57 protein-coding genes and 1 riboswitch (2 of these 58 only partly in view) are annotated in these 57,671 nt (G+C 36.8%); of the genes, 40 read left to right on the top strand and 17 right to left on the bottom strand.

Annotated features, from left to right (window positions below):
- The 3 genes from qoxB to HMPREF2846_RS11805 form a co-directional block, all read right to left on the bottom strand.
- Positions 1 to 652, bottom strand: the 5' end (the start) of a protein-coding gene (qoxB, locus tag HMPREF2846_RS11815; RefSeq protein ID WP_002480488.1) for a cytochrome aa3 quinol oxidase subunit I. 1,331 nt of this gene lie to the left of the window's left edge; the window shows 652 of its 1,983 coding nt (coding positions 1-652); it begins with the start codon at positions 650 to 652; its stop codon lies off the left edge, out of view.
- Positions 652 to 1,764, bottom strand: coding sequence for a cytochrome aa3 quinol oxidase subunit II (qoxA, locus tag HMPREF2846_RS11810; RefSeq protein WP_002480489.1), 1,113 nt, complete (start codon positions 1,762 to 1,764; stop codon positions 652 to 654). The genes qoxB and qoxA overlap by 1 nt, the downstream gene beginning before the upstream one ends.
- 300 nt (positions 1,765 to 2,064) lie before the next feature.
- Positions 2,065 to 2,382 (bottom strand): DUF5011 domain-containing protein, encoded by a 318-nt coding sequence (locus HMPREF2846_RS11805; protein ID WP_002480490.1) that lies wholly within the window; start codon positions 2,380 to 2,382, stop codon positions 2,065 to 2,067.
- 541 nt (positions 2,383 to 2,923) lie between these two features.
- Between HMPREF2846_RS11805 and HMPREF2846_RS11800 the strand changes: the two genes are divergently transcribed.
- Together HMPREF2846_RS11800 and HMPREF2846_RS11795 are read left to right on the top strand one after the other, a co-directional pair.
- Positions 2,924 to 4,072, top strand: a complete 1,149-nt coding sequence (locus HMPREF2846_RS11800; RefSeq protein ID WP_070626696.1) for a globin domain-containing protein — start codon at positions 2,924 to 2,926, stop codon at positions 4,070 to 4,072.
- A gap of 160 nt (positions 4,073 to 4,232) precedes the next feature.
- The gene (locus tag HMPREF2846_RS11795) at positions 4,233 to 5,309 is read left to right on the top strand and encodes a M42 family metallopeptidase (RefSeq protein WP_070626695.1); all 1,077 of its coding nucleotides are present in this window, start codon (positions 4,233 to 4,235) and stop codon (positions 5,307 to 5,309) included.
- A gap of 138 nt (positions 5,310 to 5,447) precedes the next feature.
- Here the strand turns inward: HMPREF2846_RS11795 and folD are convergent, their stop codons facing one another.
- Positions 5,448 to 6,308 carry a bifunctional methylenetetrahydrofolate dehydrogenase/methenyltetrahydrofolate cyclohydrolase FolD gene (folD, locus tag HMPREF2846_RS11790; RefSeq protein ID WP_070626694.1) on the bottom strand — a complete coding sequence of 287 codons (861 nt, stop codon included), beginning with the start codon at positions 6,306 to 6,308 and terminating at the stop codon, positions 5,448 to 5,450.
- A 208-nt stretch (positions 6,309 to 6,516) separates the two neighbouring features.
- Between folD and purE the strand changes: the two genes are divergently transcribed.
- From purE to purD, 11 genes are read left to right on the top strand one after another with little or no spacing between them, the layout of a single operon-like run.
- Positions 6,517 to 6,999, top strand: a complete 483-nt coding sequence (purE, locus tag HMPREF2846_RS11785; RefSeq protein ID WP_002480494.1) for a 5-(carboxyamino)imidazole ribonucleotide mutase — start codon at positions 6,517 to 6,519, stop codon at positions 6,997 to 6,999.
- Complete coding sequence (gene purK / locus HMPREF2846_RS11780; protein WP_002480495.1) at positions 6,986 to 8,113, top strand: 5-(carboxyamino)imidazole ribonucleotide synthase; 1,128 nt, start codon at positions 6,986 to 6,988, stop codon at positions 8,111 to 8,113. Before purE ends, purK begins: the two co-directional genes overlap by 14 nt.
- On the top strand, positions 8,113 to 8,817 hold the full coding sequence (gene purC / locus HMPREF2846_RS11775; RefSeq protein WP_002480496.1) for a phosphoribosylaminoimidazolesuccinocarboxamide synthase: 705 nt from the start codon (positions 8,113 to 8,115) through the stop codon (positions 8,815 to 8,817). The genes purK and purC overlap by 1 nt, the downstream gene beginning before the upstream one ends.
- A complete protein-coding gene (gene purS, locus HMPREF2846_RS11770; protein WP_002480497.1) occupies positions 8,817 to 9,077 on the top strand; it encodes a phosphoribosylformylglycinamidine synthase subunit PurS in 261 nt (86 codons plus the stop codon). Before purC ends, purS begins: the two co-directional genes overlap by 1 nt.
- The gene (gene purQ / locus HMPREF2846_RS11765; protein WP_070626693.1) at positions 9,077 to 9,748 is read left to right on the top strand and encodes a phosphoribosylformylglycinamidine synthase subunit PurQ; all 672 of its coding nucleotides are present in this window, start codon (positions 9,077 to 9,079) and stop codon (positions 9,746 to 9,748) included. Before purS ends, purQ begins: the two co-directional genes overlap by 1 nt.
- Complete coding sequence (gene purL / locus HMPREF2846_RS11760; protein WP_070626692.1) at positions 9,741 to 11,930, top strand: phosphoribosylformylglycinamidine synthase subunit PurL; 2,190 nt, start codon at positions 9,741 to 9,743, stop codon at positions 11,928 to 11,930. Before purQ ends, purL begins: the two co-directional genes overlap by 8 nt.
- Entirely contained in the window at positions 11,909 to 13,330 is a 1,422-nt protein-coding gene (gene purF / locus HMPREF2846_RS11755; protein ID WP_002480500.1) for an amidophosphoribosyltransferase, read from the top strand. The genes purL and purF overlap by 22 nt, the downstream gene beginning before the upstream one ends.
- A 4-nt stretch (positions 13,331 to 13,334) precedes the next feature.
- On the top strand, positions 13,335 to 14,375 hold the full coding sequence (gene purM, locus HMPREF2846_RS11750; RefSeq protein ID WP_060803898.1) for a phosphoribosylformylglycinamidine cyclo-ligase: 1,041 nt from the start codon (positions 13,335 to 13,337) through the stop codon (positions 14,373 to 14,375).
- On the top strand, positions 14,372 to 14,938 hold the full coding sequence (purN, locus tag HMPREF2846_RS11745; RefSeq protein WP_023015953.1) for a phosphoribosylglycinamide formyltransferase: 567 nt from the start codon (positions 14,372 to 14,374) through the stop codon (positions 14,936 to 14,938). The genes purM and purN overlap by 4 nt, the downstream gene beginning before the upstream one ends.
- Positions 14,939 to 14,955: 17 nt before the next feature.
- On the top strand, positions 14,956 to 16,434 hold the full coding sequence (gene purH, locus HMPREF2846_RS11740; RefSeq protein ID WP_060803899.1) for a bifunctional phosphoribosylaminoimidazolecarboxamide formyltransferase/IMP cyclohydrolase: 1,479 nt from the start codon (positions 14,956 to 14,958) through the stop codon (positions 16,432 to 16,434).
- A gap of 24 nt (positions 16,435 to 16,458) precedes the next feature.
- Positions 16,459 to 17,706, top strand: a complete 1,248-nt coding sequence (gene purD, locus HMPREF2846_RS11735) for a phosphoribosylamine--glycine ligase (protein WP_070626691.1) — start codon at positions 16,459 to 16,461, stop codon at positions 17,704 to 17,706.
- A gap of 144 nt (positions 17,707 to 17,850) precedes the next feature.
- Here purD and HMPREF2846_RS11730 read toward each other — a convergent pair whose 3' ends face one another.
- The 4 genes from HMPREF2846_RS11730 to HMPREF2846_RS11715 form a co-directional block, all read right to left on the bottom strand.
- Positions 17,851 to 18,075, bottom strand: a complete 225-nt coding sequence (locus HMPREF2846_RS11730; RefSeq protein ID WP_002480505.1) for a hypothetical protein — start codon at positions 18,073 to 18,075, stop codon at positions 17,851 to 17,853.
- Positions 18,076 to 18,311: 236 nt separating this feature from the next.
- Positions 18,312 to 19,106, bottom strand: a complete 795-nt coding sequence (locus tag HMPREF2846_RS11725; protein WP_002480506.1) for an energy-coupling factor transporter transmembrane component T family protein — start codon at positions 19,104 to 19,106, stop codon at positions 18,312 to 18,314.
- Complete coding sequence (locus HMPREF2846_RS11720; protein ID WP_070626690.1) at positions 19,099 to 20,508, bottom strand: ABC transporter ATP-binding protein; 1,410 nt, start codon at positions 20,506 to 20,508, stop codon at positions 19,099 to 19,101. Before HMPREF2846_RS11720 ends, HMPREF2846_RS11725 begins: the two co-directional genes overlap by 8 nt.
- 12 nt (positions 20,509 to 20,520) lie before the next feature.
- A complete protein-coding gene (locus tag HMPREF2846_RS11715; protein ID WP_070626689.1) occupies positions 20,521 to 21,096 on the bottom strand; it encodes an ECF transporter S component in 576 nt (191 codons plus the stop codon).
- 105 nt (positions 21,097 to 21,201) lie between these two features.
- Positions 21,202 to 21,304, bottom strand: a riboswitch (TPP riboswitch).
- A gap of 234 nt (positions 21,305 to 21,538) precedes the next feature.
- Between HMPREF2846_RS11715 and auxA the strand changes: the two genes are divergently transcribed.
- From auxA to ptsP, 5 genes are all read left to right on the top strand, one after another.
- Complete coding sequence (gene auxA / locus HMPREF2846_RS11710) at positions 21,539 to 22,852, top strand: lipoteichoic acid stability factor AuxA (protein ID WP_057510558.1); 1,314 nt, start codon at positions 21,539 to 21,541, stop codon at positions 22,850 to 22,852.
- A 111-nt stretch (positions 22,853 to 22,963) separates the two neighbouring features.
- The gene (locus tag HMPREF2846_RS11705; RefSeq protein ID WP_070626688.1) at positions 22,964 to 24,178 is read left to right on the top strand and encodes a class I SAM-dependent rRNA methyltransferase; all 1,215 of its coding nucleotides are present in this window, start codon (positions 22,964 to 22,966) and stop codon (positions 24,176 to 24,178) included.
- The gene (locus tag HMPREF2846_RS11700; protein WP_002480511.1) at positions 24,168 to 24,710 is read left to right on the top strand and encodes a hypothetical protein; all 543 of its coding nucleotides are present in this window, start codon (positions 24,168 to 24,170) and stop codon (positions 24,708 to 24,710) included. Before HMPREF2846_RS11705 ends, HMPREF2846_RS11700 begins: the two co-directional genes overlap by 11 nt.
- 167 nt (positions 24,711 to 24,877) lie before the next feature.
- Positions 24,878 to 25,144, top strand: coding sequence for a phosphocarrier protein HPr (locus tag HMPREF2846_RS11695; protein ID WP_002480512.1), 267 nt, complete (start codon positions 24,878 to 24,880; stop codon positions 25,142 to 25,144).
- Between the two features lies 1 nt (position 25,145).
- Positions 25,146 to 26,867, top strand: coding sequence for a phosphoenolpyruvate--protein phosphotransferase (gene ptsP / locus HMPREF2846_RS11690; protein WP_070626687.1), 1,722 nt, complete (start codon positions 25,146 to 25,148; stop codon positions 26,865 to 26,867).
- 335 nt (positions 26,868 to 27,202) lie between these two features.
- Here the strand turns inward: ptsP and HMPREF2846_RS11685 are convergent, their stop codons facing one another.
- Positions 27,203 to 27,439 carry a glutaredoxin family protein gene (locus HMPREF2846_RS11685; protein ID WP_002480514.1) on the bottom strand — a complete coding sequence of 79 codons (237 nt, stop codon included), beginning with the start codon at positions 27,437 to 27,439 and terminating at the stop codon, positions 27,203 to 27,205.
- A 191-nt stretch (positions 27,440 to 27,630) separates the two neighbouring features.
- Between HMPREF2846_RS11685 and HMPREF2846_RS11680 the strand changes: the two genes are divergently transcribed.
- The 3 genes from HMPREF2846_RS11680 (at position 27,631) to HMPREF2846_RS11670 (ending at position 30,775) form a co-directional block, all read left to right on the top strand.
- Positions 27,631 to 28,986 (top strand): cytochrome ubiquinol oxidase subunit I, encoded by a 1,356-nt coding sequence (locus tag HMPREF2846_RS11680; protein ID WP_002480515.1) that lies wholly within the window; start codon positions 27,631 to 27,633, stop codon positions 28,984 to 28,986.
- Entirely contained in the window at positions 28,983 to 30,020 is a 1,038-nt protein-coding gene (locus tag HMPREF2846_RS11675; RefSeq protein ID WP_002480516.1) for a cytochrome d ubiquinol oxidase subunit II, read from the top strand. The genes HMPREF2846_RS11680 and HMPREF2846_RS11675 overlap by 4 nt, the downstream gene beginning before the upstream one ends.
- Before the next feature lie 95 nt (positions 30,021 to 30,115).
- Complete coding sequence (locus tag HMPREF2846_RS11670) at positions 30,116 to 30,775, top strand: potassium channel family protein (protein ID WP_002480517.1); 660 nt, start codon at positions 30,116 to 30,118, stop codon at positions 30,773 to 30,775.
- Between the two features lie 76 nt (positions 30,776 to 30,851).
- Here HMPREF2846_RS11670 and rnjA read toward each other — a convergent pair whose 3' ends face one another.
- Together rnjA and HMPREF2846_RS11660 are read right to left on the bottom strand one after the other, a co-directional pair.
- Entirely contained in the window at positions 30,852 to 32,777 is a 1,926-nt protein-coding gene (gene rnjA / locus HMPREF2846_RS11665; RefSeq protein ID WP_070626686.1) for a ribonuclease J1, read from the bottom strand.
- Positions 32,777 to 32,992, bottom strand: coding sequence for a DNA-dependent RNA polymerase subunit epsilon (locus tag HMPREF2846_RS11660; protein WP_002480519.1), 216 nt, complete (start codon positions 32,990 to 32,992; stop codon positions 32,777 to 32,779). Before HMPREF2846_RS11660 ends, rnjA begins: the two co-directional genes overlap by 1 nt.
- A 381-nt stretch (positions 32,993 to 33,373) precedes the next feature.
- On the opposite strand from HMPREF2846_RS11660, the gene HMPREF2846_RS11655 reads away from it, so the two are divergent.
- A complete protein-coding gene (locus tag HMPREF2846_RS11655; RefSeq protein ID WP_002480520.1) occupies positions 33,374 to 33,646 on the top strand; it encodes a hypothetical protein in 273 nt (90 codons plus the stop codon).
- Between the two features lie 60 nt (positions 33,647 to 33,706).
- On the opposite strand, the gene def is transcribed toward HMPREF2846_RS11655, so the two are convergent.
- Positions 33,707 to 34,267 (bottom strand): peptide deformylase, encoded by a 561-nt coding sequence (gene def / locus HMPREF2846_RS11650; protein ID WP_002480521.1) that lies wholly within the window; start codon positions 34,265 to 34,267, stop codon positions 33,707 to 33,709.
- Positions 34,268 to 34,391: 124 nt separating this feature from the next.
- Here def and HMPREF2846_RS11645 point away from each other — a divergent pair, with 124 nt between their 5' ends.
- From HMPREF2846_RS11645 to HMPREF2846_RS11585, 13 genes are all read left to right on the top strand, one after another.
- Positions 34,392 to 35,024, top strand: a complete 633-nt coding sequence (locus tag HMPREF2846_RS11645) for a YkyA family protein (RefSeq protein ID WP_002480522.1) — start codon at positions 34,392 to 34,394, stop codon at positions 35,022 to 35,024.
- A 169-nt stretch (positions 35,025 to 35,193) separates the two neighbouring features.
- Positions 35,194 to 36,306 carry a pyruvate dehydrogenase (acetyl-transferring) E1 component subunit alpha gene (gene pdhA, locus HMPREF2846_RS11640; RefSeq protein ID WP_002480523.1) on the top strand — a complete coding sequence of 371 codons (1,113 nt, stop codon included), beginning with the start codon at positions 35,194 to 35,196 and terminating at the stop codon, positions 36,304 to 36,306.
- Positions 36,307 to 36,309: 3 nt separating this feature from the next.
- Positions 36,310 to 37,287 (top strand): alpha-ketoacid dehydrogenase subunit beta, encoded by a 978-nt coding sequence (locus tag HMPREF2846_RS11635; protein WP_070626685.1) that lies wholly within the window; start codon positions 36,310 to 36,312, stop codon positions 37,285 to 37,287.
- Between the two features lie 340 nt (positions 37,288 to 37,627).
- Complete coding sequence (locus HMPREF2846_RS11630) at positions 37,628 to 38,944, top strand: dihydrolipoamide acetyltransferase family protein (protein WP_002480525.1); 1,317 nt, start codon at positions 37,628 to 37,630, stop codon at positions 38,942 to 38,944.
- A 3-nt stretch (positions 38,945 to 38,947) separates the two neighbouring features.
- Positions 38,948 to 40,354 carry a dihydrolipoyl dehydrogenase gene (lpdA, locus tag HMPREF2846_RS11625; RefSeq protein WP_002480526.1) on the top strand — a complete coding sequence of 469 codons (1,407 nt, stop codon included), beginning with the start codon at positions 38,948 to 38,950 and terminating at the stop codon, positions 40,352 to 40,354.
- 119 nt (positions 40,355 to 40,473) lie between these two features.
- Positions 40,474 to 40,749, top strand: a complete 276-nt coding sequence (locus tag HMPREF2846_RS11620; protein WP_002480527.1) for a UPF0223 family protein — start codon at positions 40,474 to 40,476, stop codon at positions 40,747 to 40,749.
- Between the two features lie 124 nt (positions 40,750 to 40,873).
- Complete coding sequence (locus HMPREF2846_RS11615; protein ID WP_023015942.1) at positions 40,874 to 41,413, top strand: helix-turn-helix domain-containing protein; 540 nt, start codon at positions 40,874 to 40,876, stop codon at positions 41,411 to 41,413.
- Between the two features lie 13 nt (positions 41,414 to 41,426).
- On the top strand, positions 41,427 to 42,506 hold the full coding sequence (locus tag HMPREF2846_RS11610; RefSeq protein WP_070626684.1) for an ABC transporter ATP-binding protein: 1,080 nt from the start codon (positions 41,427 to 41,429) through the stop codon (positions 42,504 to 42,506).
- Between the two features lie 3 nt (positions 42,507 to 42,509).
- A complete protein-coding gene (locus HMPREF2846_RS11605; protein ID WP_070626683.1) occupies positions 42,510 to 43,316 on the top strand; it encodes an ABC transporter permease in 807 nt (268 codons plus the stop codon).
- On the top strand, positions 43,313 to 44,125 hold the full coding sequence (locus tag HMPREF2846_RS11600) for an ABC transporter permease (protein WP_002480531.1): 813 nt from the start codon (positions 43,313 to 43,315) through the stop codon (positions 44,123 to 44,125). The genes HMPREF2846_RS11605 and HMPREF2846_RS11600 overlap by 4 nt, the downstream gene beginning before the upstream one ends.
- On the top strand, positions 44,122 to 45,195 hold the full coding sequence (locus HMPREF2846_RS11595) for an ABC transporter substrate-binding protein (RefSeq protein ID WP_060803908.1): 1,074 nt from the start codon (positions 44,122 to 44,124) through the stop codon (positions 45,193 to 45,195). The genes HMPREF2846_RS11600 and HMPREF2846_RS11595 overlap by 4 nt, the downstream gene beginning before the upstream one ends.
- A gap of 33 nt (positions 45,196 to 45,228) precedes the next feature.
- Positions 45,229 to 46,374, top strand: a complete 1,146-nt coding sequence (gene auxB, locus HMPREF2846_RS11590) for a lipoteichoic acid stability factor AuxB (RefSeq protein ID WP_371099758.1) — start codon at positions 45,229 to 45,231, stop codon at positions 46,372 to 46,374.
- 237 nt (positions 46,375 to 46,611) lie between these two features.
- A complete protein-coding gene (locus HMPREF2846_RS11585) occupies positions 46,612 to 47,238 on the top strand; it encodes a DUF4064 domain-containing protein (RefSeq protein WP_070626681.1) in 627 nt (208 codons plus the stop codon).
- Positions 47,239 to 47,319: 81 nt separating this feature from the next.
- Here the strand turns inward: HMPREF2846_RS11585 and HMPREF2846_RS11580 are convergent, their stop codons facing one another.
- Together HMPREF2846_RS11580 and HMPREF2846_RS11575 are read right to left on the bottom strand one after the other, a co-directional pair.
- Positions 47,320 to 48,666: an Nramp family divalent metal transporter gene (locus HMPREF2846_RS11580; RefSeq protein WP_070626680.1), complete on the bottom strand. Its 1,347-nt coding sequence runs from the start codon at positions 48,664 to 48,666 to the stop codon at positions 47,320 to 47,322.
- A 220-nt stretch (positions 48,667 to 48,886) separates the two neighbouring features.
- Positions 48,887 to 49,498 carry a YktB family protein gene (locus HMPREF2846_RS11575; RefSeq protein ID WP_002480536.1) on the bottom strand — a complete coding sequence of 204 codons (612 nt, stop codon included), beginning with the start codon at positions 49,496 to 49,498 and terminating at the stop codon, positions 48,887 to 48,889.
- 115 nt (positions 49,499 to 49,613) lie between these two features.
- Between HMPREF2846_RS11575 and HMPREF2846_RS11570 the strand changes: the two genes are divergently transcribed.
- On the top strand, positions 49,614 to 50,432 hold the full coding sequence (locus HMPREF2846_RS11570) for an inositol monophosphatase family protein (RefSeq protein ID WP_002480537.1): 819 nt from the start codon (positions 49,614 to 49,616) through the stop codon (positions 50,430 to 50,432).
- Positions 50,433 to 50,598: 166 nt separating this feature from the next.
- On the opposite strand, the gene HMPREF2846_RS11565 is transcribed toward HMPREF2846_RS11570, so the two are convergent.
- On the bottom strand, positions 50,599 to 50,790 hold the full coding sequence (locus HMPREF2846_RS11565) for a DUF5325 family protein (RefSeq protein WP_002480538.1): 192 nt from the start codon (positions 50,788 to 50,790) through the stop codon (positions 50,599 to 50,601).
- 94 nt (positions 50,791 to 50,884) lie between these two features.
- On the opposite strand from HMPREF2846_RS11565, the gene typA reads away from it, so the two are divergent.
- A complete protein-coding gene (gene typA / locus HMPREF2846_RS11560) occupies positions 50,885 to 52,732 on the top strand; it encodes a translational GTPase TypA (RefSeq protein WP_023015936.1) in 1,848 nt (615 codons plus the stop codon).
- Between the two features lie 87 nt (positions 52,733 to 52,819).
- Here the strand turns inward: typA and HMPREF2846_RS11555 are convergent, their stop codons facing one another.
- Positions 52,820 to 53,023, bottom strand: a complete 204-nt coding sequence (locus HMPREF2846_RS11555) for a DUF2197 domain-containing protein (RefSeq protein WP_002480540.1) — start codon at positions 53,021 to 53,023, stop codon at positions 52,820 to 52,822.
- Position 53,024: 1 nt separating this feature from the next.
- The gene (locus HMPREF2846_RS11550; RefSeq protein ID WP_002480541.1) at positions 53,025 to 53,507 is read right to left on the bottom strand and encodes a hypothetical protein; all 483 of its coding nucleotides are present in this window, start codon (positions 53,505 to 53,507) and stop codon (positions 53,025 to 53,027) included.
- Positions 53,508 to 53,643: 136 nt separating this feature from the next.
- On the opposite strand from HMPREF2846_RS11550, the gene HMPREF2846_RS11545 reads away from it, so the two are divergent.
- The 3 genes from HMPREF2846_RS11545 to HMPREF2846_RS11535 all read left to right on the top strand — a co-directional run.
- Positions 53,644 to 53,919: an Fpa/YlaN family protein gene (locus HMPREF2846_RS11545; RefSeq protein WP_002480542.1), complete on the top strand. Its 276-nt coding sequence runs from the start codon at positions 53,644 to 53,646 to the stop codon at positions 53,917 to 53,919.
- Positions 53,920 to 54,155: 236 nt separating this feature from the next.
- Positions 54,156 to 55,376, top strand: a complete 1,221-nt coding sequence (ftsW, locus tag HMPREF2846_RS11540) for a cell division peptidoglycan polymerase FtsW (RefSeq protein ID WP_002480543.1) — start codon at positions 54,156 to 54,158, stop codon at positions 55,374 to 55,376.
- 394 nt (positions 55,377 to 55,770) lie between these two features.
- Positions 55,771 to 57,671, top strand: partial view of a pyruvate carboxylase gene (locus tag HMPREF2846_RS11535; RefSeq protein WP_002480544.1) — the 5' portion only. The gene runs 1,549 nt beyond the window's last position; 1,901 of the gene's 3,450 nt are visible here — the first part of the coding sequence; its start codon is at positions 55,771 to 55,773; the stop codon falls past the right edge of the window.

Here is a 57,671-nt window from a genome sequence, read left to right as displayed (position 1 = left end):
TAAATTTCATAGTTGGTGTTTTCATTCGTAAAATTGTTACGAAGAAGTTAATACCTGTCATTAATGTACCGATACCTGAAAGCTGAATAGCTAATAGGTAGTAGTTAACACCAGGACCTGGACTGAACTCACCAGCAAGTGGTGCATAGTTTGTCCAACCTGCAGCAGGTGAACCACCAATGATGAATGACATGTTGAATAGTAACATTGCTCCGAAGAATAACCAGAAGCTAATGTTGTTCATTACAGGGAATGCAACGTCGCGTGCACCAATTTGTAAAGGTACAACTACGTTCCATAAACCGAAAATGAATGGCATTGCCATGAAGATGATCATGATAACACCGTGTGTTGTAAAGATTTCGTTATAGTGGTTTGATTCCAAGAACGGGTTGTTCGGAATTGTTAATTGCGTACGAATTAAAATTGCATCAATACCACCACGGACGAACATTAATACAGCACAAATCAGATACATTAATCCGATTTTCTTGTGGTCAATTGTTGTAAACCACTCTCTGTAAAGATATTTCCATAACTTAAAGTACGTGATTACTGCGATTACCCCGATAACTAGGAATGGCGCACCAATTTGTGCCATTGTGATCATCCAGTTACCTTGAACGAGTAATTCATGCCATGGGAAATTCATTAATGTTCACCTCCATGATTTTTCTTGTTAAGCTCTTCAGCTTTTTCATCTTTAGCGCCTTTTTGAGCTTTTTCCATTTCGTCCATATTATGAGATTCTTCTTTCTTGAATTCATTATTATATGGTTTGTCGTTAGGTAAGATCATAGCATCCATACCGTGTCTCTTATACATAGCGTTTGTAATTTGAGATTTACGAGCAGGATATTTTGAATCTGGTTTGCTTAATACGCCTTCAGTTACATCATAGAAGTTTGGATCTTTTGGAGTGTAATGGAAACGTTTATAAGCGTAGAAGATGTATTCAGGGTCAGCAGCTGGATCTACGAAGTCCATGTGAGTACCACTGAATGTCAACTCTTCATTCTTAGTTGTAGGTAGTAATTGTTTATCGAAAGTATCTTGAGAAAGTTTAGGTTCTTTCTTAGCTTTTTCTACCCATTTGTTGAATTCTGAGTTGCTTACTGCATGTACTGGGAATGTTTGACGAGCGAAACCTTCACCATTGAAGTTTGAGTTACGTCCACGGAACGTACCTTCTTGGTCAGCTTCTAATGTCCATTCCATTGTCATTGCAGTCATTGCATATTTTTGACCGCCAAGTTGTGGAATCCAGAAACTTGTCATTGTATCCATAGATTGCAACTTGAATACAATCGGACGATCTTTTGGAATCGTAATGTGATTCACTGTTTCAATTTTTTGCTCTGGATAAGCAAAGAACCATTTGAAACCTGCGCTTGTTGCATAAACGACGACAGGGTCTTTGTCTTTTGCAGGCGGTGCATCGTACTCATAAAGTGTTTTGACTGTTGGAATAGCCAAAGCAAGTAAGATGATAAATGGTACGGTGAACCAAATAGTTTCTAATAAAGCACTGTGATGTACTTTACCTGATTGTGTTGTATTTGTGTATCGGTATTTGTAAGCAAATACAGCGAATAGAATAAATACAACCGCAACAATAACAAGCATAAAGATGATTGAATAAATGATCAGCCATTTTAAACTGCTTGCCATTGGCCCTTTTGGGTTAAGTACTTCCATATGTTCACAACCACTGAGTAAAATCAGTGAGCCGAACAATAGAAGCAAAGACTTAATTTTTGACACTTTATTGACCTCCTAATACTACAATTGTAGGGCTTAACAATAATTTTAGTTTATTATGCAATATTTACAAGTGGGTATCCGCAACTTTTTTACATAAAAATAAAGAAAGCCTTACAGACACTAGGCCTGACGGGCTTTCACAGATTTGTTAAATTTATGTGTCCATTTTGTGAATACTGACAAAAATGACAGAAAGCACAAAAAAGGGCGCTGTAGTTGAGAATGCTTATCAATTAAGGGGTTGAAAGCGCTAGCGCCAAAAAACAAAATAATTATTTTTAAATAGATTTTATCGACAAGTTACTTGACTTCTATGTAGCGTTCAGAAATATCTTTCGCTCCATCTGAATCAATGACTTGATATTCGACTTTGTATTTACCAATTTTATTTGTATCGACATGACCATTGACGATAATCTGATCAGTCAAATCTCCGTCTTCTTTATCATAAGCGCTGATTCCATTCAGTAAGTTGTAATTTTCGCCTTTTTGAATAATCGCATCTTCAACACCTTTAAGCTTTGGTACAGAGTTATCTGTAGCTTCAGCGTTTAAATTGGGTGTTACTAATGTAGCAGACACACCAAGTGCTGAAAGTGACTGTAATAGTTTGTTCATTGTTTAGACCTCCGTATTCAATGGCTAATCATTAAAGCGTCATATTAATCAGTTCAATCACGAATATTTGCGATTGAACTTTGTATTAGGTTCAATATACCGTGTTTGTTTCTTTATTACATCCTACTACGGACCTAATCTTTATCACAAGACTAATTTTACAGAATAATTATGAAAATCAGATTAAAATAACGTTAAGTTTTCTCAGTTGTCAAATATTTACTGAGAAAAAAGCGGGAATATTTAGAAACAATATATAGGAAAGAAGTTAAGGGAGGGATTTATGCTAAATAATAATGGGGGTCGTACTTTATTTCATTACTAACACAGGATTTTGAGTCCCGCACATGTAAGAAGAATGCTTTAAATAAAAATCATTATAATACGTTTTAAGTTTGTCATATTGTTTATACTTAATTGTGAAAAGAATATGAAGAAATATGAAATAAAATTGTCTATTATGTGAACTAGATTCTTAATTGTTTTAATTTCGTCATATTCGTATTATGATGAAATTGAGTCGAAGAGGGAGTGAAGTTAAATGTTATCTGAAAAAGATATGGATATTATTAAACAAACAGTACCAGTTCTTCAAGAAAAAGGTGTGGAAATTACGTCATTCTTCTACAATAGAATGTTCAATGAACACCCAGAGTTACGCAACATGTTCAACCAAACTAACCAGAAAAAAGGTTTGCAATCCACAGCCTTAGCTCAAACAGTCTTAGCTGCAGCAGCAAACATTGAACAGTTAGGTGCAATTATGCCTGTAGTTAAAGAGATTGCTTACAAACACGTTGCATTACAAGTACCTGAATCAGGTTACAAAATTGTTGGTGAAAACTTAATCGCAGCAATTATGCACGTTTTAGATTTAAAAGAAGAAGATCCAGTGATTCAAGCTTGGATTAACGCATACTGGGAAATTGCAGATGTATTCATTCAAGTAGAGAAAGACATGTATGCTGAAATGTTATGGGATGGTTTCCAACCATTCACAGTTACAAACATTGAAAATGTCGCTTCAGATATTAAAGCATTTACAGTTTCATCAGATAAATATGATTTACGCAACTTTGAAGCAGGTCAATATATTACAGTTGATGTTTCAAGTGATAAATTACCATACAGAGCAAAACGTCACTATTCAATCGTTTGCGGAGATGAAGATACGTTAACATTCGCAGTTAAACGTGATGTTTCTGAAGACAGTGAAGGTGAAGTTTCAACTATCTTGCATGACGAAGTGAAAGTTGGAGATGATATCAACTTAACTGCGCCAGTAGGTGCATTCAGATTGCATAACACTGACAAAAACCAATTATTCTTAGCATCAGGTATTGGTGTAACACCATTAGTGTCAATGTATGAAAAAGCAATTGAAGTCGGTGTACCGAACATTCAATTCATTCACAATACAACTGATGTTAATGATGTACCATTCTCACAACGTTTATCTAACGATGCAGCAGAAAATGATAATGTGACTTATGAAATCCATGATCGCAAATCAAATGGCTACATCACTCAAGAAGATTTAAAACAGTATGTTACAGAAGATACAGAAGTTTATGTATGTGGCGGTATTTCATTCTTGAAATCAATCGTCAATGAATTATATGAATTAGGTTTAGACAAATCACAAATTCATTTCGAAACATTCATTCCACGTTTAAGCGTAGACGTTTAATTTTTACTGAAATAATAATCTGAATTATAGAGAAGGAGCTGTTCATTCCGAATTTTCGGAAGGGACAGCTCCTTTTTGTTTGGTTCATGAATCGAGCATAAAAAGTGTTCACACGTCTTGAATATTGATATGATGATAAGAAAAGAAGGGGGACATATTCATGGATAAAACAGTTAAATTATTAAAGGACTTAACAGACGTGAACGGAATTGCCGGTCACGAATACAAAGTAAAACAACTGATGAAAGATTATTTGAAACCTGTTTCAGATGAACTGGTTGAAGATAATTTAGGTGGCATCTTCGGAAAGAAAAAAGCAGAGAAAGGTTCAAAAACTTTAATGCTTGCCGGTCATTTAGATGAAGTTGGATTTATGGTGACTAAAATCGACGACAAAGGTTATTTGAAATTCACGCCTGTCGGTGGTTGGTGGAACCAAGTAATGTTATCTCAAAAAGTAACTGTAACAACAGATGATGACAAAGAGATCAGAGGGATCATCGGTTCTAAACCTCCACATGTCTTAACGCCTGAACAACGTAAAACACCAATTGTTATCAAGGATATGTTTATTGATGTAGGTGTAGCTTCAAAAGAAGAAGCTGAAAAACTTGGTATTGATATCGGTGACATGGTAACACCATACTCTGAGTTCGAAGTATTAGGTGATGAGAACTACTTAACAGCAAAAGCATTTGATAATCGCTTCGGCTGTGCACTTGCTGTAGATACTTTAAACAATCTAAAAGACGACACAGTCAATGTTAACTTAGTATCAGGTGCAACAGTTCAAGAAGAAGTTGGTTTACGTGGTGCGAAAGTTGCGGCGAATAAAATCAAACCAGATTTAGCTATTGCAGTGGATGTCGGCATTGCTTATGATACACCAGGAATGGGCGGCGGTGATCATGAAGCTGAACTTGGCAAAGGACCATTAGTCGTACTTATGGACGCGACAGCAATCGGTCATTCTGGATTTAGAAAGCACGTGAAAAAAGTAGCACAAGACAAAGGTATTGAAATCCAATGGGATACAACACCAGGCGGCGGCACAGATGCAGGCAGTATCCATTTAGCACATGAAGGTATTCCTTCAATCGTTGTGGGTGTTCCGCTTCGTTACATGCATTCAAATGTTTCTGTTATGCATAAACAAGACTACTTGAACGCTGTACAATTAGTGACAGAAATCGCTAAATCACTAGACGACGAAACAATCGAACAAATTATTTGGTAAACCATTTTTCAATCGTCTATTTCACGCAAATGATTATAAATAAAAAAGAGCGGTCGGTACTTGCTTCAACATGAAAGCAAGCCTACCGCTCTTTTCTTTAGGTACCCCTCAATGTACCTTTACTGAAAAGTTAAGATTTTATTTATCTAAACCTCTACGCATTTTTTCAGCTAATAACGTATTGTTTAACACCATTGTAATTGTCATTGGGCCAACGCCGCCTGGAACTGGTGTGATTGCGCCAGCAATTTCTTTTACTTCATCATATTCAACGTCACCTTTTAGTTTGCCATTTTCATCTGGTGTGTTACCCACATCAATGACAACTGCGCCTTCTTTAACGTCGTCTTTTGTGACTAAACCTGGACGACCTACAGCGCTGACAATAACGTCTGCACTTTTAAGATGTTTGCTCATGTCTTTTGAACGAGAGTGTAAGATAGTCACTGTCGCATTTTGTTGTAATAATAGTTTTGAAACAGGTTGTCCAACGATATGAGAACGTCCAATAACAACTGCTTCTTTACCTTCTAAATCAATATCCGCATTTTTCAATAATTCCATAATACCTAGTGGTGTACAAGGTACGAATGTTTGTTCATCAATATACAATTTACCGATGTTTGCTGGGTTGAAACCGTCAACGTCTTTTGCTGGGTTGATAGTTTCTAGAACTTTTTGTTCGCTGACTTGTTTTGGAAGAGGTACTTGAACCAAGATACCGCTGACAGAGTCATCGTTGTTTAAACGTTCTAATTCATTTAATACTTCTTCTTCTGAAGCTGTTTCTTCTAAATGAACAATTTCAGAAATCATGCCGATTTTTTCAGCAGCTTTCTTTTTTGATCTTACATAGCTCATGCTTGCGCCATCGTTACCTACAAGAATAACTGATAGTTTCGGCGTATAGCCCTCTTTTTTCAACGCTTCAACTTGATCTTGCAATCCTTGACGATAATCTTTAGCAATTTGTTTGCCATCTAAAATTTTTGCAACCATGTGTAAATTCCTCCTAATAATTTTTCGAACTTTCATTAGTGTTTTGAAGTGTAATACAACTATTTTACATGAAAATCCGGAATTTTAATTGAATTTTCATGAGAAAGTTCGATTTTTGATTGAAAAAGCATGACTTGATTTGTTATGCTATATCTGTAATATACAACTTACTAGATTAAAATTTCAAATAATTGAAAGGGTGTTCAATTTGAAAGTGGCAGTTATTATGGGCAGCTCATCTGACTGGGATATGATGTCAGAAAGTTGTCAGATGTTAGATCAATTTGGAATCCCGTACGATAAGAAAGTCGTTTCAGCACATCGTACACCAAAACTGATGTTTGATTTTGCGACAGAAGCAAGATTGAACGGTTATGACGTTATTATTGCAGGCGCAGGCGGTGCAGCACACTTGCCTGGTATGGTTGCTTCAATGACGACATTACCAGTAATCGGCGTTCCGATTGAATCTAAGAGTTTGAAAGGTTTAGATTCATTACTTTCAATCGTCCAAATGCCTGGCGGAATTCCAGTTGCAACTACTGCAATTGGTAAAGCAGGTGCGAAAAATGCTGGAATCCTTGCAGCGAGAATCTTAAGTATTCAAAGCGATGAAGTGAAAGAGAAATTAGAAGCTTATCAGCAATCACTAGTAGATAAAGTAGGAGAGATGCAAAGTGAACTTCAGTAAATTAAAGTTTGGATCAACTGTCGGTATTATTGGCGGCGGACAACTTGGCAAAATGATGGCACAATCTGCTCAAAAAATGGGCTTTAGAGTCATCGTCTTAGATCCAGACAAAGAAGCACCGTGTCAATATGTAGCACACGAATTTATTAATGCAGCTTATGATGACCTAGATGCATTAAGACAACTTGGTGAAGCTTCTGATGTTGTAACATATGAATTTGAAAACATTGCTGCAGATCAATTAGAAACACTCACAAAAGAATTTAATGTTCCTCAAGGCTATCAAGCCATCCATTTATTGCAAGACCGTTTAACTGAAAAACAAACATTAGAATCAGCAGGTACGAAAATCGTTCCGTATGCACAAATCACAAATGCTGAAGATTTAGAGCATGCTGTTGAAAAATTAGGTTATCCATTTATGGTGAAAACACGTTTCGGCGGTTATGACGGTAAAGGTCAAGTGCTAGTACGTTCAGAAGAAGATTTAGCAGAGGCCGAATCATTAATCAAAGTACAAGAATGTGTAGCAGAAAAATTCTTAGACCTTTATAAAGAAGTGTCATTAACTGTGACAATTGGAAATGGCGGTCAAATCGTTTATTTCCCATTACAAGAAAACGAACATCGTCACCAAATTTTATTTAAAACAATCGTACCCGCACGTTCTGATAAAGAAGCAGAAGCACGTGCAGAAGTGGATAAAATTAAAGAAAAAGTGCATTTTGTGGGTACATTTACAGTAGAGTTCTTTATTGATAAAGATAACAACTTATATGTAAACGAAATTGCACCAAGACCTCACAATTCTGGTCATTATTCTATTGAAGCTTGTGACTTCTCACAATTTGATACACACATCTTAGCGGTTACGGGTCAAAAATTACCAGAACGCATTGAAATTTTAAAACCAGCTGTCATGATGAATTTGCTTGGTAAGGATTTAGATTTACTTGAAGATGAATTCGGCGATCATCCTGAATGGCATGTTCATATTTATGGCAAAGCATCTAGAAAACCAGCACGAAAAATGGGTCACATGACAGTTTTAACTGATGACATTGATAAAACTGAACAAGACATGTTGGCAACCTTTAGAGGAGGAGCAAAATAATGTCATTATTATACGAAGGTAAAGCAAAACGAATTTTCTCAACAGATGAAGACGGCGTATTACGCGTGGAATACAAAGATGAAGTGACTGCCGGCAATGGTGCGAAAAAAGACCATATTGACGGTAAAGGCCGCTTAAATAATAAAATCACTTCAATCTTGTTTGAACACCTTAAAGAAAAAGGCATCAAAAGCCACTTTATAAAACAAACGTCTGAGACTGAACAACTTGTTCAATCTGTAGAAATCATTCCGTTAGAAGTGGTCGTACGTAATATTGCGGCAGGTTCTATCACAAGACGCTTAGGTTTTGAAAAAGGACAAAAATTTGAAACACCACTTGTAGAATTCTTCTATAAAAATGATGCTTTAAATGACCCTTTAGTGACAGATGACCATGTAAGATTATTAAACATCGCAACAACTGAAGAAATTGCACAATTGAAAGAAATGGTATTAGGCGTTAATAAAGCGTTAGTTGAATTGCTTGATAGTATCAACCTACGTTTGATTGACTTCAAAGTAGAATTCGGCCGTACAAAAGATGGTCAAATTCTTTTAGCAGATGAAATTTCACCAGATACTTGCCGTATTTGGGAAAAAGACAGTGACACTAATTTTGACAAAGACGTATACCGTGAAGACCGCGGTTCAATTATCGAGACTTATCAAACTTTCTTAAATAAACTGGAGGATCTTAAATAATGAAAACTATCGAATTGCACATCACATTACAACCACAGGTATTAGATACACAAGGACAAGCACTTAACCGTGCCGTACATGACTTAGGCTATAACCAAGTGAATGATATCCGTGTAGGTAAATTACTTTACATGACAGTGGACGAAGCAACAGATGAAGCGGTTCATAATATCGTTACAACTTTAAGTGAAAAATTATTTGCGAACACAGTCATTGAAGAGTACAGCTATAAAGTAGTTGACGAAAAGGAGAATGCATAATGAAATTCGCAGTACTTGTATTCCCTGGATCAAACTGTGACAGAGATATGTTGAACGCAGCTTTGAAAACAGGCGTAGACGCAGAGTATGTTGATTATCGTGAGACATCATTAGAAGGATTTGATGGGGTGTTAATCCCTGGCGGTTTCTCATTTGGTGACTACTTACGTTCAGGTGCGATGGCGAGTGTTGCACCAGTTATCAAAGAAGTGAAACGTTTTGCAGATGAAGGCAAACCAGTATTAGGTGTATGTAACGGATTCCAAATCTTAACAGAAATCGGTTTATTACCAGGTGCGTTATTACACAACAGTTCACATTTATTTGTGAGCCGTAACGAATCATTAGAAGTTGTAAATAACAACACACCATTCACAAAAGCATATGCTGAAGGTGAAACAGTAGTATACCCAGTAGCTCATGGTGAAGGCAGCTACTACTGTACAAAAGATATGTACAAAGAATTAGAAGATAATAATCAAATTATCTTGAAATATAAAGATAATCCAAATGGTTCTTACCACGATATTGCTGGTATTGTTAACGAAAAAGGTAATGTGTGCGGCATGATGCCTCACCCAGAACGTGCATTAGAATCAATTTTAGGAACAGACGATGGCGTGAAATTATTTGAGTCAATGGTAAATAGTTGGAGGGAACAAAATGCCTAAGTTTATTGAACCAAGTATCGAAGAAATTAAATCAGAACATTTATACCGTGATATGGGATTAACAGACGCTGAATATGATAAAGTTGTCGAAATTTTAGGTCGTCAACCAAACTTTACTGAAATTGGTATTTTCTCTGTAATGTGGAGTGAACACTGCTCATACAAACACTCAAAACCATTCTTGAAACAATTCCCTACAACAGGCGAACATGTCTTAATGGGACCTGGTGAAGGTGCTGGTGTTGTAGATATCGGTGATAACCAAGCGGTTGTATTCAAAGTTGAATCACATAACCACCCATCTGCGATTGAACCTTACCAAGGTGCAGCAACAGGTGTCGGCGGTATTATTCGTGACATCGTATCAATCGGTGCACGTCCAATCAACTTATTAAACAGCTTACGTTTCGGTGAATTAGATGAAATCCAAAACCGTACATTATTACGTGGTGTTGTAGCAGGTATCGGCGGATACGGTAACTGTATCGGTATCCCAACTACAGCAGGTGAAATCGAATTCGATGAACGCTATGATGGTAACCCATTAGTTAACGCAATGTGCGTAGGTATCATTGATCACGATAAAATCCAAAAAGGTACAGCTAAAGGTGTCGGCAACTCAGTTATCTACGTTGGTTTAAAAACAGGCCGTGACGGTATCCATGGTGCAACTTTCGCATCTGAAGAATTAAGTGAAGAAAGTGAAAGCAAACGTCCATCAGTACAAATCGGTGACCCATTTGTAGGTAAAAAATTGATGGAAGCAACACTTGAAGCAATCACTTACCCAGAATTAGTCGGTATCCAAGATATGGGTGCAGCTGGTTTAACATCATCTTCTTCAGAAATGGCAGCTAAAGGCGGCAGTGGTTTACACATGCAGTTAGAAAAAGTACCTGTACGTGAAGAAGGAATCTCTCCATACGAAATGATGCTTTCTGAAACACAAGAACGTATGTTGCTTGTTGTTGAAAAAGGTACAGAACAAAAATTCTTAGACTTATTTGACAGACGTGAATTAGATAGTGCTGTTATCGGTGAAGTTACGGATACAGATCGTTTCGTATTAACTTATGATGATGAAGTTTATGCAGACATCCCAGTACAACCATTAGCAGATGAATCACCTGTATATATTTTAGAAGGTGAAGCAAAAGAATATAACACATCTAAAAACGACTACAGCAATGTAGATGTTAAAGATGTATTCCATAAATTATTAGCACATCCGACAATTGCGTCAAAACGTTATTTATACGAACAATATGACCAACAAGTTGGTGCAAACACAGTTGTTAAATCTGGTTTACAAGCATCTGTAGTACGTGTTGAAGGTACAAACAAAGCAATCGCTTCTACAATCGATGGCGAAGCACGTTATGTATTCAACCAACCATACGAAGGCGGTAAAATGGTCGTTGCTGAAGCATACCGTAACTTAATTGCTGTAGGTGCAACACCATTAGCAATGACAGACTGCTTAAACTACGGTTCACCAGAGAAAAAAGAAATCTATCAACAATTAACTGATTCTACAAAAGGTATGGCAGAAGCATGTGAAGTTCTGAAAACACCAGTTGTTTCAGGTAACGTTTCACTTTATAACGAAACAAAAGGTACTTCTATCTTCCCAACACCTGTAGTAGGTATGGTCGGCTTAATTGAAGACATCGATTACTTAAATGATTTCCACCCACATGCAGGTGATAAATTGTATGTTGTTGGTGAAACACGCGATGACTTCGGCGGCAGCCAAATCGAAAAATTATTATACGGTAAAGTCAACCATGAATCAGAAGCACTTGACTTATCAAATGAAGTTGAAAAAGGCGAACAAATCAAAGAAGCAATCAGAAGCGGCAAAGCGTCTCATGTACAAACTGTCGGTAAAGGCGGCTTATTGATTTCGTTAGCTCGAATCAGTGCACACTACGGTTTAGGTGTAGATGTAACATTAGACGTGACTGATGCACAATTATTCAGTGAATCACAAGGTCGTTACATTGTTGCAGTTAAAGCAGGACAATCATTAGATATTCCTAATGCACAAGAAATCGGAACTATCACTGAGGATGACAAGTTCAAAGTTACAAACGGTCAAACAACTGTAGAAGAAAACGTGTCGACGTTAAACGAAATTTGGGAAGGAGCAATTCCTCAATGTATGACATCCGCGGATTAAACGAAGAATGTGGAGTCTTTGGAATTTGGAATCACCCCCATGCAGCAACTTTAACTTACATGGCGTTGCATAGTCTGCAACACCGTGGTCAAGAAGGTGCTGGGATCGTGTGCTCAAACGGCGAATCGCTGTTTGGGGCACGCGGCATGGGTTTATTAACTGAAGCTATTTCAGACGCACAATTAGAATCTTTACAAGGATTCCAACATGCGATTGGACATGTACGCTATGCGACAACAGGTGCCAGTGAAATCGCCAATGTTCAACCTTTCTTGTTCAAGCATTCAAAAGGTGATTTAGGACTTGCGCATAATGGAAACTTAACGAATGCTGTTCAAATTCGTAAGGCTTTAGAATCTGAAGGCAGCGTCTTCCAAACAACAAGTGATTCAGAAGTATTAGCGCATTTATTAATCAGAGGCAAATCTCCAAGCATTAAATCAAACCAAAAAGCAGCATTGAATCAAGTTAAAGGTGCATTCAGCTGTGTCATGCTGAATACTAATCAACTTGCTGCGGTTAGAGATAACAATGGTGTACGTCCACTCATGTTAGGTGAAGTAGATGGTGCGTATTGTGTCGCAAGTGAAACATGTGCGTTCCAAGCAATCGGTGCAACATATATTCGTGACATCGAACCGGGTGAATTAATTACATTTAGCGGTGACCATGACATAGATTATGATACGTACACGAACCAAATTCACCATAATATGTGTTCAATGGAATATGTATACTTTGCACGTCCAGATTCAGAGTTCCATAAACACTCTATCTATAATGTGCGTAAAGCTTTAGGTAAGAAGTTAGCAAGTGAGATGGGTATTGACGCTGATATTGTTATCGGTGTACCAGATTCATCTTTACAAGCAGCAAAAGGCTTCTCTGAATACTCAGGTATTCCAAACGAACAAGGTTTATTGAAAAACCGTTATATCGGCCGTACGTTTATCACACCAGACCAAAGCGTTCGTGAAAAACAAGTACGTATGAAACATGCGCCGATCAGAGACGTCATTGAAGGCAAACGTGTTGTTGTCATTGATGACTCTATTGTGCGTGGTACGACAAGTAAATACATTGTGAAAGCATTAAAATCTGCTGGTGCGAAAGAAGTGCATATGGGTATTTCATCACCACCATTAGTCGATCCATGTTATTACGGTATCGATGTGTCTACACATGCAGAATTAATGGCAGCACAACATAGTGTCGACGAAATCAAAGACATGATTGGTGCAGACTCACTTACGTATTTATCTGTAGAAGGCATGCATGAAGTGTTTAAAGAATTTGACTCAAAAGGCGAGTGTGACGCTTGCTTTACAGGCAATTATCCAATTGAAATTGTAGATCATCAATTACCAGAAGTTAAAGAACTGAAAAGAAGAGGAGTGTAAAGCTGTGGCAGCAGATTCTTATAAAAATGCCGGTGTGGATATTCATGCTGGATATGAAGCAGTTGAGCGAATGAAGAGCCATGTGCAACGTACAATGCGTAAAGAAGTACTAGGTGGACTAGGAGGATTCGGTGCAGCGTTTGATTTATCACAATTAAACATGCAAAAACCTGTCTTAGTTTCTGGTACAGACGGTGTAGGTACTAAGTTGAAACTTGCGATTGATCACAACAAACATGACACAATCGGTATCGATGCAGTGGCTATGTGTGTCAACGACATTTTAACAACAGGTGCAGAGCCGCTTTATTTCCTTGACTATATCGCAACAAACAAAGTTGTACCTGAAGTCATCGAACAAATTGTTAAAGGTGTCAGCGATGGTTGTGAAGAAACAAATACAGCTTTAATCGGCGGTGAAACTGCTGAAATGGGCGAAATGTACCACGAAGGTGAATACGATTTAGCTGGTTTCGCAGTGGGCGCAGTTGAAAAAGATGAATACATCGATGGTTCAACAGTTAAACCAGGACAAGTAATTATTGGTTTAGCTTCAAGCGGTATTCACTCTAACGGTTACAGCTTAGTACGTCATTTAATTAAAGAATCAGGTGTTGATTTAAATGCTGAATTCGATAATGGTCGTACGTATTTAGACACTTTCTTAGAACCGACTCGTTTATATGTTAAACCTGTATTAGCTGTGAAAGAACAAGTGAAATTGCATGCGATGACACATATCACAGGCGGCGGTTTCTATGAGAATATTCCACGTGCTTTACCTGAAGGTGTCACTGCTGAAATTGACGTTCAATCATTCAATACACCTAAAGTATTCGATTGGTTACAAGAAGCAGGCAAAATCGCAACTGAAGAGATGTACAATATCTTCAACATGGGTATTGGTTTCACATTAGTTGTAGATGAAGCGGACGCAGATAAAACATTAGATATCTTAAAAGGTCAAAATGTTGAAGCGTTCAAAATCGGTAAAATCGTTGAAGGTAAAGAAGAACCTATCGAGTTAACGGGGGTTAAAGCGTGACTAAAGTAGCCATCTTTGCGTCAGGTTCTGGCAGCAACTTTGAAAATATTGCACAACGAGTTCAAGACGGCAGATTAGATAATATTGAAATCACAGCGCTTTATGTTGATCACGACGATGCATTCGCGATTGAACGTGCAGAGAAATTAAACATTCCTGTCCATGTGACACTTCCTAAAACTTTTGATTCTAAAAGCGATTATGAACAACGTTTATTAGAATTGTTAAAAGAAGAAGAAGTGGAATGGATTATACTTGCAGGCTATATGCGTTTAATCGGTCCAGATTTATTGAATGCGTATGAAGGCCGTATTTTAAACATTCATCCGGCTTTATTACCGAAATACAAAGGCATTGACGCAATTGGTCAAGCCTTTGAAAGTGGAGATAAAGTGACAGGTTCTACTGTTCATTATGTAGACAGTGGCATGGATACAGGTGAAATCATTGAACAAAGTCAATGCGACATCTATCCAGATGATACAAAAGCACAACTAGAAGAACGTATTAAAAATTTAGAATATGAACTTTATCCTAGAGTCATCGCAAAAATTATTCGATAAGAGGGGCAATTTCTAACATGAAAAAAGTAATTTTAAGTGTATCAGACAAAACTGGCATTGTAGACTTCGCGAAGTCATTAGTTGAATTAGACTATGAGTTGTATTCTACAGGCGGCACAAAGCGTGCATTAGATGAAGCGGGTGTTCCTGTAAAATCAGTTTCTGATTTAACGAAATTTGATGAAATCATGGATGGCCGTGTAAAAACATTACACCCAGCAGTACATGGCGGTATTTTAGCTGATCGCGATAAACCTGAACATTTACAACAATTAAAAGAAAAAGGCATCGATCTTATCGACATGGTTGTCGTGAACCTTTATCCATTTAAAGAAACTGTCGCAAACCCTGACGTAACTGAAATGGATGCGATTGAAAACATTGATATCGGTGGTCCGACAATGTTACGTGCAGCTGCGAAAAACTTCAAGCATGTGACAACTGTGGTAGATCCTGCTGACTATGACGCAGTCATTGAACACCTTAAAAATAATACATTAGACGAAGCGTTCCGTAAATCATTAATGATTAAAGTATTTGAACATACAAATGATTACGATAATGCGATTGTGAATTTCTTCAAAGAAAATAAAGAACAATTACGTTATGGTGAAAACCCTCAACAAACTGCTTACTTTGTACGTACATCAGATGCGAACAATACGATTGCAGGCGCTAAACAATTACACGGGAAACAATTAAGCTTTAACAACATTAAAGATGCTGATGCGACATTAGCATTAGTTAAAAAATTCGAAGAACCAGCTGCAGTAGCGGTTAAACATATGAACCCATGTGGTGTTGGTGTTGGCGAATCAATTGAAGAAGCATATCAAAATGCGTATGAAGCAGATAGCCAATCTATCTTCGGCGGTATTGTTGCGGTTAACCGTCCAGTTTCAAAAGAACTTGCTGAAAAATTACATTCAATCTTCTTAGAAGTAGTGATTGCACCTTCATTTACAGATGAAGCGCTTGAAATCTTAACTCAAAAGAAAAACATTCGCTTATTAGAAGTAGATATGGCAGTGGATCACGATGAACAAGAATTTGTATCTGTATCAGGTGGCTATTTAGTTCAAGATAAAGATACAAAAACAATTTCACGTGATGACATGAAAGTTGTGACTAAAGTTGAACCGACAGAAGAACAATGGCAAGCAATGGAATTAGGTTGGAAAGTTGTAGCAGCTGTTAAAAGTAACGCTGTCATCTTAAGTAATGACCATCAAACTGTAGGTATCGGTGCAGGTCAAATGAACCGTGTCGGTTCTGCAGAAATTGCGATTGAACGTGCAATTGAAATTAATGACAATGTAGCATTAGTTTCAGATGGTTTCTTCCCAATGGATGACACAGTAGAATTAGCTGCAAAAGCAGGTATCAAAGCGATCATCCAACCAGGTGGTTCTATTAAAGACCAAGATTCTATTGATATGGCAGACAAACACGGCATTGCGATGGTAATGACTGGCGTACGTCACTTCAAACATTAATCATTCAGGAGGAAAATGCTAAAGATGAAAGTATTAGTAATCGGAGGCGGAGGACGTGAACATGTCCTTGTGCACAAATTAAATCAATCTGAACTTGTTGACCAAGTGTATGCAATTCCTGGAAATGCAGCAATGGAAACTGTCGCTGAAGTGCACGGTGAAATTACTGAAACTGCACATGATGACATTGTAAAATTTGCGGTAGATCATGAAGTTGAATGGGCAGTCATCGGTCCAGAACAACCTTTAACTGAAGGGTTAGGCGACAAATTACGTGACGCGGGTGTGAAAGTCTTCGGTCCTGGTGCGAAAGCAGCACAAATTGAAGGTTCAAAATCATTTGCGAAACGTATTATGGAAAAATATGACATCCCAACTGCAGAATATGTAGAAGTGGATTCTAAATCTGATGCATTAAAATATGTAGAAGATTGCAAGATTCCTGTTGTCTTGAAAAAAGACGGTCTTGCCGCAGGTAAAGGTGTTATTATCGCGATGACACGTGATGAAGCGAAAGAAGCAGTCGAAACACTGTATCCTGAAGAACAAGGCAAAATTGTATTCGAAGAATTCTTAGAAGGCGAAGAATACTCTGTCATGACCTTTGTGAATGGCGATTATGCTGTACCTTTTGATACGATTGCACAAGACCATAAACGTGCATATGATGGCGATAAAGGACCAAATACAGGCGGTATGGGTGCGTATTGCCCAGTGCCTCATATTTCAGAAGATGTACTAAAACGTACAAATGATGAAATTGCGCAACCGATTGCGAAAGCAATGCAAGAAGAAGGCTATCCATTCTTTGGCGTGCTTTATATTGGCGCAATTTTAACTGATGAAGGTCCGAAAGTTATCGAGTTTAATGCACGTTTCGGAGATCCTGAAGCACAAGTGCTTTTAACACGTATGGAAAGCGACTTAATGCAGCACATTTTAGACCTAGAAGCACGTAAACCGATTGAATACAAATGGAAAGACGAAGCTGTTGTAGGCGTGATGTTAGCGTCTAAAGGCTATCCTGGCTCATATGAAAAAGGTGTGAAAGTCAGTGGCTTTGATTTAGATGGACTTACATTTGTCAGCGGTCTGAAAAAAGAAGGCGACGATTACGTTACTTCTGGCGGCCGTGTTATCTTAGTGATCGGTGAAGGCAAAACAGTTAAAGAAGCCAAAGCAAATGCTTATAAAAAAGCAGATGCCATTGATAGTGAAGGTTTATTCTATCGTCGTGACATCAGTGATAAAGCAATCAAACATGAAGCGTAATTTAAAAGAATAGATTCATACAAAAACAGCCGTACATTGTGTAATGGCTGTTTTTTGGTATGCAGAAAAATTATTGTTAAGCCGTGTATCTTCTAATTATGAAATTGTAGGGACAAAATAAAAAAGCAAGGAAGCAGAACTTCCTTACTCTTCAGGCAATGATTTCGCCATATCAATATAAGCTTGTTTATATCCAGAAACGTAGCGAGAGCTGCGTCTCTTGAATAATTGATGGAAACGCCAAGAACGTTTACGGCTCTTAATGTAACGTTTTAAACGGCGCTTTTTATTTTTGAGTTTTGACATGGTTTCAATTTCTTTGACGGCTTGTTGATAGCCTTTTTCGTATGCATCATTACGTTTTTTCATGAAATTTTGCCCCCAATCTTTCTGTGTGAATCTGATTATTTCAATTATAACATGTATATGACTTTTGACTTAATTAAACGATAATATTTGTTAAATAAAAAATAAGCAGTAAACGGTTGAATCGGTGACCGTTCACTGCTGGGAAAAATATGGATGAATGAAAATGTAAATATTGGTTGGGCTGCAGCTCGACAACCACAGCCCGATAAAAATTTTAAGAACTATAAATGCTTGTGTCAACCACGTACGTCAGTAATTCCTGTAATTGGTAAATAATGAGCTAACATTACAGAAATAATTAATATCGCCGCGAATAATAAGATAAATAAGATGTCGCGATAACTAAATGGTGCGTAGTAATAATACGTTCTTTTACCATCTTTAAATCCTTTTTTCTCCATAGCAACCGAAAGTTGATGTGCTTTTCGTATGTTTTGACTTAACAACGGAATAATTAAATGTTTCACACGCTTGAAACCGCGATAATTTGATTTATCCACCATACGATAACGCATCTTCAATGATTTACGTAGTTGAATGAATGAACTGATAATCAACGGTACCATACGGATGGCAGCCATAAACGCATAGGCTACTTTTGGTTTTACACGCAAGTGCTGCATCAGGCTGTAGAAGATCATCACAATTTGAGACGTAAAGGCCATCACAATACCGAAGAATGTGACGGTATCCGTACGCATAGATAAATGCAGTCCTCTCACTAAACTTTCAGTTGTGATATGAATAAAGCCTAATTTAAATAGGGTATGTGTACCATCTCCGTAGAAAATCATAAAGAGTGCTGAGATGATACTGAATATCACAGTGTAAAGTACGAATAGGGCAGTGACCTTCAATTTCATACCGCCGAAAATCAGTAAGAATAAAAACATCAAGGCGGTTAGGTAAATCATCACATCAAAGTTGTGAATGAAAATCACAAAGAAGAATAAGAAAATACCTAAACCAAGTTTCGTGATAATATTAACTTCATCTACGAAGGTGAAATACTTTTTCCATGCTTCATACATTTGTTTCACCTTCCATTTCAAATAGCACATCTTCACATAACATGTGGTCACGTAATTCGATACGTCTTGTCGGATAACGTTCAATGATATGTGGGTCATGCGTAACCATAATAATCGTTTGACCTTGTGCAACACGTTGTTGGAAAAGATTTAATAAATTAAACGTGTTGTGACTGTCTAAACCAAATGTTGGTTCATCAAGTAAAATAATGTCAGCACGTGAACTTAAAGCAGTCGCAACACTTAAACGTCGTTTTTGACCCATTGATAATTCGAAGGGATGTTGATCACGAACTGCTTCTAAATTCAATAATTCAATCAGTTTTTCAGTTTCAGCTTTAGCGCTTTCGCCGCTGAAGTTGATAAAGATTTCTTCATAAACAGAATTCGTAATGAATTGCAGTTCTGGGTTTTGATAAACCAGATACATATGCTTTGCTGCTTCTTTAATTTTATGAAGCGGTTGCCCATCATAAGACATCTCTCCGCGATATTTAATCAATTGCATCATAGACTCAAGTAAAGTGGTTTTACCTGCACCATTTTTACCTGTGATGGTAATCCACTCACCATCGCCGATTGTGAGTTCAGGTACTTGAATGAGTGTTTTCTTACCACGTATGACTTCGCCATTTTCATATTTGAAGCGTGACGTTATGTCTTTATTCGGTAATAATTCAGCTTTAGGTGCATGGTCCCAAGCCTTTGGATGCCATACTCCATATTCAGTCAACAAGTCTTCGTGTTGGTGTAAAATCACTTGAGGCGTATCATCCGCGATGATTTCTCCTTGATGATTCATTAAAATAACACGATCCACATGTTCCCAAATGTGTTCCACTTTATGTTCTACAATCAAGACAGTTTGTTCTTGCCACATGTCTTTAATTTGATTCCATAAATCTTCTGTCGCATCCACATCTAACATGGCAGTCGGTTCATCCAAGAATAATGTATCTGCTTCTTGAAGCACCGTTTCAGCAATTGCTAATTTTTGTTTCATACCGCCGCTTAATTGTTGAACCGTTTGTTTAGGACCAACGTCTAAGTCGACCGATGCTAATGCTTGTTGAATTAAAGCGTCCATCTCTTTTCTCGGCACTTGTTTATTTTCTAACACAAATGCGAGTTCTTCATAAACCTTTGGCATACAAAATTGTGTGTCTGGGTCTTGGAAGATGACGCCGCTATTTAAATCGACTTCTAATGCGTCATATTTCATTGGAAGCTCGATTAGGTTCGGCACAATGCCACTTAATACATTGAGTAAGGTACTTTTACCGCAGCCTGAAGGGCCGAGTAATAAGACCTTTTGTTTATCAGGTATTTCTATATCTAAACCATCAAATATTTTATCTGGTGCATTTGGATATTTAAGTCGTAAATTTTGAGCAAGTAACACGTTTATGTCTCCTTACAAATTGTCATAAACCTTTTTGGAAGCAGGGCGGAATAACTTTGTAACCCCAGTCTGATCCAGAGCTTTGACAAGATAATATGGGAAAATCCCAGCAAGTACAATCCCGCTGATACAACGGAAGAATACATATAAGAATAAGTTCCATCCAGCAACTTCACCTAAATAACCATAGTAGAAGTCGATAGGGAAAGTAACTAATGCGGCTGCTAAACCAGCGAGCACTGCTACCATTAATTTGCGTGATTTATAACGGAAAATCGCAAAAATAATTTCACACGCTAAACCTTGTAGTAAGCCGTAAACAATTGTCGCAATATCAAAGCGTCCCATAACAATTGTTTCCCCAGCACCAGCAGCGAATTCAGCTAACAGTGCAATACCGGCTTTCGGAATGATTAAGTAAGCAACAACAGCAGCTGCAAACCACATACCGTAAGATAATTCTTCTAAGTGTAAGCCAGTCACTTGCATGGCTTTATACACTAAGTTCCAAATGTTGTAAATGATAGCAAAGATAACTGCGATTAACACAGTGACTAAGATATCTGAAAGCTTAAGTCCTTTAGACATAATGTCAATTCCTCCTATATAAACAAAAAAACACGCAAACTTGTCTAGCAAGCAGCGTGAAAATAAGCATCAGAATACCCTGGTTCTACCCTGAAATCCTAAACCAGTTCATTCTTTACACTTTCCTACGCTAGTCTCAGCTAGATCAGGTTCGAAGGGTTTGAAGCTTTGTGCTTCATCTCAGTTCGAAACACCCCTAGTGTATTTCTTTATTAGATTTATACTAAATGTATGCTTTTTCATAGGTTCTGTCAAGGTGATTTTAGATTTAAGCCAGAGAGAACGGGTATGAAAAAGGCAAGATCACATTAAGATTACGTTAAATTGTGTTTTTAGGATTGAGCATAGCGTCTGAGTCTAATATACTACCATAGAATGATTTACTTTAATTTTTAAAGACACAATGGAATTGTTCATATATAATAACTATGAGGTGAAAAACATGTCGTATATAAAGAAGCACGCTGAAATCATTTATAGTTTGATTATTGGCATTGTTTCACTTTTCATTGGAATCATTGTATTACTCAATCTATCATTTATCCATAAACTTGCGAAGGGGAGCAAGGTTGACATACATATTAATAATGTGTGGGATTTCATCAATGCTTTCTTTGTTGAAATAATACGGATTATGAGTCAATTTATTGGTCATTTCCCAGTGGTCAGCGCCATCTTGATTATCTTGTTCGGTGTTGCATTGCTATGGATTGGCTATTTATTATTTATGACTACAAAATATGATTATGATATCTCAATTTTCTTCCTTATAATAGGAATCTTTTTCTTCCTCATCACAATCGTCTTTATGACACAAGTTTACGGCTTCTTTGCGATTGTATTCGTGGTTCCGTTTATTGTGCATATCGGATACATTGTGTACAAGGATGAGTTGAACAGTGCGCACCAAAAAGAGCACTATCTATGGATTATCTGTACGTACGGAATCAGTTATTTAATTTCTCAAATTTCGTTATATGGCAGAATCGAAAGTCATGAAATTGCGTTAATTGATATTTTAAGTGTCAACGCATTCTTCGTTGTCATGTGGTGTTTAGGTCAAATGTCTATTTGGAATTTCTTATTCCTTAGAAGATCATTACCGCTAACTAAAGCAGAATTAGGCGAAGAAATGTTGTATTCACGTACAGACAAGAACGGCACAATTAGCCAAACGAAAGAACAGCTGCGTGAAATTCAAGAACGTACACAAGAATTGACATACAGAACACGCAGAAGTATTGATTTAGAGAAAATCAGAAGAAAACGAGATAGTTTCAAAAAAGCAGTTAAAGATAAAGTCAATCTGCAAGAAGACGATTTCCCAACTTGGATGCGTCGTCCAAAATGGATTAAACCGGGTATCGTTGAATTGATTTGCGGTGCGATTTTATTCCTATTTACCTTACTAGAATTAAACAACCGTAATGGCTTGTTTATGTCAGGTGATTGGGAATTATCACAAACATCATATGTAATCGAGTGGATTACACTCTTCTTATTGTTGCTTGTGATTATCGCTTATATCATTACAACATTGACGCATTTCTTACGCGGTAAATTGTACTATGCGCAGTTGTTTATGGTGAGTATTTTATTCTTTAAATTGTTGACAGAATTTGTCAATATTATGATTCATGGATTATTATTATCCATTTTTATTACACCGATTTTATTTATTATGCTTGTGGCGATTACGATTGCGTTTATTATTCAATTACGTACGCCAGCTAAAGCAGAAACACACAAAAGCTGAGGGACTTAAGTTTCCTCGGCTTTTTTAATGGATTTGAGACGTTCTTTTTAGAAAGGAAGCGTCTGATACGTTAAGATAAAAGTAACTACACATAGAAGGCGGAATAATAATATGAAGACAGCAGTATTAAATAAAGGTAAAGAACAAAAGTATTTAAATCAGTATCCATTAGTGGATGAAGAAGATATTTATGAACATAGTCATTTAGAAGATGGTGATATTTTTCATATTGTGACTGATGATGGCCGATACATTGCGACAGCATACGTTGGGCGCCAACATAAAGGATTAGGTTGGGTCTTAAGCTATGATGCTGAAGAAGAAATTAATCAAGAATTTTTTGAAGCACTATTTGAAGAAGCTTTAGATTATCGTCAATACTACTTTGATATCGATGGTACAAATGCATTCAGATTGTTTAATGCAGAAGGAGACGGTGTCGGCGGTTTAACAATTGATTACTACGATCGTCATTTATTAATCCAATGGTATTCAAAAGGGATTTATATGTTCAGAACTGATATTTTAGAAGCTGTTCAAGCTGTCTTTCCTTATACTTCAATTTTTGAGAAGACACGTTTTAAAGACAGTGAAGTATCTAGTGGTTTCGTAACAGGGGAAGCACCGGAATTCCCAATTGTTATTGAAGAAAACTTTACGTTCTATAATGTTGATTTAGATGATGGACCGATGACAGGAATTTTCTTAGACCAAAAAGAAGTGCGTAAAAAATTACGTGATGTTTATGCGCCTGACCGCAGTGTTTTGAATTTATTTAGTTATACAGGGGCATTCTCTGTCATTGCAGCACAAACAGCAGCAGAAACAACTAGTGTCGACCTTGCAAATCGTTCTAGAGGTTTGACAGAGGAGAATTTTGGGGTAAATGGTATTGACCCGAAAACACAATATATTTATGTCATGGATACGTTTGACTTCTATCATTATGCGGCAAGACACAATAAGGCTTATGACACGATTGTTATTGATCCGCCAAGTTTTGCGCGTAATAAAAAGAAAGTCTTTACAGTTCAAAAAGACTATCATAAGTTGATTGAAGAAGCTTTACCTGTTTTAAATGATGGAGGTACTTTAATTTTAAGTACAAACTCAAGTGCGTTAACTTCAAAAGCGTTTAAAAACATGATTAAGAGAACGCTTGATGCACAAGATGTAGATTTTGAAATTTTAGAAGCAATGGGACTTCCGAAAGATTTTAAAACACATCCGCACTATAAACCATCAAAATATTTAAAAGTAGTCTTTGTTCGGGTATCAGAAAAAGTGGAAGAAGTAATAATCGAGGAGGACTATTATGGGGATTAAAGATAAATTCATTAAAAAATCTACAGACAAAATTGGAAATAAAATGTTGAAAATTGATCCGGTCGTAGGTAAAGGGCGTTTACCGAAGAATAAAAAGGATTTAGCAAAAAGACGTGAACGCGCTGAAGAATTAGTAAGAAAGAAAGCATTATTGTCATCTTCAGCAAGTGTCATTCCGATTCCAGGATTAGATTTTGGGGTCGATTTAAAGCTGATGAAAGATATTATAGAAGATATTAATAAAATTTACGGTTTAGATCATAAAGAAGTGAACCGTATGAGTGATGATTTAAAAGAACGTGTATTAGTCGCAGCATCAATCCAAGGCAGCCAATTCATCGGACGTACGGTTTCAAAAGGTATCTTGAAAATGGTCGTTAAAGATGTTGCTAAACGTACAGCTGCGAAACAAACAAGATGGTTCCCGGTTGTCGGTCAAGCAATCGCAGCATCAATCAGTTATTATTTCATGAAAAAATTAGGTGACGAGCACATCGATAAATGTGAAAACGTTGCCAAAAAATTAATTTAAAACCGAGTTGTCAATTAAATTGTGCATATTTTCACAAAAACGCTAAATTCATTGCCCTGTATGGATTAAACAAATTGAATTTAGCGTCATATTTTGGTAATGTTAAGGTGTAATAATGTTCAGGTGAGTCACTCACCAATTAATGGATGCGAAGGAGAAAGATTATTATGGAACAACAATCATACACTATCATCGACGAAACAGGTATTCATGCTCGTCCAGCTACAATGCTTGTACAAACAGCTTCAAAATTTGATTCGGATATTCAACTTGAATATAACGGTAAAAAAGTCAACTTAAAATCAATTATGGGTGTTATGAGCTTAGGCGTAGGTAAAGATGCTGACATTACTATCTATGCTGACGGAAGCGACGAAGCTGATGCAATTCAAGCTATCACTGACGTTTTATCTAAAGAAGGTTTAACTAACTAATATGACTAAAAATATTAGAGGGATTGCGGCATCTGATGGTGTCGCAATCGCAAAAGCCTATCTATTAGTAGAACCTGACCTATCGTTTGATAACGGAACAGTGACTGATACAGAGGCTGAAGTTGCTAAATTTAACGGCGCACTTAACACATCAAAAGTTGAATTGACTAAAATCAGAAACAATGCCGAACAACAATTAGGCGCAGATAAAGCGGCTATCTTCGATGCACATTTATTAGTGCTTGAAGATCCAGAACTTATCCAACCTATTGAAGAAAAAATTAAAAATGAAAACGTTAATGCTGCTCAAGCGTTAACAGATGTTTCAAATCAATTTATCACAATATTTGAATCAATGGACAACGAATACATGGCAGAACGTGCAGCGGATATTCGCGACGTTTCTAAACGTGTATTAGCACACATCTTAGGTGTGGATTTACCAAACCCAAGTATCATTGATGAAAGTGTCGTTATTATCGGGAATGACTTGACACCTTCAGATACTGCACAGTTGAACAAACAATATGTGCAAGGATTTGTGACAAACATTGGAGGCAGAACATCTCACTCTGCAATTATGAGCCGTTCTTTAGAAATCCCAGCAGTCGTTGGTACTAAAACGATTACTGAGGAAGTTGAAGCGGGCGACATCATTATTGTTGATGGTATGACAGGTGATGTTATTGTTAACCCAAGTGACGAAGTTGTAGCACAATATCAAGAAAAACGTGATAACTTCTTCAAAGATAAACAAGAATTACAAAAATTACGTGATGCTGAATCTGTAACAGAAGATGGTCATCATGTAGAATTAGCTGCAAACATCGGTACACCAAACGATTTACCTGGTGTAGTTGAAAATGGTGCAGAAGGTATCGGATTATACCGTACTGAGTTCCTATATATGGGTAGAGATCAAATGCCGACTGAAGACGAACAATTTGAGGCATACAAAGCAGTTCTTGAAGCAATGAAAGGCAAACGTGTGGTTGTTCGTACATTAGATATCGGTGGAGACAAAGAATTACCTTATTTAGACTTACCTGAAGAAATGAACCCATTCTTAGGTTATCGTGCAATCCGCTTGTGCTTAGCACAACCAGAAATTTTCCGTCCGCAATTACGCGCGTTATTACGTGCTTCAGTATACGGAAAATTAAACATTATGTTCCCAATGGTTGCGACAATTCAAGAATTCCGTGATGCGAAAGCATTATTAGAAGAAGAACGTCAAAACCTTAAAAATGAAGGTGTTGAAGTTTCAGATGATATCGAAGTCGGTATCATGGTTGAAATTCCATCGACAGCAGCACTTGCTGATGTCTTTGCGAAAGAAGTAGACTTCTTCAGTATCGGAACAAATGACTTAATCCAATATACAATGGCAGCTGACCGTATGTCAGAACGTGTGTCTTATTTATACCAACCATATAACCCAGCTATTTTACGCTTGGTACAACGTGTTATCGAAGCGTCTCATGCTGAAGGTAAATGGACAGGTATGTGCGGCGAAATGGCCGGAGACCAAACTGCAATTCCATTATTGTTAGGTCTTGGATTAGATGAGTTCTCTATGAGTGCAACTTCAATCCTTAAAGCACGTCGTTTAATCAGAAACTTAAGCGAAGAGCAAATGAAAGACTTAGCAGCGAAAGCAGTGAACTGTGCAACATCAGAAGAAGTTGTTGCTTTAGTAGAAGACTATACGAAACATGCATAATCATTGATAAAATATTAATAAAAACCGTGATGAAATGAATGTCCAATTCATTTTCATCGCGGTTTTATTAGTGTACAAACATTTACTTATTATTCGAGTAATGTAATCAACTTACAAAGAATTTAATTGCGAGGTATATACTGTGTGTTTTACAAATTTGTGACAAAGATTTAAATTCTGTATAAATATAATGAAAATCTTGATTAGAATAATTGTAAACTAGCATATGAGAGCGTAACATATAAGGTACTGTGTCTATGAACGCAGATTACAGCATAATTGTTTGAATCATTTACCTTAAAGGTAATTTAAAATAGAGTGCATTCATTTTTAAGTCAGTCTTTATCGATATCGAGTAATGTGTTGATTTTATCTATGTCCACTTGATACATAGGTGTGTCACCGATTAAGATAAATGGCGTTGAAAATGCATCGAAATCTATCATTTCATTGCGGTATTGTGAGTTTGAAATATTTTTCTCAGTGTATGCAATGTGATGATGATCGAGATAATTTTTCACAAACTGACAAGGTGGACAGTCGTTTTGTGTATAAATGACTACATTCGGCATGTTTTATCTTCCTTTACATTTTATTGATGTGTTTACTGTATTAAAGGAACGATTAAAAATCAAGCCAATCGCCTATATTTGAATGTTCCAAGTTTTTTTGGATTTTGTGTAAACAATTTCCTCCACATTTCATCTGAGACGTTGCGGGCATTAGACAGTAACAAAAATATAGAGAAAAACAGGGTGATATTATGGAAGCAGTAGAACTGAGCAGATTTTTAACTGCCATGACCTTAGCTGTGCATATTATCTTCGCGACTATCGGTGTGGGGATGCCGCTTATGTTCGCAATTGCTGAATTTCTTGGTGTTAAAAGAAATGACGCAAAATATATTACATTAGCTAAGAGATGGGCCAAAGGTTATGCGGTAACTGTTGCGGTAGGGGTTGTAACAGGTACGATTATCGAGTTGCAGCTGTCATTGCTTTGGCCACAATTTATGAAGATTGCAGGACACGTGATTGCCTTGCCATTATTCATGGAAGTCTTCGCATTCTTCTTTGAAGCAATTTTCCTTAGTATTTATTTCTACACTTGGGAACGATTCAAAAACAAATGGACACATTTGATTATGAGTATTCCAGTGGTATTAGGCGGTACATTATCTGCCTTCTTCATCACATCAGTGAACTCATTTATGAATACGCCTGAAGGTTTCCAATTGAAAAACGGCAAAATGATTCATGTTGATCCAGTAGCAGCAATGTTCAACTCATCATTTGGTGTCAGAGCCTTCCACGTAATTACTACAGCAATTATGACAATGGCCTTTATTTTAGCGGCGATTGCAGCATTTAAATTATTGAAAAATAAATTTGAAAAAGACAGAGAATATCATAAGAAAGCATTGAAACTGACTATGATTGTCGGTTTAGTCTTTACACTAGGTTCTATGCTTGCTGGAGACTTATCAGCGAAGTTCTTACACAATGAACAACCTGAAAAATTAGCAGCATATGAATGGCATTATGATACTGAAAAACGTGCAGACTTAGTTCTGTTTGGTGTACTAGATGAGAAAAATCAAGAAGTGCATGGTGCGATTAAAATCCCAGCATTACTCAGCTTCTTATCTGACAACAATATCAATACAGAAGTTGAAGGATTAAATGAATTCCCTAAAAATGAACAGCCGCCGTTAATTGTCCATTACTTCTTTGACTTAATGGTGACAAGCGGTATCTTCTGTTTCGTTGTTTCAGGTATTTACGTCTTAACACGACTAGTTAAGAAATGGCGTAAGTTCTCAACACACAAAATATTGCTGTATGGCATATTATTAACAGGTCCTGCAGCTATGCTTGCGATTGAGTTCGGCTGGTTCTTAACAGAAATGGGCCGTCAACCTTGGATTTTAAGAGGTTACATGAGAGTGTCTGAAGCAGCTACACATGCAGGCGGTTTACCAGGTGTTACCATCGCATTTGGTGTCGTATACTTTATCATCTTATTCACTGCAGCATATGTATTAATCCGTATGTTCAAGAATAACCCGCCATATAAAGATGTGGAAAAATTAGAAGAGAGCCGAGGTGAAGCATCATGAGTATTACAGCATTTGGAATGATCGTTTTGTATCTGTTCTTATTCTTGTATATCGTTATTGCTTCAATTGACTTTGGTGCAGGTATCTTCATTTTACAATCGAAATTAAGAGGTACTGAAAGCACATTAGTACCGATTATCGGTCGTTATCTGAACCCGATTTGGGAAGTCACAAACGTATTCTTAGTATTCTTTACCGTAGGAATTGTCGGTTTCTTTCCAGATTTCGCGTACTATTATGGTTCGGTTCTGTTAGTGCCAGGATCTATCGCTTTAATCTTACTTACGATTCGCGGTAGTTTCTATGCATTCCAAAACTATGGACCAGATTCAAAATTCTCTTGGCTCGTCTTGCATAGTGTATCTGGATTATTCATTCCAGCTGCATTAAGTATGGGACTTGTTATCTCAGAAGGCGGCTATATTCATAAAACAAGCTCAGGTACAGGTGTCGATTTAAATTGGTTAGATTTATTCTTTAGTCCATTTGCGTGGGCAGTTGTATTCTTAGCTTTAGTTTCAGTAATGTATATTTCATCAGGATTCCTTGCGTATTATGCGCGTAAAGCAGAAAACATGAAGGCCTATAATATTATTCGTATGTGGTTTGTTTTCTGGGGTCCTCCGATGGCTTTAGTATCATTATTTACTTTCATCACATTACGCAGTCAAAACAAGCAACACTTTGATGTTGCGGTTAATCAATACTGGTGGTTATTCTTAATCAGTATATTATGCTTGTTAGCAGCTTGGATTTTATCTATAATGAAAAAATCACCGGGAACAGCATTTATGTTAGTTGTGATTCAAATGGCTACAGCCGTGACAGGTTATGGTTTAAGTAAATGGCCATACATCTTGTATCCATATATCAATGGAGACATTCACAAAACAGATGACCCGATGGCATGGGCCTTAACCATTGCGGCAGTCGTTGGATTATTGATGCTTGTTCCATCACTGATTTTCTTAATGAGATTATTCATCTTCAACAAAGATTATGTTGAAGGTAAGAATGATGAAGGTTATTATTAATATTAAGTCTAAGGTGAGGCGAGGCACAATCATAGGTTGTCTATGATTGAACAGAGCCTTGTCTCATCTTTATTTTTGCGGAGGTTGTAAAAGAAATGGAAAAAGAATTCGTTGTGATAGGGTTAGGTCGTTTCGGCGGCAGTATAGTCCGAGAATTAAATGCGTTAGGCATGGACGTGATGGCTATCGACTTAAGCGAAGCCCGCGTAAATGAATATAGTGAGATCGCGACACATGCGGTAGTCGCAGATACAACAGATGAAGCGGTAATGAAAAGTTTAGGGATTCGTAACTTTGATCAAGTCATTGTGGCGATTGGTGAAAATATTCAAACGAGTACTTTGACAACTCTGATTCTTAAGGAATTAGGGGTTAAGAAGGTTATTGCGAAAGCCCAAAATGATTACCATGCGAAGATTTTAAATAAAATCGGTGCTGACTTAGTTGTCCATCCTGAACGAGATATGGGACGTCGAATTGCGCATAATATTGCGAGTGCCAGTGTCTTGGATTACTTGGAACTTGCGGATGAATATTCAATTGTTGAAGCCAAAGCGAATGAACGTATTGCGGGTCAAACGATTGTAGATTTAGATATCCGTGCAAACTTCGGTATCAATATTATCGCGATTAAACGTGATAAAGATGTTATTATTTCTCCAGATCCAAATATGAATATTGAACTTGGCGATATCTTAATTATGATTGGACACGACAACGACTTAAATCGCTTCGAGAAAAAACTTGTCCACTAACACAACCTTATACAAACAAAAAGCACATTCCGCGTGGAATGTGCTTTTCCTATATTTATCTTTAATTTATAGAAGCTTAGTCTTGTTTAGACTTTTCTTCGTGTTGTTTTGGTTTAGCATTGCCTTCTTTTTTATGGTGCGGTTTATGATTTCTTGGTTTACGGTTTTTCTGACCATTATTTGAAGGACGTTTGTTTGTCGCATGCTTATGATTTTCTTTACTATTGTGTTGTTTTGGTTCTTGATTTTGTTTTGGGTTTTGTTTTTTATTTGTGCGTTTAGGTCTAGATGATTTTGGTTTTTTCGTCGGTGTGATTTGTTCACCGTTCTCATTGATCTTCATAATCACTGGTAAAATCATTGGTTTACGTGCTGTTTTTTCAAACAGGTAAGGTTGTAATGTCTCAATGATTGATGATTTGATTTGATGCCACTGAATGTCTTTGTTTTGGTTCAACTTAGAAATGACTTCAGTTTTGATCTTACGTTGTGCATCGTAAATCAAGTGACCAGATTCGCGCATATAAACGAAACCACGTGAGATGATATCTGGACCTGAAAGTAATGTGTTTGTGTTGAAGTCGATACTTACAACGACAATTACTAAACCTTCTTCAGATAGTAATTTACGGTCGCGGATGACTACATTACCGATATCACCGATACCGCTTCCATCTACCAATACATCGCCAGAAGGAATACGTCCAGCTTTACGTGCTGAATCTCTTGTTAGGGCTAAGACATCACCATTATCGAAAATAAAGATGTTGTCTTCATCTACACCGCACTCAACGCCAGTTTGCGCATGTGCTTTCAACATACGGTATTCACCATGAATCGGCATGAAATACTTCGGACGGATTAAGCGTAACATTAATTGTTGATCGCCTTGAGAACCGTGACCTGAAGTATGGATGTTTGAAATCTTGCTGTGAATAACATCAGCGCCTGCACGATATAAAGCATTAATTGTGCGGTTGATACTTTTCGTATTACCTGGGATAGGTGATGAACTGAAGACAACTGTATCTTCAGGAATAATTTTAATTTGTTTGTGTGTACCGTTTGCGATACGTGATAACGCAGCCATCGGTTCACCTTGAGAACCTGTACATAAAATCAAGAGTTCGTGTTTAGGAACAGAGTTGATTTTGCTTGGTTCGATAAATGTTTCAGGTGGCGCTTTGATATAACCGAGCTCCATACCGATTTTAATGTTGTTTTCCATTGAACGGCCGAATACTAAAATTTTACGGTTATATTTAATCGCAGCTTCTACAGCTTGTTGAACACGGTAAATATTAGATGCGAATGTCGCAAAGATAATTCTTCCTGTACATTTACGGAAAATTTTATCGACGTTTTGGCCGACTTCACGTTCACTTAAAGTAAAGTTTGGAACGAGTGAGTTCGTTGAATCAGATAAAAGGGCTAAAACGCCTTCTTCACCGAGTTTCGCCATTTTCGCAATATTAGCTGGTGTACCGACAGGTGTGAAATCAAATTTGAAGTCACCCGTGTGTACAATATTACCTTCAGGTGTTCCAACGATAACACCATATGCTTCTGGAATACTGTGTGTTGTTAAATAGAATGAAACATTGAAGTGTTTTGACTTGATGACGCTGTCTTCTGTAATTTCATTCAATTCAGCTGTTCTTAATAAATGATGTTCTTCTAATTTGTTTCTGATTAACCCAAGTGCTAAAGGACCGCCATAAATCGGTACGTTAAGTTCTTTTAATAAGAAGGGCACACCGCCGATATGGTCTTCGTGTCCGTGGGTAATAAATAGGCCGATAATTTTATCTTTGTTTTGAACAAGATATGAGTAATCCGGGATGACATAATCGATACCTAATAGATTGTCGCCTGGGAATTTGATACCCGCATCGATTAGGACGATTTCATCCTTATACTCCACTGCATACGTATTTTTACCGATCTCGCCGAGACCGCCGATTGCGTATACACCGACCTCATTATTTTTGAGTTGTTTCATTATTGGATATGCTCCACTTGATAGTCTGGAGATTTTTGTTCATATTCTAAATGTGCGCCCTCTAATTTAGTAATGAACTCGATATTGTAATTACGGTCTTTCAGATATTTTCTTACTTCTTCTTCTGAATTTCCTTCTACGTAAATCGTTTGTGTGTTCTCACGCACGATTACTTCTGCTCTGTCGTCTTGATAAAATACTTTGTAAATTGCCATAATATATTGTTTCCTCCTAAAAATATGTTCAGTTGTTTTAATTTATTGTTCATACAAGCCTAGTTTATTCTTTATGGTTTGTTTCATCATTGTGTTCTTTCTTAAAATAAATACAACATACCAGCTTAACTGCCCAGTATGTTTGCTAGGTTTGTTATAAATGACGTTCTAGTTAGTCATGCATGAAGATTTCTCCATACATATACAGTTATTATTTATTTTACATGATGTAATTCAATAAATAAAGCGGTTTTACTTAGCGACAAGGAAAGCTAGGGGAATGTTTATCAAAAAGAGAAAGTCAAAATAAGTGTGGTAAAATATATAAAAGAGAAAACGAAGCGGGTCCAATGATTTAGAGACTAAAAGCAGGTGAGGAAAATGAGTAAGGCTAAAAGAATTATTGAAGATGTAAAAAGAGAAAAGGAAAGACGAGATAAATTGTTTCAAGGTATTTTGTTTGAAAAGCGTGGGAAAGAAATCGTGATGTTCTTTGAATACGAAGAAGTTGTAGATAATGTCTCAGATAATCATCATTTTATACGACATAACCATGATCCAGAGTGGGTGGATAAAAGTATGCTGCCTGAACTTAAAGAAGGTTTAGAACGTTTAAATGTTACGTATCATTGTCGTAAAGATATCTTCATATAATAAGGAAATAGCAGTGTATATAAAAAAAGAGGCCGCTTTATGCGACCTCTCAATTTATGTTTATTCATCAAACAGACGGATAGCATCTTCGTGAGGTTGAAGTGGATTTTCTTTATCAATGTGGTCATAGAACATAATACCGTCTAAATGATCGATTTCATGTTGTACAACAATAGCAATATAGCCTTTAAGTCGTAAGTTGATATCATTGCCATCAATGTCTTTTGCTTTAACTGTAATACGATGATGGCGATGCACAAGTCCTGGAATATCTTCATCTACACTTAAGCAGCCTTCACCTGTAGGCAAGTATGCTTCTTGTACACTGTAGCTGACGATTTTCGGATTGATTAACATTAACTCGTATGATTTGCCGTTACCATCATCTGGTAAGTGCACAGCAAGCATACGCTTTGAAATGTTAAGTTGTGGTGCAGCAATACCTACACCTGAACGTAAATTGTATTTACGTGCAATTTCATCATCTTGACTATTGACTAAGAATTCATGCATTTCTTTGATTTTATTACGATCTTCATCTGATAAAGGAAATTTAACTTCTTCAGCTTTTTCACGAAGTGTCGGATGTCCGTCTCTGATTATATCTTTCATAGTAATCATGTCATACACCGTCCTTATTATAAAATATAACAAAAAACTTCTGGATAGAACAGAAAAGTATTTGCGAAATCGCTTAAAATTAATTAACATCATTATTGAAACCCCCAAGGAGGTAATTTGAAGCATGAAAATTAAAAGCACATTTGGTTTAGTGATTGCATCCTCTCTATTATTAGGTGCTTGTTCAACAGACAGCCATCAGATTAAAGAGTACAACAAGACACTGAAAGAAGCCGTACAAAAAGAAGACGAAGCCGTAAAAGTCGGTGAAAAACTAAATAAACTTACAAACGAGAAAAATGATTTAGCTAAGAAAATCAACGGTAAAGATACACAGAAGGTTGTAAAAACTTCTAAAGATATTGTAAGTAATGTAAATGAACGTAAAGATGAATTTAAAAAAGAAGAAAAAGCTTTTGATGCATCTGAGAAAAAGTTTGAAGAGGCTAAAAAGCGGACAAAGGATATTAGAAACGATAAAAGAAGATCCGGCATAGAAAAAACAAACAAAGCATTTGAGAAAAACTATAAAGCGCATGATGAATATGCGAAAGCTTACAACAATAGTTTAGACAAAGAAAAAGATTTATTTGAATACATTGTAAAAACTAACGGTCAAGCAGAACAATCACAGATTGATGAAAAAACAAAAGCAATTGACGACTCTTATAAAGAGGTAAATGACAAAATTAAAAAATATAGCAAAACTCGTGACGAGCGCGGAAAACAAATGGAAGCGGCTCAACAAATCAAATAAACAACACTGATACAGTTTTAGTATAATGACTGGTACAGGTCTTATAACTGTACTTAACACAAGTGACACAGAAGTTTTACAATTCATTTAACAGTTATACAAAACTATGCTATACTAATTTATGGATGAAATGAATTTTCTATTATACGGGAAAGGTATGGTGAATTGAATGGCTCCGAAGTTACAAGCCCAATTCGACGCTGAGCAAGTATTGAAAGATACTGAAGCACAATTTAAGATGGTCCAAGTATTGGACGAAAATGGTAAAGTAGTGAATGAAGACTTAGTACCTGATTTAACTGATGAGCAATTAGTTGAATTAATGGAAAGAATGGTATGGACTCGTGTCCTAGACCAACGTTCTGTTTCTTTAAACAGACAAGGACGTTTAGGCTTCTACGCACCAACAGCTGGTCAAGAAGCTTCACAACTAGCTTCACAATATGCATTAGAGAAAGAAGACTGGATTCTTCCAGGTTACCGTGATGTTCCACAAATCATTTGGCACGGTTTACCACTTACAGAAGCATTCTTATTCTCAAGAGGACACTTTAAAGGAAACCAATTCCCTGAAGGTGTAAACGCATTCAGTCCTCAAATCATCATCGGTGCACAATATATTCAAACTGCCGGTGTTGCATTAGGTCTTAAAAAACGCGGTAAAAAAGCAGTAGCTATCACTTATACAGGTGACGGCGGTTCATCACAAGGTGACTTCTACGAAGGTATCAACTTTGCTTCGGCTTATAAAGTGCCGGCAATCTTTGTAATTCAAAACAACAACTACGCGATTTCGACACCAAGAAGCAAGCAAACAGCTGCAATCACATTAGCTCAAAAAGCAATCGCAGTAGGTATCCCTGGTATTCAAGTTGACGGTATGGACCCATTAGCTGTATATCAAGCAACTAAAGAAGCACGTGATCGTGCAGTTAACGGTGAAGGCCCAACATTAATTGAAACTATGACTTACCGTTATGGTCCACATACAATGGCTGGGGATGACCCAACACGTTACAGAACTTCAGATGAAGATTCTGATTGGGAGAAAAAAGACCCATTAGTTCGTTTCAGAGCATTCTTAGAAGCTAAAGGCTTATGGAATGAAGAAAAAGAAAACGAAGTAATCGAACGTGCAAAAGACGAAATCAAAACTGCAATTAAAGCAGCTGATAAAGTTGAAAAACAAACTGTTACTGACTTGATGGAAATCATGTACGAAGATATGCCTCAAAACTTAAAAGAACAGTATGAAATTTACAAAGAGAAGGAGTCGAAGTAAGCCATGGCACAAATGACAATGGTACAAGCGATTAACAACGCACTTAAAACTGAACTTCAAAACGATGAAAATGTTTTGCTTTTTGGTGAAGACGTTGGTGTTAACGGTGGCGTATTCCGTGTAACGGAAGGTCTGCAAAAAGAATTCGGTGAAGATCGTGTATTCGATACTCCGCTTGCTGAATCAGGTATCGGCGGTTTAGCACTTGGATTAACGGTAGAAGGTTACCGTCCAGTAATGGAAATCCAATTCTTAGGTTTCGTATTCGAAGTATTTGACTCTGTTGCAGGTCAAATTGCACGTACAAGATTCCGTTCAGGTAACACAAAAACTGCACCTGTTACAATCCGTGCGCCATTCGGTGGTGGTGTACACACACCAGAATTACACGCAGATAACTTAGAAGGTATCTTGGCACAATCACCAGGATTAACAGTAGTTATCCCATCTAACCCATATGATGCAAAAGGTTTATTGATTTCTGCAATCAGAAGCAATGACCCAGTTGTATATTTAGAACACATGAAATTATACCGTTCATTCCGTGAAGAAGTTCCTGAAGAGGAATACACAATTGAACTTGGTAAAGCGAACATTAAAAAAGAAGGCGATGACATCACAATTATCGCTTACGGTGCAATGGTTCAAGAATCATTAAAAGCAGCGGAAGAACTTGAAAAAGATGGTGTATCAGCGGAAGTTATCGACTTACGTACAGTACAACCAATCGATTTCGATACATTAGTAGCTTCAGTTGAAAAAACTGGCCGTGCAGTAGTAGTTCAAGAAGCACAACGTCAAGCTGGCGTAGGTGCACAAGTAGCAGCTGAACTATCTGAGCGCACAATCCTTTCATTAGAAGCTCCGATTGCACGTGTTGCAGCAGCAGATACTGTTTATCCGTTTACTGAAGCGGAAAATGTTTGGTTACCAAACAAAAACGATATCGTCGAATCTGCAAAAGCTACTTTAAACTTCTAATTGTTTAATAGAGCGTGAGTCGGCATATTTAAATGAACTTATGGGTATAGTTGAAGCAACACTTCAGCTTTCCATAAGTCAGACAACCAAATTTGCTCTTGCGATCTCATGTACTTTGCAAGGGCAAATGGTTTGTTATGAAGTAGTAAAAATAAATTGAAGATAGATTTCATTGAAACGAAATCAAGTTTTATGTCAAACTATAAACTAGAACATCAAATTGATTATATTATCAGTAGTTTAATCAAGGCTTATGTACAGACTTGAAGACACTTTTGTTTTAATCAATTGTTTTGTGCTGGTTTATGTGACTTAAATTGACTTTTAGGAGGACAAGAACGTGGCATTTGAATTTAAATTACCCGATATTGGTGAAGGTATCCACGAAGGTGAAATTGTTAAGTGGTTTGTAAAAGCTGGAGACGAAATCCAAGAAGACGATATTCTATGTGAAGTACAAAACGACAAATCTGTTGTAGAAATCCCTTCTCCAGTTAACGGTACAATCGAAGAAGTTGTTGTAGAAGAAGGAACTGTAGCAGTCGTTGGCGACACAATTATCAAAATTGATTCTCCAGACGCTGAAGAAATGTCATTCAAAGGCGGACACAGTAACGATTCTGCTCAAGAAGAAGATGCAGGCCAAGAAGAAACTAAAGATCAAGCACAATCAGTTTCAGAACAAGATACTTCAAACGTAGCACCAGCTGCTGACGAAGAAGTAGATGAAAACAGAAGAGTTAAAGCAATGCCTTCTGTACGTAAATTTGCACGTGAAAACAATGTAAATATCAAAGCAGTTCAAGGTTCTGGTAAAAACGGCCGTATCACTAAAGCTGACGTTGAAGCTTACTTAAGCGGAGATGCACCAAGTGCAGAAACTAGCGAAGCTCCAGCAACTGAAGCAGCAGCATCACAAGAAACAGCTGCAGCACCAGTATCAGCTGAAGGCGAATACCCAGAAACTCGTGAAAAAATCCCTGCAATGCGTAAAGCGATTGCGAAAGCAATGGTTAACTCTAAACACACTGCGCCTCACGTAACATTAATGGACGAAGTGGAAGTTCAAGCATTATGGGATCACCGTAAGAAATTCAAAGAAATTGCTGCGGAACAAGGTACTAAATTAACATTCTTACCATATGTTGTTAAAGCATTAGTATCAGCACTTAAGAAATACCCAGCATTAAACACTGAATTTGATGATGCAAACGGTGAAGTAGTACACAAACACTACTGGAACATCGGTATCGCTGCAGATACAGACCGCGGTTTATTAGTACCGGTTGTTAAACATGCTGATCGTAAATCAATGTTCGAAATCTCAGATGAAATTAACGAACTTGCTGTTAAAGCACGTGACGGTAAATTGACTTCTGACGAAATGAAAGGTGCATCATGCACAATCAGTAACATCGGTTCAGCAGGCGGCCAATGGTTCACACCAGTAATCAATCACCCAGAAGTTGCTATCTTGGGTATTGGTCGTATTGCACAAAAACCTATTGTTAAGGATGGGGAAATTGTTGCAGCACCTGTATTAGCATTATCATTAAGCTTTGACCACAGACAAATTGACGGAGCTACTGGTCAAAACGCAATGAACCACATCAAACGTTTATTAAATAATCCAGAATTATTATTAATGGAGGGGTAAAACATGGTAGTTGGTGATTTTCCAATTGAAACAGATACTATTGTAATCGGAGCAGGTCCTGGCGGTTATGTTGCCGCAATCCGCGCAGCACAATTAGGTCAAAAAGTGACAATCGTTGAGAAAGGCGAATTAGGCGGTGTATGTCTTAACGTAGGATGTATCCCATCTAAAGCGTTATTACACGTATCACACGTATTCCAAGAGTCTAAAAACTCTGAAGATCTAGGTATCATAGCTAAAGACGTTGAACTTAAATTCGAAAAAGTTCAAGAGTTCAAAAAGTCTGTAGTTAACAAATTAACAGGCGGCGTTGAAGGTCTATTAAAAGGAAACAAAATTGAAATTGTCAAAGGTGAAGCTTACTTCCACGACAAAAACAGCTTACGTGTAATGGACGAAAAAAGCGCTCAAACTTACAACTTCAAACATGCGATTATCGCAACAGGTTCTAGACCGATTGAAATTCCTAATTTCAAATTCGGCGAACGCGTAATCGATTCAACTGGTGCGTTAAACTTACAAGAAGCACCTAAGAAATTAGTTGTTGTAGGTGGCGGTTACATCGGTTCTGAATTAGGTACAGCATTTGCGAACTTCGGTACAGAAGTTACTATCTTAGAAGGCGCTAAAGATATCTTAGGCGGTTTCGAAAAACAATTAACACAACCTGTTAAGAAAAAAATGAAAGAAAAAGGTATGGAAATTGTTACTGAAGCAATGGCTAAATCTGCTGAAGAAACAGAAAACGGCGTTAAAGTAACTTACGAAGCTAAAGGCGAAGAAAAAACAATCGACGCTGATTACGTATTAGTTACAGTAGGTCGTCGTCCAAACACTGATGAAATGGGTCTTGAAGAATTAGGTCTTAAATTCGCAGACCGCGGTTTATTAGAAGTTGACGAACAAAGCCGTACTTCACTTGATAACATCTATGCTATCGGTGATATCGTTCCTGGTTTACCACTTGCTCATAAAGCAAGCTATGAAGGTAAAGTAGCAGCTGAAGCAATCTCTGGTGAAAAATCAGCAGTAGATTACATCGGTATGCCTGCAGTATGCTTCACTGAACCAGAAATCGCAACAGTAGGTCTTTCTGAAGCGCAAGCGAAAGAAGAAGGTTTAGAATATAAAGCTTCTAAATTCCCTTACGCAGCAAACGGCCGTGCGTTATCATTAAACGATACTACTGGTTTCGTTAAATTGATCACACTTAAAGAAGATGACACATTAGTAGGTGCACAAATTGTTGGTGCAGGTGCTTCTGACATCATCTCTGAATTAGGTCTAGCAATTGAAGCTGGTATGAATGCTGAAGATATCGCATTAACAGTACATGCTCACCCAACATTAGGTGAAATGAGCATGGAAGCAGCTGAAAAAGCACTTGGATTACCAATCCACACTATGTAATAACACCCAACATTAGAATAAGCATATAAACTGAAACCGTCGGGCTTTTAAGCTCGGCGGTTTTTTTATCATACATGTTATAATATGGCTGAAATCAAATAGATAGGAGGAATATATATATGGAATATCAATATCCTATTGATGTCGATTGGTCTCAAGAAGAAATGATAGATGTGATTCATTTCTTTAATCGTGTTGAAGATTATTATGAACGTCAAGTCGACAGAGATGACTTTATGAATGCTTATCGCAACTTTAAAAAGGTCGTTCCAGGTAAAGCAGATGAGAAGAATATCTTAGATGATTTTGAAAAAGGCAGCGGCTATAATAGCTATCGTGCGATCAAACGTATCAAAAACGAAACTGAAACTAAAAAATTTAGTGCAAATGATTAAAATTATATTGTAAATCAGGTGCAGTTCTGTTATTTTTAGTAAGCGTTAAACTTAAAGTTTACTAATACTAAACAGAACTGTGCTTTTTTTATGTCATTTTTTAAGCAAGAGAGTGAGGTCATTCATGAATATTGGATTGAAATTACGTAATTTACGTAAAATCAAACAGCTGACACAAGAAGAATTAGCAGAGCGGACAGATTTATCTAAAGGCTATATTTCACAAATAGAAAGCGGACAATCCTCACCAAGTATGGAAACCTTTCTACAATTATTAGAAGTGCTCGGAACATCACCAGAGACTTTTTTTAAAGAAAAAGAAGCTGAGAAGGTGTTGTATCCAAAGGATGAACAAACGGTCTATGACGAATATGATGAAGGTTATATTTTAACATGGCCGATTGCACGTTCGAATGAATTTGAGATGGAACCGTTATTTATTCAATTACATCCGCATACTGCATATAAAAGTTTTAAACCTTCTGATTCAGATACATTCATATATTGTTTAGAAGGAGAACTGACTTTAACACTTGGAGAACATGTCTATCATGCCAAAGCAGGAGATGCGCTTTATTTTAAAGCACATGATAAACATCAGTTGTCTAATCAAACTGATACAGAAACGAAAGCCATGATGGTGGTTACTGCATCGTACTTATAGGAGGAAAGAACATATGTCGCTATTATCGTTATTAGGAGTGAGTAAACAATACGATGGCAAAACCATCTTAGACGATATCTCTATTGATTTCGAAGAAGGGAAATTTTATACCTTACTAGGTCCTTCGGGATGTGGTAAAACAACCATTTTAAAAATTATTGCAGGTTTTGAACAAGCAGATTCAGGAGACGTATTATACGGAAACCGTAATATCAATGGGATTCCAGCTAATAAACGTCAAGTAAACACAGTCTTTCAAGATTATGCGTTATTCCCACATTTAAATGTGTATGAAAACATTGCTTTTGGTTTGAAATTGAAAAAACTATCAAACAAAGCGATTAAATCGAAAGTGGCTGAAGCGTTGAAGCTCGTAAAATTAGAAGGTTATGAACAACGTACGATTGATGAAATGAGTGGCGGACAAAAACAACGTGTGGCCATTGCGCGTGCCATTGTGAATGAACCTAAGATCTTATTGTTAGATGAATCTCTATCTGCCTTAGATTTAAAGTTGCGTACAGAAATGCAGTATGAGTTACGTGCACTTCAAAAACGTTTAGGCATCACATTTATCTTTGTCACACATGATCAAGAAGAAGCACTAGCCTTAAGTGATTATATTGCGGTTATCAAAGCAGGTAAAATCCAACAATTTGATACACCGATTAATATTTATGATGAACCGGTCAATCGCTTTGTGGCTGACTTTATCGGTGAATCTAATATTATCGAAGGCACGATGGTGCGAGATCGTTTAGTAAATATTTATGATAAAGAAATTGAATGTGTGGATATGGGAATCCCTGAAGGGACTAATATCGAAGTAGTCATTCGTCCTGAAGATATTTTAATTACAAATCAAACTCAAGGTTTATTTAAAGCAGTTGTGAAGTCTACCTTGTTTAGAGGTGTGCATTATGAAGTCACATGTCAGGACCAAGAAGGTTATGAATGGATGATTCAAACGACAAAGAAAGCGAAGGTTGGAGATACAGTCGGTTTGTATTTTGAACCAGATGCGATTCATATCATGGTGCCAGGTGAAACAGAAGCGGAATTTGATAAACGTATTGAAAGTTATGAGGACTAAACGATGACAAAATTAAATAAATACTTAATGGTTCCTTATATGATTTGGATGGTAGGTTTTATTATCATTCCAGTAATTTTATTAGTATATTTCTCATTTTTAGATAATCAAGGCCATTTCAGTTTGACGAACTATCAACAGATTTTAAGTATGCGTTATGTCAAAATGATGGGGATTTCTATTCTATATGCGGCCATCATTACGCTCGTCACATTGATTATCGGTTATCCAGCAGCCTATTTTATTCGTCAATCTGTACATCAAAACATGTGGATTTTAATATTAATTATTCCGACGTGGATTAATTTACTTCTCAAGACGTATGCATTTATCGGGATTTTGAGTCATGATGGTATTATCAATCAAATATTAAATGTGATGCATCTTCCTCATATGGAACTATTATTTACTGCTTCTGCGTTTATTATCGTTGCGAGTTATATTTATATCCCATTTATGATTTTACCGATTTTCAATAGCATGAAGACGATTCCTGAGAATTTAATTCAAGCGTCTACAGACCTTGGTGCCAATCGTTGGGCGACGTTTTTAAAAGTCATTTTACCTTTGACGAAAGAAGGCGTACTCTCTGGAATTCAAGTCACGTTTATTCCAGCTTTGTCACTGTTCATGATTACGCGTTTAATCGCGGGTAACAAAGTGATTAATATCGGGACATCTATTGAAGAACAATTCTTAGTGATTCAAAACTACGGCATGGGTTCAACCATTGCGATTGTTTTAATCTTATTTATGGCGTTCGTGTTAGTCATCACGAAATCAGGCAACGAAGGAGGACGCAGATCATGACATGGTATGGCAAAGTCTATCTTTGGTTATTAGTCATCGGCTTATATGTACCGATTATCTTCTTAATGGTATATTCCTTTAATTCAGGCGGCAATATGATTCATTTTGAAGGCTTCACGTTAGAACATTATCAAAGTTTATTTCAAGATGATCGTTTAATGGCTATCTTATTCAATACGATTGCGGTGGCATTATTAGCAGCGGCTGTGTCTACTGTAATTGGTACGTTTGGTGCTATTGCGCTGTATCATTTACGTCAGAAACGTTTGAAATTGACATTTATGACGTTAAATAATGTGTTATTGGTCTCTTCTGATGTAGTAATCGGAGCGTCATTCTTAATTATGTTTACTGCTATCGGTCATTTTACAGGAATGGGGCTCGGCTTTTGGACGGTATTAATTTCGCATATTGCGTTTTGTATTCCGATTGTAGTCATTATTGTGTTGCCGCAACTTTATGATATGAATCAAAATATGTTTGTGGCTGCGAGAGATTTAGGCGCAACAGAATGGCAGATTTTAAATCGTGTCATGATTCCGAATTTGATGCCTGCGATTATGGCTGGTTTCTTTATGGCATTGACTTACTCATTAGACGACTTTACTGTCAGCTTCTTTGTGACAGGTAACGGTTTTAGTGTGTTATCAGTAGAAATTTATGCGATGGCACGTAAAGGTATCAGTATGGAAATCAATGCGATTTCAACGTTAATCTTTGGCGTTATCATCATTGGTATTATCGGATACTATATGATTCAGCGTTATACAAAACGCCGCTTGTCCTTGAAACGAGGTGTACTGCGATGAAGCGATTTTTACAATTGATTATCGGTGCACTGGTGATAGGAGTCATTTGTTTAGGAATCAGTAAATGGTATGGCAGTGAAGCACATCAAGCATCAGGCAAGAAACTTTATGTGTATAACTGGGGAGAATATATCGACCCAGAGTTAATCGATAAGTTTGAGAAAGAAACTGGCATTCAAGTGATTTATGAAACGTTTGATTCAAACGAAGCGATGGAAGCAAAAATTCGTAATGGCGGTACGCATTATGATGTCGCATTTCCAAGTGAATATACGGTTCAAAAGATGAAAAAGGATGATTTATTAGTTCCTCTAGATCATAGCAAGCTGCCAAACATGAAATATTTAGATAAAAATTACATGAATATGGATTATGATAAACATAATCGTTATTCTATACCTTACTTCTTCGGTACAGTGGGTATACTTTATAATAAAGACGCCTATCCACATGATGATTTTTCAAGTTGGAGAAGTTTATATAATCCGAAGTTTAAAAATGATATCATATTAGTGGATGGTGCGAGGGAAGTGATGGGCTTAAGTTTGAATAAACTCGGCTACAGCTTAAATGAAACGAATCCGAAACGTTTAGATGAAGCGGAAGCGGATTTAGCGCATTTAGCCCCTCAAGTCAAAGGGATTGTCGGTGATGAAGTAACGATGATGTTAGAACAACACGAAGCGAATATCGCAGTCGTATGGAGCGGTACTGCAGCACCGATTGTACAAGAGAATCCTGAATTTGACTATGTCGTCCCAAAAGAAGGCTCTAACTTGTGGTTCGATACGATGGTAATCCCAAAAACAGCACAAAACCAAGCAGGTGCGTATCAGTTTATTAATTTCTTGTTAGACCCAAAAAATAGTAAGCAAAATACTGAATGGGTCGGTTATGCGACGCCGAATGAAGCGGCTAAAAAGCGTTTACCAAAAGAAATTAAAAATGATCAAAGGTTTTATCCTTCAAAAGAAACACAAAGTAGGCTTGAAGTCTATAAAGATTTGGGTAAAGATATTTTAAATGATTATAATGAGCATTTTTTGAATTTCAAAATGTCATTACAATAATATTTTGATTAGTAAGTAGAGTAGGGAGTGTTAATGATGTCTGAAGAACCACAATATACACAAATAAAACGTCCAGTCAGCAGAGTGGCAGAAAAAGTCTTAGGTTGGCTGAACTGGATTGGATTATTGTTATTAACAGTAATTACTATGTTTATTGCGCTTGTGTCATTCAGCAACAATACATCAATTCAAAATCTTGAACAGTCAATCAACAATAATGATTTAGCACAACAAGTGCTCGCAAATAACAGTTTAAATACAACACAATTTGTGATTTGGCTTCAAAACGGTATTTGGGCTGTCATTGTTTATTTAATTGTCTGTTTATTAATTTCATTCTTAGCACTCATTTCTATGAATATCCGAGTGTTATCTGGAATTCTCTTCTTAGTTGCATCTATCATTACATTGCCTTTAGTGTTACTACTCGCAACAATCGTCATACCAGTACTATTCTTCATTGTCGCAATTATGATGTTTGCGCGTAAAGATAGAATAGAAACTGTACCACGTTATGGCGGTGGTTATGTACCATATGAGGGCGGTTATGATGATTATGATAGATATGACCGTGAACCTGTAAGACGTCCACATGGCTATCCAGAAGACGAGAGAACACCACGTTATGAACCTTCTTATGAAAAACGTGATGAGTATGATGACGAAGAAGATGATGTGAAACCATATGTACCGAAAAAAGACAGAGTACAAGAGACACATCAAACAGAAGATACAGAAGAACCTGTACAGTCTGAAGAACCAATCACAAGACGTGAAGATGAAAGTGAACCTGAATTCTTATCACGTCAGGCGAAATATAAACAAAAATCAGAAGAAGAAGTCAGAGAACAACAAGAACAAGATGCATATGAGCGTGAACAAGCGCGTATGCAAGAACCTTCTGATGAGCCTGAAGAAGTAAAATATCGTGATGTTGAACCGCGTAAAGGTGAAACAGCTGAAGAGAAAGCAGCACGTAAACGTGAGAAAAAAGAAAGAAAACGTCGTGCGAAAGAAGCACGTAAAAATCGTCCGAGTGCTGTGAATCAACGACGCATGAACTTTGAAGAACGTCGTTCATTCAACCAAGGTAAATCACCGACAACGCAAGAAACAAAAGAAGATGACGTACAGTCAACTGAAGATACACAAGCACAAGATTCAGATAAAAAATCATAATTTTGATAAACCGAAAGCAATGATTATCGTTGCTTTCGGTTTTTATCTTGGTAAAAAAACAAAAAATTTTCTATTGCATAGTTGAAATAAATGAAATTTAAATTGATTTATGCATAAATTGAGTGCTTTAAGGGTAGTTACGTTTATAAGACCCGTTAAGCGGCCTTAAAAAGCGGATGAAGTCAGCGAAGAATATAATGCGACGCTTCAATTTCGCTTAATCAGGAGGGTATTACAATGAATAGAAAAGTAGAAAGAATCATTGGATGGATCGGTGTAGGTCTGACAGTACTCTACATGTTGCTGTTCTTAATCGGTACATTCATGAAAGATGGCATGTTAGCTGACATTCTGTTAAAACAAGGGGATTCCAGTATGTCACCTGAATTCTTGCATCAAACAATGGTCTTCACAACGATTGGTTTGATTGTTGTCGCAATTATCGCAGCAGTGGGTCTTGTATTAAGTAAGAAAAACCGCATTGCTGCAGGTATTATCTTAATTGTCGCGGCACTAGTTGGTTTATACTTCTCAAACTTTATCGCATCTATTTTATTCTTTATTGTAGCGATTATGTTATTTGTTAGAAGAAGCCAAGCTAAACGTGAAGCCAACAAAGAGTACGACAGAAATCATGGCTATTTCGAAGACATTACACGTGATAATGAAAACACAAACAATCATGAAAAAATCAAACCTGAAGGCAAACAGGTAAGAGACAAAGCAGAGCATGACAAATTTGATTCAGAAGCTAATCACGAAGCACATTATGATGAAAATGCGAATGAAAGTGAATTGGCTAAACAACGTAGAAGAGACGATCATGAACGTCCACGCAGACATGATTTAGACGATTTCAAATAATAAAATTAAAAAGCAGCTGCAATCCGTAAAGGGGAAACTTACTGGATTGCAGCTGCTTTATTTTTATTGTATAGCTTTTGTTTACAGTTCTTGGAACGTTTGGATGATTAAATGGATGTTTAATCCGCTTAGGATAACAATTAATGACCATGAAATTATGTTAATCCATAATTTATTTTTAAATCTTCCCATCAAGTCTTTGTTGTTAGTCGCAAGTTGAAGCGGAATTAAAGTAAATGGCAACGCAATACTTAAGAATACTTGTGAAAAGACTAAGAGTTGTTCCATCATACTTTCATTACCATGGAAGATAATTAAACAAATGATAACTGGAATAATTGCGATAGAACGTGTGATTAATCGTGTTACCCAGTTTGGTAATTTCAAGTTGATGAAACCTTCCATAACGATTTGACCGGCTAGGGTACCTGTAATCGTTGAGTTTTGACCTGACGCAAGTAAAGCGACTGCGAATAAAGTACTCATTAAACCGCCAAGAGATGCGCCAAGCAACGGTTGTTGTTCTAAGGCTTGATATAAGTCATAGAAACCGCCAAGATTATCTGCATTGCCTGTACCGAAGAATAAACCAGCACCTAAAACAAGTAATAAACAGTTAATCACAAATGCGATAGTCAATTGAATGTTTGAATCAATTGTCGCATATTTAATGGCTTGTGCTTTAGAAGCTTCATCTTTACGATTATATGTTCTTGATTGAACGATAGATGAGTGTAAATAAAGATTATGCGGCATAATCGTTGCACCAACAATACCTAAGGCAATATATAAGGCACCTTGTTGTGTAACGATATGACTGCTAGGTATAAAACCATTTAATACACTGATAACGTCAGGTGAAGCAATATAAACTTCAAAGATGAAGATTGCGAGTACAGTAAAGATTAATGTACCGACGATGGCTTCAATTTTTCTGAAACCGAATTTCATAATAAATAATAGGATAAAGACATCAAGTACAGTGATAATCGCACCGACAAGCAATGGAATTCCGAATAATAGATCAAGCGCAATGGCACTGCCGATAACTTCTGCGATATCTGTCGCAATAATTGCGAGTTCAGCTATGATCCAGAATATAAATGCTAAAGGTTTATTTAAAAAACGTTTTGTGACTTGTGCTAAGTCATGACCTGATGCGATACCGAGTCTGACTGTCATACTTTGAAGCAACATGGCAGACAAACTTGAAATTAATATTACAAAAAGCAGAATATAACCGTATTTGGCTCCGCCTTGCATGGAGGTAATCCAGTTACCAGGATCCATATATCCTACTGCAACCAGTAAGCCCGGTCCTAAGAATGAAAGGAATTTCTGCTTGATACTGCTGTTTGAATTGAAACTGACAGTATTGTTGATTTCGTCTAAGCTGTCGTTATTATAATTGACCTGTCTTTTAGTCAAGAAGGTCACCCCCACTTCTCTATGTTCTAACAATGGTTTAATAATAAAGTAAAAATAAAATTAGGTCAACCTAATAAAACTGTTTTTTACGTTTAAAATTGTAAGCAACGAGATGTAGGTGAAAAAGAAAAGCTGATTTAAACAAAGTAGTATAAGGCAAACTTTGTCTAAATCAGCACGATAATTTTGAATGAATAGTTAAATGCTCGGTATTATGCTATTATGGATAAAACTTTAACAGTTGCTCAAACGTATCTTCTAAATAATCGAGGAATGCTTGATCTGACTTTAACTCAGGTGCATCAGGTGAGAGTGTACGTGCAACAAAGAATTCGCCTTTTTTAAGCTGTTTTGCACGTGACAATGCTTGTTCTAAGTCTTCAGTCGATAGGTCTTGGATCAATGGTTTATCCATTTTGACATGATCTACACAAATACGGTAGTCTGCAGGCAAGTTTTCAATATCTTTGAAGTGATTTTCAAAGACCTCAATGTAATGCGTTTTATTTTTAGCTTCATGCATAACGCCGAACATGACAAAGACTTGTGATTCGTATAAACCGATTTGGAAATGCGGCAGCATTTTATAACCGCGTTTATTCGTAGAGAAAGCGACCCAAGTATCTTTCGGCGGATTTACTGTACGACGTGCATGTTTTGCGATATGCATAAAGAATTCATCTGCTGTATGGGTAGATAAGAAGTCAGCGAAGTGTTCACCCAACTGATGTAGTTTTGGTCTGATGTGTTGTTCGATTTCAGCCATACGTGCTTCTAATCCAGGCACTTCAAAGACTTTAAAGTCTTTAGAAGAAAAAGTATAGTTAGACATGACAAAGCCTCCTGTTGTTATGATTGAAAACATTGTAGCATAATTTTGGCTTGATTTAGAGTAAATGAAATTCTGAAATGATTTAGTTATAATATGATAGAAGGGGTGTTCGTAAATGGCAGTATATGATTTTGCAAAAGGACTTGTAATTGAAGCGGGTAATAATATCCGTAAAATGATGCAGCAAGATATCAATATTGAAACAAAATCCAATCCAAATGATTTGGTGACAAATGTTGATAAAGCAACGGAAGATTTTATTTACAATAACATTATGGAGAATTATCCAGACCATCAATTTATTGGTGAAGAAGGACATGGCAGACCGATGTCTGAAGTTGAACAAAAAGGTATTGTCTGGGTTATAGATCCGATTGACGGCACATTGAACTTTGTGCATCAAAAAGAAAATTTTGCGATTTCTATCGGTATTTATAATGATGGAGAGCCTTATGCAGGATTTGTTTATGATGTCATGAATGATTTGCTCTATCATGCAAAAGCAGGAGAGGGTGCGTTTGTAAACGAACATCCAATGAAGCCGCTTGAGAATTCGGATTTAAATAAAAGTTTGATTGGAATTAATCCAAATTGGTTAACAAAGCCGGTGATTGGTGTTATATTCAGAAAGGTAGTAGATGAAGCGAGAAGTTGTCGCGCTTATGGTTCTGCAGCCTTAGAAATGATTCATGTTGCGCAAGGAAAATTAGGTGCATATTTAACACCGAGATTACAACCTTGGGATTATGCCGGTGCTTTAATTATTTTAAATGAAGTAGGCGGTAAAGGTACGGATTTATTAGGTAATCCACTTTCACTAAATCAGCCGCACTCTGTATTGGTCGGCAATCAATCCATACATGAGGAAATTTTAACGAAACACATGTTGCCGGAAAAAGAAACTTTTGAGACATTACACAAAAGATATCGATAAAAAATAAAAGGTCGGGACCATCGAAGCTGTTTAAACAAGCAATTGTTCAAAAAGCATCTAGGTACCCAACCTTTTTTCTTTTGACTGAAATATATGTGTATTCTTTCTCCTGCAGGGTACTGCAAGGAGTGGAACCCTTTATGTTAAAAATTCATGTAATGATTGGTCAGAACCAATCGTTTTCGCGATATTTTTTCTTAGTTGTAAAGCCGGCACCGAAAATCGCAATTAGGATAATGGCTGTAATCGCCATAAACCAATAATTTTGAGCACCTAAGCTAAAACTGAACAGTACTAAGAAAATGACTGCAAGAACAGAATAAAGCCAAAATATAGCTTTTGATTTTTTTTTCTGCATTCAAACCCCACCTTATTATTCTTTGCTCAATAATATGATATAATAAAAAAGTTGCAAATTGAAGTGGGAATTTACTCAAGAAAGGAAATTTAGTATGACAAATTTAAGAGAAGACGTACGTAACATTGCTATTATTGCTCACGTTGACCATGGTAAAACAACATTAGTTGACGAATTATTAAAACAATCTGGTATTTTCCGTGAGAATGAGCATGTTGATGAACGTGCAATGGATTCTAATGATATTGAAAGAGAACGTGGTATTACAATCTTAGCGAAAAATACTGCAGTTAATTATAAAGGCACTAGAATTAATATTTTAGACACACCAGGTCACGCTGACTTCGGCGGTGAAGTGGAACGTATCATGAAAATGGTAGACGGTGTTGTATTAGTTGTTGATGCCTACGAAGGTACAATGCCTCAAACACGTTTCGTGTTGAAAAAAGCGTTAGAACAAAATTTAAAACCTGTAGTGGTTGTAAATAAAATCGATAAACCTGCAGCACGCCCAGAAGCGGTTGTAGATGAAGTCTTAGACTTATTTATCGAATTAGATGCAAATGATGACCAATTAGAATTCCCAGTTGTATATGCATCAGCTGTAAACGGTACAGCAAGCTTAGAACCAGATAAACAAGATGAAAACATGCAATCATTGTATGAAACAATCTTAGACTATGTACCAGCACCAGTAGATAACCGCGATGAACCTTTACAATTCCAAATCGCGTTACTTGATTACAACGACTATGTAGGTCGTATCGGTATCGGTCGTGTATTCCGCGGTACAATCAAAGTCGGAGATCAAGTTTCATTATTAAAATTAGACGGCAGTGTTAAAAACTTCCGTGTCAGCAAATTATTCGGTTTCTTCGGTTTAAAACGTGAAGAAATTGAAGAAGCACATGCTGGGGATTTAATTGCGGTTTCAGGTATGGAAGATATCAACGTAGGTGAAACAGTAACACCACATGACCATCAAGAAGCATTACCTGTTTTACGTATTGATGAACCAACACTTGAAATGACTTTCCGTGTAAATAACTCACCATTTGCTGGTCGTGAAGGTACGTATGTGACTGCACGTCAAATTCAAGACCGTTTAGATCAACAACTTGAAACAGACGTATCATTAAAAGTAACACCAACTGACCAACCAGATGCTTGGGTTATCGCAGGTCGTGGTGAATTACACTTATCTATCTTAATTGAAAATATGCGTCGTGAAGGTTTTGAATTACAAGTATCTAAACCACAAGTAATCCTTAAAGAAATCGATGGCGTTTTATGTGAACCATTTGAACGCGTACAATGTGAAGTACCTCAAGAAAATGCAGGTTCAGTTATCGAGTCACTTGGACAACGTAAAGGTGAAATGTTAGACATGGTGACTACAGATAATGGTTTAACACGTTTAGTATTCATGGTGCCTGCACGTGGTATGATCGGTTACACAACTGAGTTCATGTCAATGACAAGTGGTTATGGTATCATCAACCACACATTCGAAGAATTCCGTCCACGTATTAAAGGTCGTATTGGCGGACGTCGTAATGGTGTATTAGTTTCTATGGACCAAGGTAAAGCAAGCCAATATGCAATTATTGGTTTAGAAGACCGTGGTACTAACTTCATGGAACCAGGTACTGAAGTATACGAAGGTATGATTGTTGGTGAAAATAACCGTGATAATGATTTAACAGTAAATATCACTAAAACTAAAAACCAAACCAACGTACGTTCAGCTACGAAAGACCAAACTGAAACAATGAAACGTCCACGTATCTTAACACTTGAAGAAGCGTTAGAGTTTATCGATGACGATGAATTGTTAGAGGTAACACCTGAAAGTATCCGTATGAGAAAGAAAATTTTAAATAAATCTCAACGTGAAAAAGAAGCAAAACGTATTAAACAATTAATGGCTGAAGACGAGTAATCGTTACAGCTTTAAGATAATGAAGAAGTCTGAATCATAAAGATTCGGGCTTCTTTTTTGTATTTAGGAAGAAAAAAAGACCATGAATCAATCGTCATGGTCTTCTGTAAATATATTGAATTTTTCTTGTGCTTTATAAAAGTTATTACGTTGTTTAGGAACATCTAAACGACTTCTGCAATCTTCACACATAAATGTGCGCATAGGATGATTGCGCAGCTGTTTGGCTTCCAATGTATTTTCATCCATGAGTACTTCTGTATCACAGATGATACACTGTACTTTTATCAAATTATACCACCTCGATATACGTCACATGTTTGAATTCATGTGAATACCCTTCTTCAGGTATGTACACGAAGCTGTCTACACCGTTGTCATCATATAAACGTTTCCCTTTATCTGCGAATTTAAAGAACAGGTAAGGTAATAAGCTTAACGGTACTTCGATTGAATCTTCATCGTTTGATAGACGAATTGCTGTGGCATCGTCATTTGGTTCAGCATTCTTGAAGAAAGGTGTCATGTTAATCACAAATGTGTCCTCAATCATGGCACGCTTTTTATACTTGATTTCAGAATTCAGGGTTGGAGGATTCGTTTGTCCTTCCAAAATTGCGCGATTCCATTCACGGTTATTTTGGAATTCGACAGGTTTTGTTCCTTCAAAGACGCCTGCTTCTAAATCTTCGATTTTTACTTTACGATCGTCAAAAATCCAAGTTGTACTGTCTAAAGTAATTGGAAATTTAACTTTACCCTTAATTTGTATCATGTTATGCGCTCCCCTTTATAATATCTGAGTCTATGATAACATAGAATAGAGTTACTGATTCGAAATTTACTTGCAATTTAGTTTTGAGTAGGCTAAAATTTTTAATATGACAAACAAATGATAGGGGGAGTATGTCATGACGAAATCGAATACAATCAATAACGCGGCATATGACCAATTAAATAAAGATGCAGATCGCATTCTGCAATTAATTAAAGTACAAATGGACAATTTAACATTGCCGCAATGTCCTTTGTATGAAGAAGTTTTAGATACACAAATGTTTGGCTTACAAAAAGAAGTAGACTTTGCAGCAAACTTAGGCTTGATCGATATCGAACAAGGTAAAGAAATCATGTTGCGTCTTGAAAAAGAATTGTCTAAACTTCATGAAGCATTCACAAACGTTTAATTTCACAGCATCAGATTAAACCGCACAAAGTGGCTGCAGTTCTGTCAGAAGTTGATAGAATGTACAGTCACTTTTTTTATTTCTTTTCAGCATACAGAAATGCTTGCAACACGACTTAAAAATGTGGTTTTATAAAGATATCGTCAAAGTGAAAACAGAATTAAGACATTAAAGTCTTATACAAACTCTAAATATATTTGAAAACACTTCAAATATGAGAATTGGATGATTTTTAAATGAATAACATAAAATCTTTCTTTCGGTATGTCGGAAAGTATGCAAAATATATCGATTATCCGTTAGTGATTACATATATAATGCTGTGTTTGATTGGGTTGATTATGGTTTACAGTGCCAGTATGGTTCCTGCTACTAAAGGGACGTTAACAGGGGGTACACCTGTGTCTGGTACGTATTTTTATACAAGACAGTTAATGTACGTTGTGATGAGTTTTATTATTGTATTTTTTATGGCGTTCTTCATGAACGTTAAATTTTTACAGCAAACACGTGTGCAACAAATTATGATGGCAGGTATTTTCCTTTTGCTATTCTTTACGTTATTAATCGGTAAAAATATCAATGGTTCTAAAAGTTGGATTAACTTAGGGTTTATGAACTTACAAGCTTCAGAGTTGTTGAAAATCGCCATTATACTTTATCTGCCATTCATGATTAATAAAAAGCGTGAGCGCGTACTTGCGAATCCGAAATTAATACTGAATCCGTTATTATTTATCATTGTATGTATTATCATGGTGCTATTCCAACGTGATGTTGGGCAAACGATGCTGATTATCATTATTTTTATGTCCATTATGCTTTATGCAGGTATTTGGATTAAACCGCTATTAAAATGGGGCGGTATCATATTGGTAGGTGGCAGTATTGCATTAGTACTATTCGCCATTGCAGGTTGGTTACCTGCATACTTAGTTGCCCGTTTTAGAATTATGACAGATCCATTCCATTTTGAATCTGGTACAGGTTACCATATTTCAAACTCCTTAATGGCGATTGGGAATGGGGGATTATTCGGTAAAGGTATCGGCAACAGTGTGTTAAAACTTGGCTATCTGCCAGAACCGCATACAGACTTTATCTTCGCGGTCATATGTGAAGAACTAGGTTTAATCGGAGGCCTATTTGTGATTGGATTATTGTTCTTTATTGTCTATAGAGCTTTCCAGTTAGCTTCTGAAACAAGTTCTTATTTCTATAAACTCGTTTGTGTTGGTATCGCAAGTTATATCGGCAGTCAAACTTTCGTTAACTTAGGTGGTATTTCAGCGTTAATTCCATTAACAGGGGTACCGTTACCATTTATTAGTTTCGGTGGTTCATCTATGATCAGTTTAAGTATCGCCTTAGGCTTATTATTAATTACTGCGAAACAAATCAAGATGGATAAACAAAAAGCAAAACAAAAACATATTGATATTCCAAGAAGATATTAAATGACAAGACTGAGCGTAAGCACGTTCAGTCTTTTTTATGTCGATTGAAAGATTCTTAAAAAGACAAACGTTTTTTATTGACGAGTAAGAAACGTTAAGAATAATGGTTAAGCTAAAATGATTGCTTTCAGAAATAAGTATAAATAAAGTTTATGATGTGTTATAAGAAAATATGATATAATACGGATATGCTTCTATATGTCTTATCTATACTAGCACTGTCTAGCATGCTTTGGCGGCGTGTTTATAAGCTGCTGAAACAGTATAGTTTGGCTTGAAGTTTACATATCAGAACAGATACATCTACTAACATTAATGTTCGTGTTTTGGTATACTATTATCTACAACAAAGGTTTAGAAAATTCTAATAATTGATTTTTTGGGGGTTGATCACTTGAAGAAGATTAATAAGTTAATGGTAGCAAACCGCGGTGAAATCGCAATTCGTATTTTCCGTGCAGCCACTGAATTAGACATTACAACAGTCGCAATTTATTCAAATGAAGACAAAGGTTCGTTACATAGAAACAAAGCTGATGAATCTTATTTAGTCGGAGAGGATTTAGGTCCTGCTGACAGTTATTTAAATATTGAACGTATTATTGAAGTTGCGAAGAATGCGAATGTTGATGCGATTCATCCAGGTTACGGATTCTTAAGTGAAAATGAAACCTTCGCAAAACGCTGTGAAGAAGAAGGTATTATCTTTATCGGCCCTAAACTTAAACATTTAGATATGTTCGGTGATAAAGTGAAAGCCCGTGCCACAGCAATTGAAGCTGGTTTACCAGTTATTCCGGGTACAGATGGTCCGATTGAGGATTATCATAAAGCTGCAGATTTTGCGAAAGAAGCAGGTTACCCATTGATGATTAAAGCCACTAGTGGTGGCGGCGGTAAAGGTATGCGTATTGTGAATGAGGAGTCTGAACTTGAAGAAGCCTTTACACGTGCGAAATCTGAAGCGCAAAAATCTTTTGGTAACAGTGAAGTTTATATTGAAAAATACATTAATGAACCAAAACATATAGAAGTTCAAATCATGGGTGATGAACACGGTAATATTGTTCACCTTTATGAAAGAGATTGTTCTGTACAACGTCGTCATCAAAAAGTTGTTGAAGTTGCGCCATCAGTAGGTATGGATGAAGGTTTACGTCAACGTATTTGTGACGCAGCATTACAATTAATGAACAATGTGGGCTATGTCAACGCAGGTACAGTTGAGTTCTTAGTATCTGGCGATGAGTTCTTCTTTATTGAAGTTAACCCACGTGTACAAGTAGAACATACAATCACTGAAATGATTACAGGTATCGATATTGTGAAAACGCAAATTCTTGTAGCAGATGGCGAATCATTATTTGACGATGAAATCGGTATTCCGCATCAAGATGATATTCATACATTAGGGTATGCGATTCAATGTCGTATCACAACTGAAGATCCGACAAATGACTTTATGCCGGATACTGGCCACATTATCGCTTATCGTTCTAGTGGTGGTTTCGGTGTACGTTTAGATGCTGGTGATGGATTCCAAGGTGCTGAAATTTCACCATACTATGACTCATTATTAGTGAAATTGTCTACACATGCGTTAACGTTTAAACAAACGATTGAAAAAATGGATCGATCTTTACGTGAGATGCGTATTCGTGGTGTGAAAACGAATATTCCATTCTTAATTAACGTGATTCGCAATAAACAATTCCAAGAAGGCGACTATACAACTAAATTCATCGAAGAAACACCTGAGTTGTTTGAAATTAATCCAACACAAGACCGTGGTACTAAAACATTAGAATACATTGGTAATGTGACAATCAACGGCTTCCCAAGTGTTGAAAAACGTCAAAAACCTGATTTTGAACGTCCACATGTAGACCGTGTACCAAGATCAGAAATCAAACAATTAAGAGGTACAAAACAACTCTTAGATGAACAAGGTCCTAAAGCTGTTGCGGACTGGTTATTAAAACAAGAAGATGTGTTGATTACAGATACAACATTCCGTGATGCGCATCAATCCTTACTTGCGACACGTGTGCGTACGAAAGATATGTTAGCTATCGCATCACAAACAGCGGAAATCTTACAAGATGCATTCTCACTTGAAATGTGGGGCGGTGCGACATTTGACGTTGCTTATAACTTCTTGAAAGAAAATCCATGGGAACGTCTAGAACAAATGCGTAAAGCCATTCCTAACATTTTATTCCAAATGTTATTACGTGCATCAAACGCAGTAGGTTATAAAAACTATCCTGATAATGTGATTAAGAAATTCGTAAA

Origin of the sequence: Staphylococcus sp. HMSC056G08 (assembly GCF_001812305.1) — a bacterium.
GTDB lineage: Bacteria > Bacillota > Bacilli > Staphylococcales > Staphylococcaceae > Staphylococcus > Staphylococcus simulans.
Note: the sequence above shows the minus strand (reverse complement) of the source record. Positions and strands in the feature narration are given on the sequence as shown.

Excerpts from the sequence above, each read along its gene's own strand:
- HMPREF2846_RS11635 (WP_070626685.1), top strand. The coding sequence starts at position 36,310 with ATGGCACAAATGACAATGGTACAAGCGATTAACAACGCACTTAAAACT.
- HMPREF2846_RS11575 (WP_002480536.1), bottom strand. The coding sequence starts at position 49,498 with ATGTCTAACTATACTTTTTCTTCTAAAGACTTTAAAGTCTTTGAAGTG.
- HMPREF2846_RS11570 (WP_002480537.1), top strand. The coding sequence starts at position 49,614 with ATGGCAGTATATGATTTTGCAAAAGGACTTGTAATTGAAGCGGGTAAT.
- def (WP_002480521.1), bottom strand. The coding sequence starts at position 34,267 with ATGATTACTATGAAAGATATAATCAGAGACGGACATCCGACACTTCGT.
- HMPREF2846_RS11600 (WP_002480531.1), top strand. The coding sequence starts at position 43,313 with ATGACATGGTATGGCAAAGTCTATCTTTGGTTATTAGTCATCGGCTTA.
- HMPREF2846_RS11670 (WP_002480517.1), top strand. The coding sequence starts at position 30,116 with ATGGAAAAAGAATTCGTTGTGATAGGGTTAGGTCGTTTCGGCGGCAGT.
- pdhA (WP_002480523.1), top strand. The coding sequence starts at position 35,194 with ATGGCTCCGAAGTTACAAGCCCAATTCGACGCTGAGCAAGTATTGAAA.
- HMPREF2846_RS11805 (WP_002480490.1), bottom strand. The coding sequence starts at position 2,382 with ATGAACAAACTATTACAGTCACTTTCAGCACTTGGTGTGTCTGCTACA.
- HMPREF2846_RS11795 (WP_070626695.1), top strand. The coding sequence starts at position 4,233 with ATGGATAAAACAGTTAAATTATTAAAGGACTTAACAGACGTGAACGGA.
- ptsP (WP_070626687.1), top strand. The coding sequence starts at position 25,146 with ATGACTAAAAATATTAGAGGGATTGCGGCATCTGATGGTGTCGCAATC.
- HMPREF2846_RS11680 (WP_002480515.1), top strand. The coding sequence starts at position 27,631 with ATGGAAGCAGTAGAACTGAGCAGATTTTTAACTGCCATGACCTTAGCT.
- HMPREF2846_RS11615 (WP_023015942.1), top strand. The coding sequence starts at position 40,874 with ATGAATATTGGATTGAAATTACGTAATTTACGTAAAATCAAACAGCTG.
- HMPREF2846_RS11705 (WP_070626688.1), top strand. The coding sequence starts at position 22,964 with ATGAAGACAGCAGTATTAAATAAAGGTAAAGAACAAAAGTATTTAAAT.
- auxA (WP_057510558.1), top strand. The coding sequence starts at position 21,539 with ATGTCGTATATAAAGAAGCACGCTGAAATCATTTATAGTTTGATTATT.
- HMPREF2846_RS11660 (WP_002480519.1), bottom strand. The coding sequence starts at position 32,992 with ATGGCAATTTACAAAGTATTTTATCAAGACGACAGAGCAGAAGTAATC.
- HMPREF2846_RS11730 (WP_002480505.1), bottom strand. The coding sequence starts at position 18,075 with ATGAAAAAACGTAATGATGCATACGAAAAAGGCTATCAACAAGCCGTC.
- HMPREF2846_RS11620 (WP_002480527.1), top strand. The coding sequence starts at position 40,474 with ATGGAATATCAATATCCTATTGATGTCGATTGGTCTCAAGAAGAAATG.
- typA (WP_023015936.1), top strand. The coding sequence starts at position 50,885 with ATGACAAATTTAAGAGAAGACGTACGTAACATTGCTATTATTGCTCAC.
- purH (WP_060803899.1), top strand. The coding sequence starts at position 14,956 with ATGAAAAAAGTAATTTTAAGTGTATCAGACAAAACTGGCATTGTAGAC.
- HMPREF2846_RS11675 (WP_002480516.1), top strand. The coding sequence starts at position 28,983 with ATGAGTATTACAGCATTTGGAATGATCGTTTTGTATCTGTTCTTATTC.
- folD (WP_070626694.1), bottom strand. The coding sequence starts at position 6,308 with ATGGTTGCAAAAATTTTAGATGGCAAACAAATTGCTAAAGATTATCGT.
- HMPREF2846_RS11610 (WP_070626684.1), top strand. The coding sequence starts at position 41,427 with ATGTCGCTATTATCGTTATTAGGAGTGAGTAAACAATACGATGGCAAA.
- purS (WP_002480497.1), top strand. The coding sequence starts at position 8,817 with ATGAAAACTATCGAATTGCACATCACATTACAACCACAGGTATTAGAT.
- HMPREF2846_RS11585 (WP_070626681.1), top strand. The coding sequence starts at position 46,612 with ATGAATAGAAAAGTAGAAAGAATCATTGGATGGATCGGTGTAGGTCTG.
- purD (WP_070626691.1), top strand. The coding sequence starts at position 16,459 with ATGAAAGTATTAGTAATCGGAGGCGGAGGACGTGAACATGTCCTTGTG.
- HMPREF2846_RS11605 (WP_070626683.1), top strand. The coding sequence starts at position 42,510 with ATGACAAAATTAAATAAATACTTAATGGTTCCTTATATGATTTGGATG.
- purF (WP_002480500.1), top strand. The coding sequence starts at position 11,909 with ATGTATGACATCCGCGGATTAAACGAAGAATGTGGAGTCTTTGGAATT.
- rnjA (WP_070626686.1), bottom strand. The coding sequence starts at position 32,777 with ATGAAACAACTCAAAAATAATGAGGTCGGTGTATACGCAATCGGCGGT.
- HMPREF2846_RS11700 (WP_002480511.1), top strand. The coding sequence starts at position 24,168 with ATGGGGATTAAAGATAAATTCATTAAAAAATCTACAGACAAAATTGGA.
- auxB (WP_371099758.1), top strand. The coding sequence starts at position 45,229 with ATGATGTCTGAAGAACCACAATATACACAAATAAAACGTCCAGTCAGC.
- HMPREF2846_RS11695 (WP_002480512.1), top strand. The coding sequence starts at position 24,878 with ATGGAACAACAATCATACACTATCATCGACGAAACAGGTATTCATGCT.
- HMPREF2846_RS11545 (WP_002480542.1), top strand. The coding sequence starts at position 53,644 with ATGACGAAATCGAATACAATCAATAACGCGGCATATGACCAATTAAAT.
- purQ (WP_070626693.1), top strand. The coding sequence starts at position 9,077 with ATGAAATTCGCAGTACTTGTATTCCCTGGATCAAACTGTGACAGAGAT.
- HMPREF2846_RS11715 (WP_070626689.1), bottom strand. The coding sequence starts at position 21,096 with ATGTCTAAAGGACTTAAGCTTTCAGATATCTTAGTCACTGTGTTAATC.
- lpdA (WP_002480526.1), top strand. The coding sequence starts at position 38,948 with ATGGTAGTTGGTGATTTTCCAATTGAAACAGATACTATTGTAATCGGA.
- HMPREF2846_RS11655 (WP_002480520.1), top strand. The coding sequence starts at position 33,374 with ATGAGTAAGGCTAAAAGAATTATTGAAGATGTAAAAAGAGAAAAGGAA.
- HMPREF2846_RS11685 (WP_002480514.1), bottom strand. The coding sequence starts at position 27,439 with ATGCCGAATGTAGTCATTTATACACAAAACGACTGTCCACCTTGTCAG.
- HMPREF2846_RS11645 (WP_002480522.1), top strand. The coding sequence starts at position 34,392 with ATGAAAATTAAAAGCACATTTGGTTTAGTGATTGCATCCTCTCTATTA.
- HMPREF2846_RS11595 (WP_060803908.1), top strand. The coding sequence starts at position 44,122 with ATGAAGCGATTTTTACAATTGATTATCGGTGCACTGGTGATAGGAGTC.
- purC (WP_002480496.1), top strand. The coding sequence starts at position 8,113 with ATGTCATTATTATACGAAGGTAAAGCAAAACGAATTTTCTCAACAGAT.
- HMPREF2846_RS11725 (WP_002480506.1), bottom strand. The coding sequence starts at position 19,106 with ATGTATGAAGCATGGAAAAAGTATTTCACCTTCGTAGATGAAGTTAAT.
- ftsW (WP_002480543.1), top strand. The coding sequence starts at position 54,156 with ATGAATAACATAAAATCTTTCTTTCGGTATGTCGGAAAGTATGCAAAA.
- HMPREF2846_RS11550 (WP_002480541.1), bottom strand. The coding sequence starts at position 53,507 with ATGATACAAATTAAGGGTAAAGTTAAATTTCCAATTACTTTAGACAGT.
- HMPREF2846_RS11800 (WP_070626696.1), top strand. The coding sequence starts at position 2,924 with ATGTTATCTGAAAAAGATATGGATATTATTAAACAAACAGTACCAGTT.
- purL (WP_070626692.1), top strand. The coding sequence starts at position 9,741 with ATGCCTAAGTTTATTGAACCAAGTATCGAAGAAATTAAATCAGAACAT.
- HMPREF2846_RS11565 (WP_002480538.1), bottom strand. The coding sequence starts at position 50,790 with ATGCAGAAAAAAAAATCAAAAGCTATATTTTGGCTTTATTCTGTTCTT.